52 protein-coding genes (1 of these 52 running past the window's edge) are annotated in these 57,671 nt (G+C 38.7%); 39 read left to right on the top strand and 13 right to left on the bottom strand.

Annotation, left to right across the window (positions count from 1 at the left end; translation table 11 throughout):
- Positions 1 to 836, bottom strand: the start of a protein-coding gene (locus C0T34_RS11360) for a sigma 54-interacting transcriptional regulator (protein ID WP_109850191.1). The gene continues 961 nt to the left of window position 1, outside the view; the window shows 836 of its 1,797 coding nt (coding positions 1–836); it begins with the start codon at positions 834 to 836; the stop codon falls past the left edge of the window.
- Between the two features lie 364 nt (positions 837 to 1,200).
- On the opposite strand from C0T34_RS11360, the gene dpaL reads away from it, so the two are divergent.
- The 4 genes from dpaL to C0T34_RS11340 all read left to right on the top strand — a co-directional run bounded on the left by dpaL (position 1,201) and on the right by C0T34_RS11340 (position 6,662).
- On the top strand, positions 1,201 to 2,418 hold the full coding sequence (gene dpaL / locus C0T34_RS11355; protein WP_098941318.1) for a diaminopropionate ammonia-lyase: 1,218 nt from the start codon (positions 1,201 to 1,203) through the stop codon (positions 2,416 to 2,418).
- Positions 2,419 to 2,448: 30 nt separating this feature from the next.
- A complete protein-coding gene (locus tag C0T34_RS11350) occupies positions 2,449 to 3,633 on the top strand; it encodes a YgeY family selenium metabolism-linked hydrolase (RefSeq protein WP_098941317.1) in 1,185 nt (394 codons plus the stop codon).
- Positions 3,634 to 3,705: 72 nt separating this feature from the next.
- On the top strand, positions 3,706 to 5,292 hold the full coding sequence (locus tag C0T34_RS11345) for a D-aminoacylase (RefSeq protein ID WP_109850190.1): 1,587 nt from the start codon (positions 3,706 to 3,708) through the stop codon (positions 5,290 to 5,292).
- A 95-nt stretch (positions 5,293 to 5,387) separates the two neighbouring features.
- On the top strand, positions 5,388 to 6,662 hold the full coding sequence (locus C0T34_RS11340; protein WP_109850189.1) for an MFS transporter: 1,275 nt from the start codon (positions 5,388 to 5,390) through the stop codon (positions 6,660 to 6,662).
- Between the two features lie 221 nt (positions 6,663 to 6,883).
- Here C0T34_RS11340 and prfH read toward each other — a convergent pair whose 3' ends face one another.
- From prfH to deoC, 4 genes are all read right to left on the bottom strand, one after another.
- Positions 6,884 to 7,495, bottom strand: coding sequence for a peptide chain release factor H (prfH, locus tag C0T34_RS11335; RefSeq protein WP_109850188.1), 612 nt, complete (start codon positions 7,493 to 7,495; stop codon positions 6,884 to 6,886).
- Entirely contained in the window at positions 7,495 to 8,631 is a 1,137-nt protein-coding gene (locus tag C0T34_RS11330) for an RNA ligase RtcB family protein (RefSeq protein WP_098941314.1), read from the bottom strand. The genes prfH and C0T34_RS11330 overlap by 1 nt, the downstream gene beginning before the upstream one ends.
- 312 nt (positions 8,632 to 8,943) lie before the next feature.
- On the bottom strand, positions 8,944 to 9,720 hold the full coding sequence (locus C0T34_RS11325) for a DeoR family transcriptional regulator (protein WP_109850187.1): 777 nt from the start codon (positions 9,718 to 9,720) through the stop codon (positions 8,944 to 8,946).
- 55 nt (positions 9,721 to 9,775) lie between these two features.
- Positions 9,776 to 10,444 (bottom strand): deoxyribose-phosphate aldolase, encoded by a 669-nt coding sequence (deoC, locus tag C0T34_RS11320; protein ID WP_075672244.1) that lies wholly within the window; start codon positions 10,442 to 10,444, stop codon positions 9,776 to 9,778.
- A 179-nt stretch (positions 10,445 to 10,623) separates the two neighbouring features.
- On the opposite strand from deoC, the gene rbsK reads away from it, so the two are divergent.
- The 8 genes from rbsK (at position 10,624) to C0T34_RS11275 (ending at position 19,873) form a co-directional block, all read left to right on the top strand.
- Complete coding sequence (rbsK, locus tag C0T34_RS11315) at positions 10,624 to 11,544, top strand: ribokinase (protein ID WP_098941312.1); 921 nt, start codon at positions 10,624 to 10,626, stop codon at positions 11,542 to 11,544.
- Positions 11,545 to 11,778: 234 nt separating this feature from the next.
- The gene (gene murQ, locus C0T34_RS11310) at positions 11,779 to 12,690 is read left to right on the top strand and encodes an N-acetylmuramic acid 6-phosphate etherase (RefSeq protein ID WP_109850186.1); all 912 of its coding nucleotides are present in this window, start codon (positions 11,779 to 11,781) and stop codon (positions 12,688 to 12,690) included.
- A gap of 42 nt (positions 12,691 to 12,732) precedes the next feature.
- Entirely contained in the window at positions 12,733 to 14,097 is a 1,365-nt protein-coding gene (locus tag C0T34_RS11305; protein WP_075672251.1) for a PTS transporter subunit EIIC, read from the top strand.
- A 24-nt stretch (positions 14,098 to 14,121) separates the two neighbouring features.
- Positions 14,122 to 14,973, top strand: coding sequence for a MurR/RpiR family transcriptional regulator (locus C0T34_RS11300; protein ID WP_109850185.1), 852 nt, complete (start codon positions 14,122 to 14,124; stop codon positions 14,971 to 14,973).
- Positions 14,973 to 15,761, top strand: coding sequence for a sulfite exporter TauE/SafE family protein (locus tag C0T34_RS11295; RefSeq protein WP_109850184.1), 789 nt, complete (start codon positions 14,973 to 14,975; stop codon positions 15,759 to 15,761). Before C0T34_RS11300 ends, C0T34_RS11295 begins: the two co-directional genes overlap by 1 nt.
- Positions 15,762 to 16,301: 540 nt before the next feature.
- Positions 16,302 to 17,294 carry an ornithine carbamoyltransferase gene (argF, locus tag C0T34_RS11285; protein WP_088493920.1) on the top strand — a complete coding sequence of 331 codons (993 nt, stop codon included), beginning with the start codon at positions 16,302 to 16,304 and terminating at the stop codon, positions 17,292 to 17,294.
- A gap of 15 nt (positions 17,295 to 17,309) precedes the next feature.
- The gene (gene arcC, locus C0T34_RS11280) at positions 17,310 to 18,257 is read left to right on the top strand and encodes a carbamate kinase (protein WP_098941308.1); all 948 of its coding nucleotides are present in this window, start codon (positions 17,310 to 17,312) and stop codon (positions 18,255 to 18,257) included.
- 104 nt (positions 18,258 to 18,361) lie between these two features.
- Positions 18,362 to 19,873 carry a YfcC family protein gene (locus C0T34_RS11275; RefSeq protein WP_098941307.1) on the top strand — a complete coding sequence of 504 codons (1,512 nt, stop codon included), beginning with the start codon at positions 18,362 to 18,364 and terminating at the stop codon, positions 19,871 to 19,873.
- Positions 19,874 to 20,063: 190 nt separating this feature from the next.
- On the opposite strand, the gene C0T34_RS18325 is transcribed toward C0T34_RS11275, so the two are convergent.
- Positions 20,064 to 20,231 (bottom strand): hypothetical protein, encoded by a 168-nt coding sequence (locus C0T34_RS18325; RefSeq protein ID WP_231039869.1) that lies wholly within the window; start codon positions 20,229 to 20,231, stop codon positions 20,064 to 20,066.
- Positions 20,232 to 20,322: 91 nt separating this feature from the next.
- Here C0T34_RS18325 and ilvB point away from each other — a divergent pair, with 91 nt between their 5' ends.
- Both ilvB and ilvN read left to right on the top strand, forming a co-directional pair.
- Complete coding sequence (gene ilvB / locus C0T34_RS11265) at positions 20,323 to 22,020, top strand: acetolactate synthase large subunit (protein ID WP_098941306.1); 1,698 nt, start codon at positions 20,323 to 20,325, stop codon at positions 22,018 to 22,020.
- Between the two features lie 3 nt (positions 22,021 to 22,023).
- The gene (gene ilvN, locus C0T34_RS11260) at positions 22,024 to 22,308 is read left to right on the top strand and encodes an acetolactate synthase small subunit (RefSeq protein ID WP_098941305.1); all 285 of its coding nucleotides are present in this window, start codon (positions 22,024 to 22,026) and stop codon (positions 22,306 to 22,308) included.
- A 70-nt stretch (positions 22,309 to 22,378) separates the two neighbouring features.
- On the opposite strand, the gene C0T34_RS11255 is transcribed toward ilvN, so the two are convergent.
- Together C0T34_RS11255 and C0T34_RS11250 are read right to left on the bottom strand one after the other, a co-directional pair.
- The gene (locus tag C0T34_RS11255; RefSeq protein WP_109850183.1) at positions 22,379 to 23,275 is read right to left on the bottom strand and encodes a cation diffusion facilitator family transporter; all 897 of its coding nucleotides are present in this window, start codon (positions 23,273 to 23,275) and stop codon (positions 22,379 to 22,381) included.
- A 212-nt stretch (positions 23,276 to 23,487) separates the two neighbouring features.
- A complete protein-coding gene (locus tag C0T34_RS11250) occupies positions 23,488 to 24,066 on the bottom strand; it encodes an XRE family transcriptional regulator (protein ID WP_069368071.1) in 579 nt (192 codons plus the stop codon).
- A gap of 184 nt (positions 24,067 to 24,250) precedes the next feature.
- Between C0T34_RS11250 and C0T34_RS11245 the strand changes: the two genes are divergently transcribed.
- The 6 genes from C0T34_RS11245 to C0T34_RS11220 all read left to right on the top strand — a co-directional run bounded on the left by C0T34_RS11245 (position 24,251) and on the right by C0T34_RS11220 (position 32,039).
- Positions 24,251 to 24,997, top strand: a complete 747-nt coding sequence (locus C0T34_RS11245; protein ID WP_098941303.1) for a sulfite exporter TauE/SafE family protein — start codon at positions 24,251 to 24,253, stop codon at positions 24,995 to 24,997.
- A gap of 200 nt (positions 24,998 to 25,197) precedes the next feature.
- Positions 25,198 to 26,385, top strand: a complete 1,188-nt coding sequence (locus tag C0T34_RS11240; RefSeq protein WP_098941302.1) for an MFS transporter — start codon at positions 25,198 to 25,200, stop codon at positions 26,383 to 26,385.
- Between the two features lie 744 nt (positions 26,386 to 27,129).
- Complete coding sequence (locus C0T34_RS11235) at positions 27,130 to 28,476, top strand: NCS2 family permease (RefSeq protein WP_098941301.1); 1,347 nt, start codon at positions 27,130 to 27,132, stop codon at positions 28,474 to 28,476.
- Between the two features lie 127 nt (positions 28,477 to 28,603).
- On the top strand, positions 28,604 to 29,107 hold the full coding sequence (locus C0T34_RS11230) for a GNAT family N-acetyltransferase (protein WP_098941300.1): 504 nt from the start codon (positions 28,604 to 28,606) through the stop codon (positions 29,105 to 29,107).
- A 407-nt stretch (positions 29,108 to 29,514) separates the two neighbouring features.
- A complete protein-coding gene (locus C0T34_RS11225) occupies positions 29,515 to 31,164 on the top strand; it encodes a Na+/H+ antiporter (protein ID WP_098941299.1) in 1,650 nt (549 codons plus the stop codon).
- A 2-nt stretch (positions 31,165 to 31,166) separates the two neighbouring features.
- Positions 31,167 to 32,039 (top strand): carboxylate/amino acid/amine transporter, encoded by an 873-nt coding sequence (locus tag C0T34_RS11220; RefSeq protein WP_098941298.1) that lies wholly within the window; start codon positions 31,167 to 31,169, stop codon positions 32,037 to 32,039.
- Here C0T34_RS11220 and metR read toward each other — a convergent pair.
- On the bottom strand, positions 31,954 to 32,907 hold the full coding sequence (gene metR / locus C0T34_RS11215) for an HTH-type transcriptional regulator MetR (RefSeq protein ID WP_098941297.1): 954 nt from the start codon (positions 32,905 to 32,907) through the stop codon (positions 31,954 to 31,956). The two genes, C0T34_RS11220 and metR, sit on opposite strands and share 86 nt — an antisense overlap.
- Positions 32,908 to 33,013: 106 nt before the next feature.
- Between metR and metE the strand changes: the two genes are divergently transcribed.
- Together metE and C0T34_RS11205 are read left to right on the top strand one after the other, a co-directional pair.
- Positions 33,014 to 35,287: a 5-methyltetrahydropteroyltriglutamate--homocysteine S-methyltransferase gene (gene metE / locus C0T34_RS11210; RefSeq protein ID WP_098941296.1), complete on the top strand. Its 2,274-nt coding sequence runs from the start codon at positions 33,014 to 33,016 to the stop codon at positions 35,285 to 35,287.
- 181 nt (positions 35,288 to 35,468) lie between these two features.
- Positions 35,469 to 36,296 carry a hypothetical protein gene (locus C0T34_RS11205; protein WP_109850182.1) on the top strand — a complete coding sequence of 276 codons (828 nt, stop codon included), beginning with the start codon at positions 35,469 to 35,471 and terminating at the stop codon, positions 36,294 to 36,296.
- Positions 36,297 to 36,374: 78 nt separating this feature from the next.
- On the opposite strand, the gene C0T34_RS11200 is transcribed toward C0T34_RS11205, so the two are convergent.
- Positions 36,375 to 36,767 carry a YidB family protein gene (locus C0T34_RS11200; protein ID WP_109850181.1) on the bottom strand — a complete coding sequence of 131 codons (393 nt, stop codon included), beginning with the start codon at positions 36,765 to 36,767 and terminating at the stop codon, positions 36,375 to 36,377.
- A 521-nt stretch (positions 36,768 to 37,288) separates the two neighbouring features.
- On the opposite strand from C0T34_RS11200, the gene udp reads away from it, so the two are divergent.
- From udp to tatC, 10 genes are all read left to right on the top strand, one after another.
- Positions 37,289 to 38,047 (top strand): uridine phosphorylase, encoded by a 759-nt coding sequence (udp, locus tag C0T34_RS11195; protein WP_023583501.1) that lies wholly within the window; start codon positions 37,289 to 37,291, stop codon positions 38,045 to 38,047.
- A gap of 148 nt (positions 38,048 to 38,195) precedes the next feature.
- A complete protein-coding gene (locus C0T34_RS11190) occupies positions 38,196 to 38,978 on the top strand; it encodes a tyrosine-protein phosphatase (RefSeq protein WP_098941293.1) in 783 nt (260 codons plus the stop codon).
- Between the two features lie 71 nt (positions 38,979 to 39,049).
- Positions 39,050 to 39,580: a DedA family protein gene (locus C0T34_RS11185; RefSeq protein ID WP_075672289.1), complete on the top strand. Its 531-nt coding sequence runs from the start codon at positions 39,050 to 39,052 to the stop codon at positions 39,578 to 39,580.
- Between the two features lie 102 nt (positions 39,581 to 39,682).
- Positions 39,683 to 41,023: a DNA recombination protein RmuC gene (gene rmuC / locus C0T34_RS11180; RefSeq protein WP_098941292.1), complete on the top strand. Its 1,341-nt coding sequence runs from the start codon at positions 39,683 to 39,685 to the stop codon at positions 41,021 to 41,023.
- Positions 41,024 to 41,106: 83 nt separating this feature from the next.
- Positions 41,107 to 41,862 carry a bifunctional demethylmenaquinone methyltransferase/2-methoxy-6-polyprenyl-1,4-benzoquinol methylase UbiE gene (ubiE, locus tag C0T34_RS11175; protein WP_075672293.1) on the top strand — a complete coding sequence of 252 codons (756 nt, stop codon included), beginning with the start codon at positions 41,107 to 41,109 and terminating at the stop codon, positions 41,860 to 41,862.
- 1 nt (position 41,863) lies between these two features.
- Positions 41,864 to 42,505, top strand: a complete 642-nt coding sequence (locus tag C0T34_RS11170; RefSeq protein ID WP_075672295.1) for an SCP2 domain-containing protein — start codon at positions 41,864 to 41,866, stop codon at positions 42,503 to 42,505.
- Positions 42,505 to 44,142 (top strand): ubiquinone biosynthesis regulatory protein kinase UbiB, encoded by a 1,638-nt coding sequence (gene ubiB, locus C0T34_RS11165; RefSeq protein ID WP_023583497.1) that lies wholly within the window; start codon positions 42,505 to 42,507, stop codon positions 44,140 to 44,142. The genes C0T34_RS11170 and ubiB overlap by 1 nt, the downstream gene beginning before the upstream one ends.
- A gap of 125 nt (positions 44,143 to 44,267) precedes the next feature.
- Positions 44,268 to 44,537 (top strand): twin-arginine translocase TatA/TatE family subunit, encoded by a 270-nt coding sequence (tatA, locus tag C0T34_RS11160; RefSeq protein ID WP_006535549.1) that lies wholly within the window; start codon positions 44,268 to 44,270, stop codon positions 44,535 to 44,537.
- Between the two features lie 3 nt (positions 44,538 to 44,540).
- On the top strand, positions 44,541 to 45,056 hold the full coding sequence (gene tatB / locus C0T34_RS11155) for a Sec-independent protein translocase protein TatB (protein WP_098941291.1): 516 nt from the start codon (positions 44,541 to 44,543) through the stop codon (positions 45,054 to 45,056).
- 3 nt (positions 45,057 to 45,059) lie between these two features.
- On the top strand, positions 45,060 to 45,845 hold the full coding sequence (gene tatC, locus C0T34_RS11150) for a Sec-independent protein translocase subunit TatC (protein WP_098941290.1): 786 nt from the start codon (positions 45,060 to 45,062) through the stop codon (positions 45,843 to 45,845).
- Between the two features lie 62 nt (positions 45,846 to 45,907).
- On the opposite strand, the gene rfaH is transcribed toward tatC, so the two are convergent.
- On the bottom strand, positions 45,908 to 46,408 hold the full coding sequence (gene rfaH / locus C0T34_RS11145) for a transcription/translation regulatory transformer protein RfaH (RefSeq protein WP_098941289.1): 501 nt from the start codon (positions 46,406 to 46,408) through the stop codon (positions 45,908 to 45,910).
- A 288-nt stretch (positions 46,409 to 46,696) separates the two neighbouring features.
- Here rfaH and pepE point away from each other — a divergent pair, with 288 nt between their 5' ends.
- From pepE to fre, 3 genes are all read left to right on the top strand, one after another.
- Entirely contained in the window at positions 46,697 to 47,422 is a 726-nt protein-coding gene (gene pepE / locus C0T34_RS11140) for a dipeptidase PepE (protein WP_023583493.1), read from the top strand.
- 120 nt (positions 47,423 to 47,542) lie between these two features.
- Positions 47,543 to 49,012 (top strand): 4-hydroxy-3-polyprenylbenzoate decarboxylase, encoded by a 1,470-nt coding sequence (ubiD, locus tag C0T34_RS11135; protein WP_088493899.1) that lies wholly within the window; start codon positions 47,543 to 47,545, stop codon positions 49,010 to 49,012.
- A 15-nt stretch (positions 49,013 to 49,027) separates the two neighbouring features.
- A complete protein-coding gene (gene fre, locus C0T34_RS11130) occupies positions 49,028 to 49,729 on the top strand; it encodes an NAD(P)H-flavin reductase (protein WP_098941287.1) in 702 nt (233 codons plus the stop codon).
- Positions 49,730 to 49,871: 142 nt separating this feature from the next.
- Here the strand turns inward: fre and fadA are convergent, their stop codons facing one another.
- Together fadA and fadB are read right to left on the bottom strand one after the other, a co-directional pair.
- Positions 49,872 to 51,035 (bottom strand): acetyl-CoA C-acyltransferase FadA, encoded by a 1,164-nt coding sequence (gene fadA / locus C0T34_RS11125; RefSeq protein ID WP_109850180.1) that lies wholly within the window; start codon positions 51,033 to 51,035, stop codon positions 49,872 to 49,874.
- Between the two features lie 11 nt (positions 51,036 to 51,046).
- Positions 51,047 to 53,227 (bottom strand): fatty acid oxidation complex subunit alpha FadB, encoded by a 2,181-nt coding sequence (gene fadB / locus C0T34_RS11120; RefSeq protein WP_098941285.1) that lies wholly within the window; start codon positions 53,225 to 53,227, stop codon positions 51,047 to 51,049.
- Between the two features lie 267 nt (positions 53,228 to 53,494).
- Between fadB and pepQ the strand changes: the two genes are divergently transcribed.
- Genes pepQ through hemG form a run of 4 tightly spaced genes read left to right on the top strand, consistent with a single transcriptional unit; the run spans position 53,495 to position 57,477 of the window.
- Entirely contained in the window at positions 53,495 to 54,829 is a 1,335-nt protein-coding gene (gene pepQ / locus C0T34_RS11115; protein WP_098941284.1) for a Xaa-Pro dipeptidase, read from the top strand.
- A complete protein-coding gene (locus C0T34_RS11110; RefSeq protein WP_098941283.1) occupies positions 54,829 to 55,449 on the top strand; it encodes an IMPACT family protein in 621 nt (206 codons plus the stop codon). Before pepQ ends, C0T34_RS11110 begins: the two co-directional genes overlap by 1 nt.
- A gap of 25 nt (positions 55,450 to 55,474) precedes the next feature.
- Positions 55,475 to 56,926 (top strand): Trk system potassium transporter TrkH, encoded by a 1,452-nt coding sequence (gene trkH, locus C0T34_RS11105; protein ID WP_036914641.1) that lies wholly within the window; start codon positions 55,475 to 55,477, stop codon positions 56,924 to 56,926.
- 20 nt (positions 56,927 to 56,946) lie between these two features.
- Positions 56,947 to 57,477: a menaquinone-dependent protoporphyrinogen IX dehydrogenase gene (hemG, locus tag C0T34_RS11100; RefSeq protein ID WP_098941282.1), complete on the top strand. Its 531-nt coding sequence runs from the start codon at positions 56,947 to 56,949 to the stop codon at positions 57,475 to 57,477.
- The last annotated feature ends 194 nt before the right edge of the window (positions 57,478 to 57,671 follow it).

Genomic DNA, 57,671 nt, shown 5'->3' with positions numbered 1-57,671 from the left:
TTTAATTGAAGCATATTTTGTGAGTTGCCAATTAAAGGGGAGTGGGGATTTTCATCAACGGAGAGGGTATTTACTTGTGTCATATAATCACGAGCATCATGAAAGATAACCATGCTAAGTTGGTCATTATCAACTGATGAAAACGTGATTTTTTTACACAGAACATGATAGCGTTGTTGGTTTAATATCAGCCATGCTTCTTCATCGCCATAAAGAATATCGCCTGTCATCTGGATATCGAGAGATTGACCAATCAATTCACAATCAAAAAAGCGTAAAGCAGAAAGATTAGCGTGCCAAATTTTGCCTTGGCTATCGATCGCAATCACCCCCCTATCCATGACATCAATCAAGTTACGGAAAGTGCCAAATCGTTCTTGTTCTCTAAGCCTTTCAAGGCATTCAAAAACACGGCTTGAGATCATCTCTGAAAATTGCTCTATAAAGGTGATAAAAGCCTGCTTTTGTTTCATCAGGAATTTTTTTTGTTCTCGGTTAGAACAGATAATGCCAATAACACCAATAACTTGATTATTAAGGAAAATTGGCGCGTTTAGATCAAGCTCTTCGGTACAAGTTAAGCGATTTTGACAGAGTTGGCAGAGATCGTTCTCTTTTGGATCTTCAATCAGAATGGTTTTTTGAACCTGTAGTACATGGCGATAAATATGCCCATTACTGGAGACGTCTTGATTGAGCATATAGCGATAACGACCTGTACCAGCAATACGAATTAAGTTGTTATCAATAATTTCAACATCGGTACCAGTGATACCGGCAATGGCATCAGTGTACTTGCTGATTTCATCTTGTAGGGTACTGAGTAATGAGTGCATCACATTCTCACCTTAAAATTATCAATATTGATAATAAATTATCATCACCTGTTTGGTGAGTTAAATTTAGTTGTTATTTATTAGTTTGTTATGTGTTTTTTGTATAAAGCTCACACAGTTTATTATTATTGATAATTTATCACTTAAATAAAACCGCCTAGATCACAGCTTTTCTGCATCATGAATTTCATCTCTTAATCGTTAAATCAATAAAAATATTTAAAATCAAATTGTTATGTTTTTATTCAATGTTTTTTCAGTGAGTTGGCATACATATTGCGATATAGGGGATAACCCTATGTATTCCGATTAATCGCGATATTGGGTTATCGCGAATTTTAAAGTGTGATTAAGAGGTAATTCCATGCAGGAGCAATTGCAGTACCTGATTAACCAAAGTTCATTTACGCGAAAACCAACCGCTGAGCTTGCCCCTTTTCGTTATGAAGAGTTAGTCAAAGCGTTAGATTTTCACAGAACTATTCCAGGATACGCACCTACACCGTTATTTCATTTACCCCAGTTAGCCAAAACCTTAGGGGTTGGTGAGTTATATCTCAAAGACGAGTCTTTCCGTTTTGGTTTAAAAGCATTTAAAGCGTTAGGTGGTGCTTATGCGATGGCACGCCATATTGCTGATTTCCTCGAAATGGACATAAGTGAATTACCTTATGAGGTAATGATCAGTGATGAGATCAGGAAAAAGTTAAATGGCGTAACTTTTGCGACAACCACTGACGGGAATCATGGACGCGGTGTTGCTTGGATGGCAAGACAGTTAAAGCAAAAAGCTGTGGTCTATATGCCAAAAGGATCATCACAAGAACGTTTGGATGCCATTTTACGTGAAGGTGCCGTCGCTGAAATCGTTGATATGAACTATGACGATGCAGTGAGAATGACAGCTGAAATGGCTGAAAAATACGGCTGGATAGTGGTTCAAGATACTGCATGGGATGGTTATGAAGAGATCCCACTTTGGATCATGCAAGGCTACGGCACTTTAATGCTGGAATCTCTCGCGCAATTACATGAAGTACCTCCGACGCATATTTTTGTGCAAGCCGGTGTGGGCTCTTTTGCGGGTATGGTGCAAGGCATGGTAACCGCGGCTTATGGCAAACAAGCACCGAAAGTGATTGTGGCTGAAGCACGTATTGCCGACTGCTTATATCAATCTGCGGTATCAGGAAAAGCGGATGCCATTCCTGTTGGTGGGGATCTACAAACAGTGATGGCAGGGCTTGCTTGTGGTGAGGCGAATAGTATTGGTTGGAATTTATTACGCGATTATTCAGCGGCATTTTTCTCTTGCCCTGATGCCGTCGCGACTAGGGGAATGCGGATTTTAGGGAACCCTTTACCCGGTGATCCGCACATCATTTCTGGTGAATCTGGCGCAGTGACAACAGGCTTGCTCTCTATTTTGATGCAATCACCTGTTTATCAGAGCGCGAAAGAAGCGCTGGGATTAGATGAAAATGCAAGAGTGCTTGTGATAAGCACTGAAGGTGACACTGATCCTGAACGTTATCGCGATATCGTGTGGGATGGTGAGTTGCCTAGCTTCAAACAATTTTAAAAAACAAATAAGTCTTTTGGAGTGAACAGTATGTTATCAGCAAACCGATTTGATGAAGTTATTAAGAATTGCCAATTATTAATCCAACAAAAAAGCTATTCAGGTGAAGAAGGTAACGTTGTTAAGGTCATAGAAGAGATGATGAAAAACTATGATTTTGACGACATTCATATTGATAAATACGGCAATATCATTGGCGGAATTATAGGTCAACATCCAGGGAAAACCCTTGTTTTTGATGGTCATATCGACACCGTACCGGTTAGTGAGCGTGACTGGAAAGAAAAGCCTTATGGTGCAGAAATAAAAGACGGTAAGATTTATGGCCGTGGCACCAGTGATATGAAAGGTGCTGTCGCTGCCATGATTTCGGCGATAGGTTTTTATGGCCAAGATAATCAGCGCAACTTTGCTGGCCGCATTTATGTCTCTTGTATTGTGCATGAAGAGTGTTTTGAAGGTGTTGCCGCAAGACTCGTTTCTGAGCGCTATAAACCAGACTATGTGGTGATTGGTGAAGCCTCCGAATTAAACCTCAAAATTGGGCAACGTGGTCGTGCTGAAATTGTTGTTGAAACTTTTGGTAAACCCGCTCACTCCGCTAATCCAGATGCAGGGATCAACTCTGTTTATAAAATGGCAAAACTGATCGAGAAGATCAGAACCTTAACGCCATCGGTTCATCCTGTATTAGGAAAAGGGATCTTAGAACTAACGGATATTAAATCATCACCTTATCCGGGTGCTTCGGTAGTACCTGAGTATTGTCGTGCCACTTACGATCGCCGTTTATTAGTGGGTGAAACTAAAGAGCAAGTGCTTGCACCATTACAAAAAGCGATTGATGAACTCGCTTCTCAAGATGCTGATTTTAAAGCTAAAGTCTCTTATGCCTACGGTACTGAAAAATGTTACACCGGAGCCACTATTGAAGGTGAACGTTTCTTCCCTGGGTGGGTATTAGAAGAGAGCGATCCTTATGTACAAAGCGTTTTAAAAGGGCTGCGTGAATCGGGCTTTAACCCTACCGTCACACAATACTCTTTCTGTACTAACGGTAGCCACTATGCAGGTGAAGCGGGCATTAAAACCATTGGTTTTGGTCCATCTCGCGAAAACTTGGCACACACCATTGATGAATATATCGAAATTGAACAGCTAACAGGTGCTGCGAGCGGTTACTACAGCATTATGAATAGCCTTTACCACCTTTAATTCTTACGAAATAAATCCTTACTAGAAGAGTATCTGACAAAACAGTCAGATGCTCTTTGGAGAAATAACAGAATGAAAACAATATTTAAAAACGCCACTGTTATTGATGGAACAGGGGCAAGTGCATTTCAAGCTGATGTTGTGGTTAATGAAGGAAAAATAATAAAAATCGGCCAGTTTGATGCAAAAACAAATGATCAGATTATTGATGCAACAGGGAAAATAGTTTGTCCCGGTTTTATAGATACACATACTCACTCTGACTTGTCTGCTCTGCTTAATCCTGCTTTATCCGCCAAAATCCGCCAAGGGATCACCACTGAATTGTTAGGGCAAGATGGTGTCGCGTTAGCACCATTACCAGAACAATATATTTCAGCATGGCGCAAGAATATTGCGGGTTTAGATGGCGATTCTGACAGCATTGATTGGCATTTTAAAAATACCGAAGGTTATTTAGGTATGTTGGAAGCTAGAGGCTCTGCAACGAATCTTGCATACCTTGTTCCTCATGGCAACATCCGAATGGAAGCGATGGGATTAGAAGGTAATCCTTCTACTCGCGAAGATGTCGCCAAGATGTGTGAGATCTTAGAGCGTGAATTAAAAGCAGGGGCGTTTGGTTTATCAACAGGATTGATTTATATGCCTTGTGCCTTTGGTGATACCGCCGAAATGATCGAACTTTGTAAGGTGACAGCAAAACACAATGGTATTTTTGTCGTTCACCAGCGCAGTGAAGCTGACGATATTATTCAATCAACTCAAGAGCTTATTGATATCGCTAAAGCATCAGGTGTTTGGTTGCATATTTCCCATATGAAAGTTTGTGGTAAGAAAAACTGGGGATTAATCGATGAAATGCTCGGTATGTTAGAGCAAGCACAAAAAGAGGGCATTCGTATCTCTTTTGACCAATACCCGTATGTGGCAGGTAGTACTATGCTTGGGGTGATCTTACCGCCTTGGGTTCACGCAGGAGGTACAGAAAAATTATTAGAGCGCTTAGCTTCTCCTGAACTGCGTAAAAAGATGATTGAAGATATCGAAAAAGGTATTCCGGGTTGGGATAACTTTATTGATTTCGCAGGGTTAGAAAATATTTATGTCACTAGTTCTAAAACAGAAAAAAACCAAGATGCCGTTGGCCTTAGCCTTGTAGAGCTAGGTAAATTGAGAGGTAAAGATCCGTATAACGCAACTTTCGATCTGCTATATGAAGAAGAAAATGCGGTAGGAATGGTGGATTTTTACGGTACAGAAGAACACGTTATCAAATTCTTATGTCGTCCTGAACAAAACGTATGTACTGATGGGCTAATGGGAGCAGGTAAGCCTCATCCCCGTGTATTCGGTGCATTCCCTCGTGTTTTAGGGAAGTACGTCAGAGAAGAAAAATGCCTCACTTGGGAACAAGCTATCCGCAAAATGACAGGTAAACCTGCAGAAGTCCTTCGATTAACCGACAGAGGCTTAATTAAAGAGGGATATGCCGCAGATATTGTGATGTTTGATCCTGAAACCATTATTGATAAAGGTACGTTTGTTGAACCAAACCAATACCCAGAAGGGATCGACTTGGTGATGGTCAATGGTCGTATTGCATTAATTAATGGGCTCGAAAGTTACGCTTGTAGCGGTCATGTTTTAAGAGCATAGCCGCACAATAGCGCTCTTAAACGTTAAACCTTATCTCTGTTTATCACGGTTGTTCTTCAACCGTGATGGTTTCCCCTTACCTGAGGAACAGGAAAATGAGTTCAAATATTATTCCAGGCCTTCATCAGAAGAAAACATGGAAAGCTCGTTATACGGTTTTATCCTTAATTTGGTTAGCATGGTTACTTTCATTCTTAGATAGAATGGTAATGAGTGTTTCATTACCCTTTATTGGACGTGATCTTAATCTTGATACCACCCAACAAGGCTTAATAATCAGTGCGTTCTTTGTCGGTTATGCGGCATTCCAAATACCTGGTGGTTTCTTAGCTGACCGCTTTGGTGCGCGTAAAATCATGGCGATCGGTATTGCATGGTGGTCAGTATTCACCAGCTTAACGGGTATGGTGTTTACATTACCGTTAATGCTTGCCGTGCGATTCTTATTTGGTATTGGTGAAGGCTGTTTTCCCTCTGCCTCTTGGAAAATGATCTCAACTTATTTCCCATCTAAAGAGCGTGGTCGTGCAACGGCAATTCAATCAACAGTAAATACCTTAGGGCCAGCATTAGCTGTCATTGTTGCAGCGAGTATTATCGGTGCTTTTGGCTGGCATATGGTGTTTATTGTTTTAGGTATTCCGGGTTTATTAATTGCTGCAGGTATTTACTTCTTCACTCGTGATAATCCAAAAGATCATCCAAGTATTACTCAGCAAGATCTCGATGAATTAGCGGCAGATGGTACATTAACGGATAAACCTGTTGAAGCGGTACCTTTTAAAGACGTTTTAAAGATGCCAGTGTTGTGGCAAATGGCAGCGATTTGGTTTCTGTTTGATATTACCTTCTGGGGATTCTCAACATGGCTGCCAAGTTATTTAATTACTGTTCGTGAATTCTCTTTGGCTAAAACCGGGGTAATGGCGGCTATTCCATTTTTATTTGGTGCGGGTGGTACATTATTAGGTGGTTATGTTTCTGATAAATGTAAATCACAGCGTAAATGGTTATATATGGTTACCGCAGTAATTGCAGCAGGCTTCTTATATATGACATATACCGTTGAAAGTGCGGATATGGCTGTTGTATATCAGTGTATTTCAGCATTATTTATGTTCTTCGCCATGGCAATGTTCTGGGGGATTTTAATGGATACTATCCCGAATAAAATCATGGGCCGAGCTTCAGGAATTGTTAATTTCGGGGGGCAAATGGCAGGTGTTGTTTCCGCACCGGTTATGGGATTCTTAATTAAAGCCAGTGGCGGTAGTTATGACAGTGCATTTATGTTTATGATAGTTGCATTGGTTGCCTCTGCTGTTGTGACGTTCACTGTTAAAATGAAAAATACACCTGCACCCGTTTAATTAATCAGTATTAATAACGTTGATATTTAAATAAGTGTGATGTTATTAAAAGAAATAAGATTAATTAAATAAAATAAATGTATTAACTGTAAGATTTATTTATTAAAATTCACTATACGCTTTATTGATTTTTTAATTTAAAAAATCTTATTGCAGGATACTTTTGTCTTAAAAAAGCCACGATTAAAAATCGTGGCTTTGCTTTTGTTAGATTAATGACATTATTTGTTTGTCAGAACAAAGTCATTATCACTAAAACAGAGTGTGGCATCGCCACGAATAACTCGGTGATGGGCAATATGGCGTTGGCTATTTAATGAGGCGTGCTGCTTCAGCATATAATCCTCTAAATGCCATGCAATAAGTTGTTTAGCGAGCTTTTTATTAGCGTGCTGACTACGCTCTGATTGCACTTTTACACTAATACCAGTGGCAATATGTGTTGCTCTGACCGCAGATTCTGTTTTGTTAACATGCTGTCCACCGGGGCCATTGGAACGCATGGTTTCAAAGACAATTTCTTTGTCATTAATTTCATCAGGTTGTTCAAAACAAGCAACACCAATAAACCAGTTTTTACGCTTATGTCGTGGTCGTAATGTGCTTGCACACTGCCATTGCACTGAACCTGCCCACTGTTGTGCGATAGCTTGTGCATCACTACCTTCAAGAGATACTAACGCAGATTTTAAGCCATGACGTGAAGGCTCTTTTTCAAGAACAGTAATGCTAACTTGCTGTTTTTCTGTTGATTTCAAAAAATAATTTAAGGCTTTTTCAACGGCTAAACAGCACTCTTCAGGGCCTTGTGCGGAGGTGAATTGTAATAACATTACGCCATTTCCCCACTGGTTTTATAGGTGATCACGGGTTTTAAACGTGCAATAACTTCGATTAATCCAATGTTCACCATACTTTCAATCACAGTCTCAATTGATTTATAAGATTGTGGTGCTTCTTCATAAATCAGCTGTTTATTGGCACAAATAATACGGCTACCTAATGTAGTTCGTGAAAGTTGTAAGGGCGTAAAACGGTGTGATAAACGTCCTTTACACTCTGTACGCATCCATTTTCTGCCTGCACCATGTGGTAATGAATGAAGGCTTAATTCAGACACAATTGGCTTAACAATATAGCTATAATCACCGCGTGAACCCGGAATAACGACCATATCGTGATGTGCCGGTGTTGCACCTTTTCGATGTAACCAGCCTTGTTGACCATATAACTCACAAGGCTCCACAAGATTATGATTTACATCAGAAATAACTTCACCTTGAGTACGTATTTGGCGCATCATTCTTTCACCAATAAGGCGACGATTAATCTTTGCATAATCAAGTGCATTATTGTGAGCTTGCAAATATTCATTTGCATCTTCGGTGTTAGCAATCAGCCCTTTATGACCAAAATGTTCTGTATGGGCACGTAAGATAGATTGTCCTAAGCCTCTCGATCCGCTGTGAACGAGTAGCAATAACTGTTTTTTATTGATACCACTTTCAGCGAAAAGCGTTTCATTGATCACTTGGTCAATTTGTTGGAATTCAGCAAAGTGATTACCACCACCAATAGAGCCTAAAGATCCAGCAAAAGGGTGGTTTTGCATTTCAGTCGGTAGATGTGCTTCTAACCATTCTGAAGGTGCGATATCACTCATTTCACTCAACTGTTTTTCTGCTTTATCTAAGTTAAGTTTGCTGTTTTTAAATTCAGTTTGAAAGAGTGTCATACCACAGCCAATATCATTTCCGACTAAGGCAGGGTAAAAACGATTAACAGAAAAAAAGGCTGCTCCAATAGGATAACCGCGACCTGGATGTAGGTCTGGCATACCTGCTACATAAGCCATATCAGGAAGTTGAGCCGTTGTTTCTAATTGTTGGATTGCTTTGCTTTCAATCCAGGTATTATCCGATGCGATATAACAAACGCTATCAGATAAATAATGAACACACTTGTCCATATACCAATCCATATAATGTAAAGGATAAAAAATAAATTGATTGGCGGACAGCAAAAAGAAGGAAAAAAGGATTACTTCTGAGATTGTCCGCAAAGAGTATTCATATTTGTAATTGTCATGGGATACCTCCTTGCGTTAATTAAAATGGGTGAGAAATAATAAATCGCGGGCATAGTAACCACTTTTTTTTGCCTTGGCAATCAAAAAGTGGCGTGAATTTTCTTTGTTTTTATAAAAGAGAATAAATGTAATTTATTTAATTTAAGGCTAAATTTTCTTTATTATCTATTTTAGTTAGCTCTCTATTTTTAATTAATAAATTACTTTTACTGAGCTTTTTCGGCAATAATCTTCGTAATCATCCGTCAATTTTCTATCTGTGATAACAACATCAAACTGAGCTAAATCGCCCATATTGCCTGTCGCTGTTTCATCAAAATAGTGATATTTGGTGAGTAAAATTTTACGAATAGATTTATCCATCGCTTTTTTCTTCATATAAAGATCGTCGATGTTATAACAGGTAACGCCAAAATCGAGATGAACACCTTCAGCTGAAATAAAAGCTTTCTTAGGATTAATGCTATCAAGATAAGAAGGTTGGGTAGGATTGTAGAAAGAATCACTTTTAGGGCGATATTCACCTCCGCAGAGTAATACGGTGGCATTTTTCTTCTGGCTTAATGCCAAAAATACGCGATGAGAATAACAAATTCCGGTGAAATGCAGGTTATCGGGAATCAGCTCAATCAGTGTAGGAATAAGTTGTCCATTATCGAAAAAAAGAACATCGCCATTAGAGACCATACCTGCGGCAAGGTTAGGAATATGAAGTTCTTCGGTTTGATCCGGCGTAATAATATCAGAGGATGTTGAAATTAACCCTGAATGAGGCTGGGCTAATGCAACAACATAACCACCTAATAATGACATCGGAAAAGGGTTTTCGGCGTCAGAACTAAGGTCGCGCCTAATTGTCATTTCAGAAACTTCAAGGATCCTCGCGGCGTCTTTAAGATGTATGCGACCTGAGCGTTTAATACATTCACTGAGGCGGCGCAAACGTTCTTGCTGTTTGGTCTCTATCACCGAAGGATCCTTGTGTTATCGAATAGCGTACTCCAAGAAAATATACGCTAAATAATTAGTAGTTTGATTCAGGTGCATCTGAATCTGTTGCGATAGCGACACTTGCGCTAGCACCGATACGTGTTGCACCTGCTTTGATCATGTTTAATGCTGTTTGACGATCGCGAACACCACCTGATGCTTTCACGCCCACTTCATCACCCACTGTTTTACGCATTAATGCAACATGATGTTCTGTGGCGCCCATTGTACTGTATCCTGTTGATGTTTTCACAAAATCAACGCGGATCTCACGACACATTTCACAAACTAAACGTACTTCGTCGTCAGTTAATAAGCAAGTTTCTAAAATAACTTTCAGAGTTGTATTACCACAAGCTGCTTTTACTGCTTCAATATCTTGTTTTACGAAGTCTAAACGACCACTTTTTAACATACCGATATTGATAACCATATCGACTTCTTGTGCGCCTTGACGAATAGCTTCAGCTGCTTCAAATGCTTTTGTTGCTGTTAAACCAGCACCAAATGGGAAGTCTATAACACAACAGACTTTTACATCACTTCCTTTAAGGCAAGTTCTTGCTAAAGGGATGTAAGAAGTGTTAATACAAACAGAGAAGAAACCATGTTCAGCTGCTTCAGCACACAATTTCTTGATTTGTGCTTCAGTTGTATCTGCAGCAAGAAGGGTATGATCGATATAATTAGCTAATGGACGCATTGTATATTCCTTAATAAGAAGATTGTTATTTATCACTCATGTTAGTTTTGCAACATATTAGTGCTGTTTTAACGAGATAACAATCACAAATGATATTTAAATAACATGATACTGTTATACATCTATCAAGATGTCACTATTTTAACATTTATAAATTTCACATAAGAGTAAGAGGCGCTATGGATATCGCAGTGATTGGTTCAAATATGGTGGATTTGATCACCTATATAGATAGGATGCCAAAAGAAGGGGAAACCCTTGAGGCGCCAGCATTTAAGATTGGTTGTGGTGGTAAAGGAGCAAATCAAGCGGTTGCTGCTGCTAAATTAAATTCGAAAGTGATGATGTTAACAAAGGTTGGCGATGATATTTTCGCGGATAACACCATCATGAATTTAGGATCTTATGGCATTAATACACGCTATGTTGAAAAAGTGCCCGGTACAACAAGTGGTGTTGCACCTATTTTTGTGACTTCCCAATCATCAAATAGCATTTTAATTGTTAAAGGGGCTAATCAACATTTGTCACCAGAAGACATTGATAGAGCGACAGATAGCCTGAAAAAATGCAAAATAATTGTACTGCAATTAGAAATCCCGCTTGAAACGGTTTATCACGCTATTGAGTTTGGTAATAAACACCATATTCCTGTGTTATTTAATCCAGCACCCGCTTCAAAAGCATTAGACCTTACTATTGCTGCGCGTTGTGACTTTTTTGTTCCGAATGAAACAGAGCTTGAAATTTTGACCGGTATGCCAATCAGCACAATGGATGAAATTCGCGAAGCCGCTTGTTCTTTACTACAAAAAGGTTTTAAGAATGTCATCGTTACATTAGGTGAAAAAGGGGCATTATGGATGAATGGCGAAATTGAGAAGCACATTCCTGCTATTGAAGTTGATGCAATAGATACCAGTGGAGCGGGCGATGCTTTTATTGGTTGTTTCTCTCATTATTATGTTCACACCAATAATATTGAAGAAGCATTAAATAAAGCAGTCATGTTTTCAGGCTTAAGCGTTACCGGAAAAGGTACGCAATCTTCTTATCCAAGCATTGAAGAATTTGGGCAGTTTTTGTCACAGGCAAAGTAATATCCTTTTTCATAATCACTCCTTTTTATTCTCTCAGTTATCTAACTCATAAGATGATTGAGAGAATTTATTTTAAATCAATAAATTATATTGTTGGTTGCTATTAAATTTTTCTCTACAAAAAAAGATCTCGTATTATGTGATGCATTTCACATCATCATAACAAATAGAGTTGAAATATAATTTCACAAGATGTAGTTTTGATTGAAATATGGTTTCATTAAGGTTGTTGTGATGAAAGAAGATGCATTGAGCAAATGTCTCAAAAATGAAAGCAATCAAGAAACAGCACAGTTTTCTGAATTAAGCGCTTTAGAGTTGGTCACGCTTATCAATAGTGCAGATATGACGGTTGCCAATGCCGTTAAAAAAGAATTATCGGCTATTGCTAAAGTAGTAGAAAAAATTACCGAACGTTTGCAAAAAGGTGGGCGTATTTTTTATGTCGGCGCAGGAACAAGTGGCCGATTGGCGGTATTAGACAGTGCAGAATGTCCTCCTACTTTTGGTGTATCTCCTACATTAGTTCAGGCGATTATTGCAGGCGGTCATGATGCAATGCTAAAAGCGGTCGAAAATATTGAGGACAGCCAAGAAGCAGCAATTGAAGAACTTCAACGTCGTCATGTCAGTGATAAAGATGTGGTTATTGGCATTGCTGCAAGCGGTCGTACCCCCTTTACTGTCGCGGCTTTGCAATATGGTAAAAAGCTAAAAGCGTTGACCGTCTCCATTACCACTCGTGGCAAAAGTATGATGAGTGAAATTGCTGACTTATCTATTGCGCCAGATGTGGGCGCAGAGGTGTTAACAGGCTCCACAAGAATGAAAAGTGGCACAGCTCAAAAAATGATTTTGGGTATGTTAAGTACCAGCGTAATGACTAAGCTTGGAAAAGTGCATAAAAACCTGATGGTGGATGTGATAGCGAGTAATGAGAAATTACAACGTCGTGCTGAAGGTATTGTCAGCGAAGTTTGTGGAATTTCAAATGAAAGAGCCAGAACACTGTTACAAATGGTTAATTATCATCCTAGAAAAGCTATTTTAATGTACGAACTTCACTTGAGTGTGGAGAAAGTCGATCAAATTACACAGCAATATCCTTATCGCTCGCTCCAACAGCAACTTGCCCTATTTAACTAATAACAATATGAGTAAACACTCTGAACTTTAGCAGGCACATATATGGCTAATAAAATAGAACATCTCGACACGTTAGCAATAGAAATAGAAAAACACGCTGGTGGGTTTCAAAATGTGGCAACCCTAACACATTGTATGACCCGTATTCGATTGATTTTAAAAGATAGCTCGCTATTTGATGCGGATGCTTTAAAACAAGTCGAAGGCGTTAAAGGTGTTGTATTTAATGGCGAACAACATCAAGTGATTGTAGGAATGGGAACCGCGGCAAAAGTTTATTCCATTATGAATAAGCGTATGCAAAATAGCTCTGTAAGTAGTGAAGATGAGCCTGCGTCAACACCAGTGAAAAAAGGTTTCTCCATTCGCCGAATGCTAAATACATTAGCGGCTATTTTTGTTCCGACAATTCCTGCTTTAATTGGTTGCGGTTTGATTATGGGGCTAATTAATATTATCCGTTTAGTCGCACCGGGCTTAGTTGAGCAATTCCCCGAGCTATTTAAATTATTCAAATTAATTGGTAGTACAGTATTTGCCTATCTCTCTATTATGATTGGGATAAATACAGCTAAAGAGTTGGGAGCATCAACCTCGATTGGTGCAGTAATGGCAGGATTATTAGCCATGCCAGGGCTTGCAGATATCACTTTATTTGGTGAGAAATTACAGCCAAACAGTGGTGGTATTTTTGCGGTATTAATGGTGGTTGTGTTCTCTTCAAAATTAGAATTATGGTTTCGTAGTATTGTTAAAGAGAGTCTCGATCTTATCTTAACGCCGTTTGTGACTATTTTAGTCTCTTCACTTGTGGCGATTATGATATTCCAACCTATTGGTCATTATCTTAATCAGCTATTAGCACAAGGTGTTTCATTATCGCTTTTAAATCAAGGTGGTGGCGCAGTTGTAACGGGTGCGGCGTTAGGGGGAAGTTTCTTATTTTTACTCTTAACTGGATTACACCAAGGGTTAATTCCTATTCATACCGAAATCTTAAATACTTTTGGTTTAAATTACCTGTTCCCTATTTTAGCTATGGGTGGAATGGGGCAAGTAGGCTCCTGTTTTTGGGTTTACTTACGCACTAAAAATCAGCGTTTAAAGAAAACATTAATGGGTGCATTACCTGTTGGTATTTTTGGTGTTGGTGAGCCTTTATTATTTGGTGTTTCGCTTCCATTAGGAAAACCGTTTGTCGCGGGGTGTATTGGTGGTGCTGCTGGTGGTGCATTAATGGCATATTTCCAAGTTGGGATCATTATTCCATTTGGTACAGCTGGGTTATCATTAATTCCGTTAGTCGGTGATGGGCAAATTATTAAATTCCTGATCGCAGTATTAGGTGCATGGATTGTCGGTTTTATTGCCAGTATGCTAATGGGATTTACAGATCCAGAGAAATAAGTCAGAAATAAAAAGGATAACAGAATGTCGACACTGACCAAAAAGCTTGAAAGTTTGCTAATACAAGGTAAAGGCACAGAACAACGTATTGCTCATTATTTATTAGAGAATAGTGAGAATATTGCCAGTATGAATGCCGCTGATCTGGCACTTAAAGCAGGTGTAAGTAGTGCTTCTGTTATCCGTTTCTCTCGTCAAATGGGATATCGCGGTTATCCTGAATTTAAAATTGATTACCTTTTAGAAGAAAAGCAACAAAAAAGCAGTGGCGATATTCTTTATGGCAATCTTGCGAAAACAGACTCGACAGAATTAATTATTTCCAAAACAGGGCATCTGTTTACCAGCGCTATTTTGGATTCATTGGCTTTGTTAGATCCCAATACTATTGATGTGTTAGCTGAAAAAATGGTATCAGCAAAACGTATTGTATTGTTTGGTATTGGTGCATCGTCGGTTGTAGCGAGTGATATTTTTCATAAATTAATTCGTGTAAATAAAAACACGTTATTTAGCCCAGACCTTCATGCTCAACTGGCTTATTCTGCTAATTTATCTGCTGATGATATTGCTATTGCTGTCACGGCTAGAGGGAATACGGTGGATATTAATCGAATGCTGAAATCAGCAAAAGATGAAGGTTGTTTAACGGTGGCATTAACGCGTTTTGGGCAAGATGAAGCAACGCGATTATCTGATTATACGTTGCCTTATTTTTATGACGAACAGCACTCTCAATTAGGGGTGATCACGCCACAAGTTTTACAGATGGTCGCTTTTGATGTGCTGTTTTTTAAATATATGACATTAGCCAGTGAGCCAGCAGAAAAAGCATTATTAAAAGGGCGAGAAGCTGTTATGCAAGGAAATCAATAATGTTACTTATCACCACATTAACGGTGGGTGCGGCTATTGGTTTAGTTATAAGTACGACGGGTGTTGGTGGTGGTGTTATTGTTTTACCTGTACTGACCTATTTCTTTGGCATGAATGCGTTAATGGCAGTAGCAACGGCTAATTTATTATCCATGTTGATGAAAGTCACTTCGTCTTATATGCATTTTCGCCTTGGAAATATTCCTTTTAAAAGGGCGATGATTGTATTAGGAATAATGCTACCAAGTACCTTTTTAGCCAGTGTTTTAGTTAATTATTTAGGTTCGCTAGAGCAGTATCAGCAACAAGTTGAATGGGGAATTAATGCACTCGTTGTCAGTGCTATTGTTTTTTCTCTATTTCTCTTTGTGCAGAGAATGTTTTTCTCATTGCCTCCCGTTGCCTTTGAAAATACAGCGTTAGCTCCTTTAAATATAAAAGCACTATTACTTCCTGCGATTGCAGCAGGTGTTGTTTTAGGTGCAACAGGGGTGGGTGGTGGTGTCGTTGTATTACCGCTATTGCTACGTTATGCCAACCTCTCTATTAAGCAAGCCATTGGTACTTCTATATTTACCACAACATTGTTATCGGGATCTTCAGCACTCGCCTATATGCAAGATGGGCATACGGATATTCATTTGGCACTGTTGTTATTTTTAGGCTCGTTGATCTCTATTCCGCTGTCTAAGTGGCTATTAATCAGAATGCCTGACAGAGTGTTTCAGTATGCGACTTTGATCTTAATTATTTGTAGTGCTGTGATGATGCTAGCTAAATTATTCTAGTATTAAAATGTATCATTAATGTTAACTATAAACGCGTAATTTAAATAATAGCCAAATAAAAATAAATTTTTATTGGCTATTTTTCTATTATCTTATTAATTTAATTGAAGTCATTTTTAATATAAAATCGATTTTCCACTTTTTATTTGTGTGTTAATGGAATGTATTTTTTATAATTTATTTTTACTGATATATGGTTTTTATCGTAAATAGATAATTGAGATGATAATCACATTAAAGTTAATTCCTATATGTTTCACTGTAACCCTCATTTAATACCTATAAGTGAAGGTACTAGTATTATGGAAAATAATAATAGAAAAACACCTCATATTAGACGTATTGCCCACATTATGATGTATAAACAACGTCAGTGCTTCCATTTCTCTGTTTTTAACGGATAAACCCTCTTTCTATGCTCTAAAAATATAAAGCATACTTCTTAATAATCTAGGTTATTGAGGAAAGTTATCTATTTTTTAAATAACAAACTATTTTTTAACTCTATTATTATCAGAATAATTAGGAGATAGGATTATTATGTCTATTAATATTAAAGGTAGAAGTTTTTTAAAATTACTCGACTTTTCATCAGCTGAAATTCAATATTTATTAAAGCTTTCTAAACATTTTAAATCATTAAAAATGGCAGGTATTCCTCACCGCTCTTTAGAAGGCAAAAATATCGTTTTATTATTTGAAAAAACTTCAACGCGTACACGTTGTGCCTTTGAAGTTGCGGGTTATGATTTAGGAATGGGAGTCACTTATCTTGATCCAGGCTCATCACAAATGGGGAAAAAAGAGTCTATTGAAGATACTGCGCGTGTGTTAGGGCGTTTCTATGATGGTATTGAATATCGTGGTTTTGATCAGTCATTAGTTGAAGAATTGGCAGCAAAATCAGGAGTACCTGTATGGAATGGTCTTACCGATAAATTCCATCCAACTCAAATGTTGGCGGATATGCTGACAGTTGAAGAAAACTTTGGTCATTTAAAAGGGCTTAAGCTGACTTTCTTTGGTGATGCTCGCAATAACGTTGCTAACTCTTTAATGGTGGTTTGTGCGAAATTAGGCTTACATTTTACCGCATGTGGCCCAGCATCTTTAATGCCAGAAGAACAACTTGTGAAGGAATGTCGTGCAATCGCAGCTGAAAACGAAGGCTCTATTACATTGACAGAAGATATCGAGAAAGGGGCGAAAGACGCGGATGTTCTCTATACCGATATTTGGGTTTCAATGGGTGAGCCAGACAGTGTTTGGGATGAGCGTATTCGTTTATTAAAATCTTATCAAGTTAATGAATCTATGATGAAAATGGCAAATCCTCACGCTATTTTCTTACACTGTTTACCTTCATTCCATGACCGCTTAACAACTATTGGTGAAGATATTTATCAAAAATTTGGCTTGAGTGAAATGGAAGTGGCAGACGGTGTTTTTGAGTCTCGCCAATCAAAAGTTTTCGACCAAGCTGAAAACCGTATGCATACCATTAAAGCAGTTATGTTTGCGACTTTAAGCTAAAGCAAGGAGTTAACAATGCCTAAGAAGGTATTTATTGCTTTAGGGGGAAATGCACTGGGCAGTACGCCACTAGAGCAAAAACAGATAGTACGAAAAACAGCAAAGCCGATTGTAGATTTGGTTGAAAAAGGTTACCAAGTCATTATTGGTCACGGAAATGGTCCGCAAGTTGGGATGATCAATTTAGCTATGGATTATGCATCGCAACAGAATATTGGCACGCCCTACATGCCATTTGCTGAATGTGGTGCCATGAGCCAAGGCTATATTGGCTATCATCTACAGCAGGCTATTAATGACGAGTTATGTACGAGAAATCTGAATAAAAATCATGGTTGTGCGACCATTGTGACGCAAGTGGTTGTCGATAAAAACGATCCTGCTTTTTTATCACCTACAAAACCAATTGGCGCGTTTTATACTCAACAGCAAGCTGAGGCTATCCAAAAAGAGTATGGTTTCCACTTTATGGAAGATGCAGGGCGTGGATATCGTCGAGTTATTCCATCACCCAAACCGTTAGAAATTGTGGAATCACCGATTATTAAACAGTTAGTTGAACGCAATATTGTGGTGATCACGGTTGGCGGAGGTGGTATTCCCGTTATTCGAAAAGGAGAGTTATTAGAAGGTATTGATGCTGTTATTGATAAAGATAACTCTAGCGCTAAATTAGCTGTCGAATTAAAAGCAGATATTTTATTAATATTAACGGCTGTTGATAAAGTCGCTATTAATTTTAATAAACCAGAGCAAATGAATTTAGATAAATTAACTCTTTCTCAGGCTCAAGAATATATTTCTCAAGGGCAATTTGCTAAAGGAAGTATGTTACCTAAAGTCGAGGCTTGTCTTAATTTTCTAAAGGAGAGTGGCAAAGGTGTACAAGCGATTATTACTTCTTTAGATAATGCATTATCTGCTTTAGAAGGAAAAACAGGTACAACAATTATTTCTGATTAATATCATAATTATCATCATTCTAAATTTAATTCTAAAAATAAACACTGCCAGTTAGATATTATTTCTACTGGCAGAGTTACCTCTTATTTAAGTCGAGGGCGCTTATGAAACTTAAAAAGTTTGCGTTTCCGACCGCATTTACTATTTTATTTGCAATTACAGTAATTGTGGTTGGCTTAACGTGGATTATTCCAGCTGGCGAATATCAACGATTAAGTTATAACTCAACAGAGCCATCATTAGTGGTTGCGAAAATAGATGGCTCTCATGAAGTGTTACCTGCAACCCAAGCCACATTAAATGATTTAAATGTCTCTATTGAGATTGAGAAATTCACGGATGGGACAATTAAAAAACCGATAGCGATACCTGGAACCTATGAACGCGTAGCACAGCAACCCAAAGGGATAATGGATATTACCGAAAGTATGGTGAAAGGGACGATAGAAGGGGCTGATGTTATTGTTTTCATTCTTGTCTTGGGGGGACTTATCGGGGTTGTTAATAAAACCGGCGCATTCAATGCAGGTTTAACAGCACTGGCAAATCGAACCAAAGGTAAAGAGTTTTTAGTGGTATTTGGCGTCACGATTATATTATCTATAGGCGGGACAAGCTGTGGGATTGAAGAAGAAGCTGTCGCCTTCTATCCCATATTAGTGCCCATATTCTTAATCTTGGGTTATGACGCGATTGTGTGTGTCGGGGCTATTTTCCTTGCCTCTTCGATGGGGGCAGGGTTTTCAACTGTAAATCCGTTCTCAGTAGTTATTGCATCAAATGCTTCGGGGATCAGTTTTATTGAAGGGATCGGCTTTCGTACTATTGGTTTAGTCATTGGTACGATTGGTGTTTTGGTTTATTTATATTGGTATTGCAAGAAGATCAAAAAAGATCCGGCTTTCTCTTATAACTATGAAAATGCCGAGAGTTTTAAACAGCGCTTTTTAAGTAATTACGATCCTAATGAGATATTAGAATTTTCGTGGCGTCGTAAAGTGATCCTCTGCTTATTTGTTGCTGCTTTTCCTATTATGGTTTGGGGCGTTATGGATATGGGCTGGTGGTTCCCACAAATGGCAGCTCTTTTCCTTGCTATCGCTATCATCATAATTTTCCTTTCTGGATTAAAAGAGAAAACAGCCATTGATGGATTTATTCATGGAGCATCTGAACTCGTTGGTGTTTCATTAATTATTGGTTTAGCGCGCGGTGTTAATCTTGTGATGGAACAAGGTAAAATTGCCGATACTATCCTTGAGTTTATGTCTCATATGGTTGCAGGAATGCCACCAAGCCTATTTTTATTAGCACAGCTCGTTGTTTTTATCTGTTTAGGTTTTATTGTTCCTTCCTCTTCAGGTCTTGCAGTTTTAGCGATGCCAATTATGGCGCCATTAGCCGATGCAGTCGGTGTTCCTCGTTATATGGTGGTATCAGCATATAACTGGGGACAATATATTATGTTGTTCTTAGCGCCTACAGGGCTGGTGTTAGCGACATTGCAAATGCTAGATATCTCCTATAATAAATGGCTTAAATTTATTATGCCGATGGTGATATTTATGTTTGTACTTTCGGCTACATTACTCTTGGTTCAAGTTGCGTTTTTATAAAATTGAATTGATGTGTTTACGCAGATAAAAGGATTTTTGGTTATTCTGTAATGTGAAATTAATCTAGTTTTTTATGCTGTAATCGGAGTTATTTTTTGATTTTCACTAGAAGTGATCTATCTCTCGTTTTTAGCGGTGATAAAAAATAAACCGAAAAAAAAGGTTGTTAATTTGTAGAAGTTATGTTTTTTTAAATATAGATAACACGTAAACACATCATTAAATTAATTGATAGGTAACCCATGATCATCACTAACCTACTACAAAGCCTACGACTAACAGCGCACATTGCGGCTGTGGTTGTCGTGCGTGTGGTGGTGGTCGTCGGCAAAGCGCCGTAACGGGTCCGAATCAACACAGTTTCGAAACCCCGCCGGCGCACTAACCGGGCGGGGTTTTTCTTTTCTACCTGCCCATCAAGTCCGGCTTAGAACAAAGGACAGATAAAAATGGGTGATCAACAAGAAAACGCCACAACAAGTAGAACGTTTACTGGTGCGCAATTAATCGTTTATTTACTGGAACGGCAAGGCATTACAACAGTTGCTGGGATCCCCGGTGGTGCAGCGCTTCCGTTGTATGATGCATTGAGCCAAAGTAAATCTATTCGACATATCTTAACTCGTCATGAACAAGGTGCCGGTTTTATTGCACAAGGTATTGCTCGTGCAAATGGTAAACCTGCTGTTTGTATTGCTTCGAGTGGACCGGGTGCGACAAATTTAGTAACAGCAATTGCTGATGCTAAGCTTGATTCCATTCCCTTAGTTTGTATTACCGGTCAGGTATCTTCAGCGATGATTGGGACTGATGCTTTCCAAGAAGTTGATACTTACGGCATGTCTATTCCAATTACTAAACATAACTATTTAGTTCGTGATATTGCTGAGTTACCTGAAATTATTTGTGATGCGTTTCGTTTAGCGATGTCAGGAAGACCGGGCCCTGTTTGGGTTGACGTACCAAAAGATATTCAGCAAGCCAAAATTACATTAGAAGCGTTACCGCCTATTCCACAAAAAGATCCTGTTCCCGCATTTAATACTGATTTAGTGATACAAGCAGCGCAGATGATTAATCAGGCTAAGAACCCTGTTTTATATTTAGGTGGGGGGATCATCAGCTCTGAAGCATGTAAAGAAGCAATTGAATTAGCAGAGAAAAACAACCTGCCAACAACAATGACTTTAATGGGGTTAGGATTAATGCCACCTTCGCATCCACTGTATTTGGGGATGTTGGGTATGCATGCTACTCGTAGCACCAATTTTATTTTAGAAGAAGCCGATCTGTTGATTGTATTGGGAGCTCGATTTGACGATCGTGCCATTGGTAAAGCCGAGAAGTTTTGCCCTAATGCCAAAATTATTCATGTTGATATCGATCGCGCTGAAATTAGTAAGATCAAACGCCCTGATATTGCGATCCACGCTGATGCAAAATCAGTGTTATCACTGTTATTACCATTGATTAATACAAACAAACGTAATGAATGGATAGAGCGTGTTACGACACTGAAACAAGAATATCCATTAGAGATGAAAAACTCTGAAAACATCTTAAGTGGTTATGGCATCGTATTAGCGGCTGCAAATTGTGTTGATGATGATGCCATTATTACAACCGACGTTGGGCAGCATCAGATGTGGGTAGCACAAGCGTATCCGTTAAATCGACCTCGGCAATGGTTAACGTCTGGCGGTTTAGGTACGATGGGATTTGGTTTACCAGCAGCAATTGGCGCCGCATTAGCTGAACCAGATAAAAAAATCCTCTGCTTCTCAGGGGATGGTAGCATTATGATGAATATTCAAGAATTTGCTACGGCGGCAGAGCATCAATTAGATATCAAAATTATTTTGATAAATAATCAGGCGTTAGGGTTGGTTCATCAACAACAAACGCTGTTTTTTGAAGAGCGCATTTATGCTGCCGCTTACCCTTATCAAACAGATTTTATTCGTATTGCACAAGGTTTTGGTTTAGATACCTGTGACTTAAATCAGGAAGCGGATCCTACGAGTGCGCTGAAAGCAGCGATTGAAAAACCGGGGCCGTGTTTAATTCATGTAATGATTGATATTCATGAAAAAGTATTTCCAATGGTACCGCCAGGGGCGGCAAATATTGAGATGATAGGAGCTTAATTTATGTCACAACAATCACAACCTATCGCGCTGGAATTGATTGTTCGCAATCACCCCGGTGTTATGACCCATATTTGTGGGCTATTTGCTCGCCGCGCATTTAACGTCGATGGTATTTTGTGTTTACCAATGAAAAATAGCGATAAAAGTCGGATTTGGCTATTAGTGCAAAAAGATGATCGTCTAATGCAGATGGTGAGTCAGGTAGAAAAGCTTGAAGACGTAAAAGAAGTGAGATTCAGCGATGATTTACGTGTTTTTGAGCAAATGGAAAATTATTTAAATTAATGCAGATTGGCTCTCTCTTTAATAATTAAGAGAGAGCCAGAATTTTATGAGTGTATAAATTTATTCTGTTTTAGTGGTGATTTTCTTCAAGATGTTGTCTGTCTTCACATTCCATCTGTAACGTAATATGGTTGATATGGAATTGCTCACGAAGTTGTTGCTCAAGGTGAATTCTGAGTTCTTCATGATTGGCATTAGGTTGATAAACGATGTGCCCACTTAAAATAAGTTTACTTTGTGTGAGTGCCCATAAATGCAAATCATGAGAGCCCACAACATCAGGGTTATTATTAATTGTTTCAGTAACCTGAATAAGATCGATACCGCGAGGCACGCCCTCAAGTAAAATATTCAGACATTCTTTAAGTAATATCCAAGTTCGAGGGAAAACCATAAAACCGATTAACACGGCAATAATAGAGTCAACAAGCTCCCAACCTGTAAGCCAAATAATGACCGCTCCAATAATTACGCCAATTGAGCCCAGCATATCGGCCCAAACTTCTAAGTATGCCCCTTTTACATTAAGGCTTTCATCCTTTGTGCTGGTGAGTAACTTCATTGAAATCAGATTAACAACAAGACCTATTGACGCAATGATAAGCATACCAACAGATTGAATATCAGGAGGCGAAGATAAGCGTTTATAGGCTTCATATAAAATATAGAAAGCGACTGCCATTAAAATAAGTGCATTCATGGTTGCAGCTAATATTTCAAAGCGTGCATAACCATAAGTTCTAAAAACATCAGCGGCTTTTCTGCCTGCATGAATAGCGATCAGTGCAAGTAAAAGTGCGAAAGCATCCGTCATCATATGCATGGCATCGGAAATTAATGCCAAGCTACCAGTTAAATAACCGCCAATAAATTCGACTAACATAAATGATGATGTTAAGCCGAATGCAATTAATAATCGCGATTCAGGTAGTGTTTTTACGTCCGCATGTTCATGATTTCCACTCATTGAAGTTCCTTATTATCCGAATAGCACTATTAAAAACATAGCTGAAAATAAAGAAAAATAAATTAGATAAAGGGAGAATTTCTAGACAACTTGAAGCGAATACAGAGACATTAAATGAAGGAGTATTGATAGTTAAGTTCACACGATAATTAAAACCAGTTAAATGATTTACTAATTATCGTGCGAGTAATAAAGCTAGGGCAATAAATTGATTAAGGACGATGATGGTAATGCTGCTGATTTGGGCTAGACATAATTACAGAAGCGCGCAAATGTCCTTCTACACAAATATAAGAGTGGGGGGCATTACCATGAAAAGCGTAAAAATCACCGGTTTCTAATAAAACCGTTTCGTCGTTATCAAAACGCATCATTAATTTACCAGAATAGACCATGATGTGTTCTTGAGTGCCATCAGCGTGAGCAGGGCTATTAATAATCGCGCCATGCTTCATCTCGATATGCCAAATCTCAGTAATATTGCCGATACCAATACGGAATTTAAACTCTTGAGCATAATCACCAACGATAGGTTTATGTCGTTCTAAACGAGGGTACTCTTCACGTGTAAAACTAAATAAATCTCCCAAAGGAAAGCCAAGCGCTATCGCGATAGCCTCAAGGGTATCGATTCTAGGATTAGAATCACCGGATTCTAATTTTGACAATGCAGCCTTGGATATTCCCGATTTTCTTGATAACTCATTAAGTGACAAGTTTCGAGATTGTCTTAATTGTTTGACTTTATTACCAAGGTATTCATTCGTTTTTTTAGGAGGTTGTGGGTTCATTGCCAATTCAAAATATCGTTAGTTTAAAAGTGTCATTCCGAGTAGATAATAACACTAATTAACCGTATTCGGAAAAATGAGATCCTGTTTCTGCTGTATTTTGTGGATCGTCTTACGATCACTGTTCGATTTTTAGTAATTACGCTAATATCCTTCAATAAATGATAATTATTCAAGGTTTATTATGATGGACTTGCTTAGTTGGTCTGATCTTTTTATTTGCCTACTTACCTTATTTTTTGCTTACGTTATTTTCGGTATGGCTGGGTTTGGTTCGGCATTAATTGCTGGTCCAGTATTAGCACTTTATTTACCTCTTTCAATGATAGTGCCTTTATTGGCATTAATCGATTTAAGTGCAGCTATAGTGAATGTCGTAAGGGATGGTAAACAGGCTGATTTTAAAGAGATACGCTATCTTATTCCACTTATTATTATTGGTAGTCTTGTCGGTGCGACAATTTTATTAACCACACGCCCTGATTTGCTTTCTCTTCTTTTAGGTATTTTTGCCGCTTGCTATGCAATCTATGCACTATTTTGGAAAAAACAAGAAAGCCAATTTTCTCAACGCTTGGTTTATCCTTTTGGGTTAATTGGTGGGGTATTTAGCGCATTGTTTGGTAGTGGTGGTTTTTTATATGCGATCTATTTATCAGGTAGGATTGCAGACAAAAATAAGTTTCGCATCACACAAACGACATTGATTGGCTTTAGCACATTAACGCGAGTGGTAATTTTCTTATTTGCAGGTATTTATTGGCAATTGGATATTCTTAAGTTAGCGGTTATTTTCTTACCCGCTATGTTTGCTGGTGTGTGGTTAGGGCGAAATTTAACATTACAGATGTCAAAAGCACGATTTATGAGTGTGATTTATACCATTGTATTGGCGTCAGGTACTGTGCTTATCTATCGTTATTTTTCTTAAGCGTTGCAGGATAAATAACGATGAAGTGAGAATATTGTGAAAGGTGAAGATCTTCATGAGTCAAATGGAGATCTTTCTCTGATTAATGCCACTTTTTAAGCATGTTTATCTATTTCTTATCCCCTATAATATAACAATATTTTATGTAACCACCTTCCTTTTATTACAGAGGTTTCTGTTATTCGCAGAAACAAAACAACATGTCACATCAAAATTATCGCCAATCTGAAGTTTTTGCGATAACAACTATCACGGTAAGCATTGGGGTTATCGGAATTGTTATCGGATTAACTATCCCTATGGTTGCACTGCGCCTTAATTTAGCGGGTATTAGTGAATCCCTCATTGGGCTTATTTCCGCAGCACCCGCTATTGGAATGTTAATTATTTCCCCCTTTGCTCGGCACATTGTCCAATGGATTGGTAAACGCTTTGCCATGCTATTAGCAACGATCGTTTCTGCAATAAGTTTATTACCTTTAATGGGAAGCTTACCTCTAGAGTTGTTATTTCCTTTACGATTAATCACTGGCATTGCCAGCGGTGTGATGATTTGTTTAGGCGAAACGTGGATCAATGAGCTTTCACCTGATAATAAACGAGGGCGAATTTTAGCGGTATATACCACGGTATTTACTATTAGTCAGTTATTAGGTCCTTCAATTATTGCGCTATATGGGGTCGCAGATAAGACACCTATTTTAATTAGTGTTTTTATTCATATTATCTCTATTGTCCTATTTTTAATGATGGATCAGAAAACAGGAGATAAATTACCAAAAGATACGCAAGAGCCGAATTTTTCTATTATTCGTTTTGTTAAAGTTGCACCCGCAATCTGTGGAGGTATTGTATTTTTTGCTTTTTTTGATGGCACCGTACTTTCAATGTTTCCTATTTATGGTCTAAGTGTGGGACATACTGAAGCGATTGCAGCCATGATGATAAGCGCTATTTTAGCCGGTGACGCCATTATGCAAATGCCGTTTGGCTGGCTTGCTGACCACATGAACAGGACACGGTTATATCGAATTTGTGGTGTAGTGACTTTACTCGCAAGCTTATTATTGCCTATCACGATGTCTCATACATTCTTGATTTGGCCTTTATTACTGGTGCTGGGCGCAACAGCGGGTGCGATATACACCATTGCGTTGGTACAAATAGGGCAATATTTCTCAGGTAATGACTTGATGGTTGCTAATGCGTCAGCTGCGATGTTATGGGGAATAGGTAATTTATCTGGGCCTTTGCTGGCTGGCGCATTGTCAGAAATTTCTTCATCTTCACTACCATTTTTATTGGTTGCCATGACAGGTTTATTCTTAGTATCAACGATGGAACGTTGGAATCTAGGCGTTGAAGCACTCAATAGTAGCTCATCTTAATATCATTTTTTCTCTATCGTATTCCATTTAGAGTGATAGGAATATGATAGAGGAACTCTCTCTTTTCTCGATTTCTAAATATTTGACTTTATCTTATTGTTTTTTATAAATGATTATAATTATCTTTCGTAATTGTACTTATTTTAAAATTTATTAAGAATAATCTAGAAATGCCAATATTGAACAGAAAGTAGTTTGCTAAAACAACGTTTACTCATCTAACGTTAGAAGTAGAAGATGACATTATCTTCAGATAAAAATAACGAATACTGCAAACCATTAATCGCCACACATTGGGAACGGGAGGTATTATTTATCTAGGCAACTTATTAAAGTTACTAATAATAGATAAATATACCTGGTTATTATATTATTTTAAATAAATCAAATAAAAACAATAAATTAATTTAACTTTCTACTGTGGGATAAGAATGATATTGGATGATTGTACAAAAGTAGAATGATGAGGAAAGTAGGCAACTGCTTTCCTCTTTTTCTTTTTTTTCTGACTTTAAATTATCTTTTTATGACATTTTTATTAAAAATGTATTTTTTCGCTTGATTCTTACCCTAAAAGCACCAGATAATCGTTTGCGTCAAATTCTCTCACTCAATCCACACGAAAAACCAAACGTTTGCTTTTGACTCCCTCTTAAGATTTTTATCAATAAGAGGTTATTTTAATTGATACGTAATCGTTTTCGTTTTTTGGAGAGTGAACCGTTTTTATGTCAGAGGAATGTAATGTCTGCTAATCAATCAGCAAGCACAGGTAAACTGGATAGCTATTTTAAACTTACAGCTCGTGGTACAACTGTTCGCAAAGAAATGATCGCCGGTTTGACGACATTTTTGGCGATGGTGTATTCCGTGATTGTTGTTCCTAGCATGTTAGGACAAGCCGGCTTTCCACATACCGCAGTTTTTATCGCAACCTGTTTAGTCGCGGGATTGGGCTCTCTTCTAATGGGATTGTGGGCAAATCTTCCTATGGCAATTGGTTGTGCTATTTCATTAACCGCATTTACCGCTTTCAGCTTGGTCTTAGGACAAAACATCTCTGTGCCTGTTGCTTTAGGTGCCGTGTTTTTAATGGGGTGTTTATTCACCGTATTCTCATTAACCGGCATTCGTACTTGGATCTTAAAAAATATTCCAATTGGTATCGCGCATGGTGCGGGAATAGGGATAGGGCTATTTCTACTTTTAATCGCAGCAAACAGTGTTGGATTAGTGGTGAAAAACCCATTTGATGGTTTACCTGTTGCAATGGGGAAATTTACATCATTCTCTGTTCTTATGTCACTTGCAGGATTAGCCGCTATTTTCGGATTAGAAAAACGTAAAGTACCGGGTGGCGTGCTATTAGTGATTGTGGCTATTTCGATTATTGGTCTTATTTTTGATCCTAATGTGAAATATCAAGGCATCTTTAAAATGCCTCAATTAGGTGAAGATGGGCTTTCTCTATTGTTTGCGATGGATATTAAAGGTGCCTTACAACCTTTAGTTTTACCAAGTGTTCTTGCGTTAGTGATGACTGCGATTTTTGATGCAACAGGGACTATTCGTGCCGTTGCCGGTCAAGCAAACTTATTAGATAAACGTGGACAAATTATTAATGGCGGAAAAGCACTAACTTCTGACTCTGTCAGTAGTATTTTTGCGGGTGTGATTGGTGCCGCTCCTGCTGCGGTTTATGTTGAATCAGCCGCAGGAACAGCCGCTGGTGGTAAAACAGGATTAACCGCAACAGTAGTTGGTATTTTATTTTTATTGATCCTTTTCTTATCGCCTCTCTCTTATTTAGTTCCAGCCTATGCAACGGCACCTGCGTTAATGTATGTAGGTTTATTGATGCTAGGTAATGTCACTAAGTTAGATTTTAGTGATTTCGTCGATGCAATGTCAGGCATGGTATGTGCTGTATTTATTGTTTTAACATGCAATATCGTCACAGGCATTATGTTAGGTTTCGGCTGTTTGGTGATTGGTCGAGTATTCGCTGGTGAATGGCGTAAACTCAATATTGGTACAGTATTAATTACTATTGCTCTAGTGGTATTTTATGCGGGTGAGTGGGCAATTTAATTTAAATAATCGGTTTTAAAGACAAAAGGCGGAATATATTTTTATTCCGCCTTTTTGCTATTTATTTATCTACTTTTATTCGCTATTGTCGAAATTAAGCCTAGTTATTAAATAGTCGGTAGAATATATGCAAGAAATAAAAATACGCCACGGTGAACCTGACGACGCATCAGCAATTCAACAGTTATATACTCATCCTGATTTATATATTTGCACTTGCCAATTTCCTTATCCTTCAGTCACGATGTGGAAAAAAAGGTTACTTGAATTTTCAGAACAAAATATCCCTAATTTTGTTGCAACCATTGATGGTCAAGTTGCGGGACATTTAGCACTGATAATCGATAATCATCCTCGTCGTCGCCACATTGTCAGTTTTGGTATCGGTGTTGGCGCTGAATACTCTGGGAAAGGTGTCGGTAAGTTACTTATCAATACAGCAATTGATTATGCTTTTAATTGGTTAGCAGCCACACGATTAGAATTAGAAGTATATTCAGACAACGAAAGAGGTTTGCATCTCTACAAGAAGTTAGGCTTTGAAGTTGAAGGTATACGCCGTAAAGCCGCCTTTAGAGAGGGTAAATATTGTGATGTTGTTATGATGTCGATGTTAAGAACAATTGAATAATCATTAGCATTACGAGTTAGCTCTCAAATTTAATTGCTATTGTCATTTATCTATTATTTTTTATTTAATGGCTTATCATTTTACGTTTTTATACGGTCTATTACATTGCTTAGACTGAAAAAGAGAAATAAAAACGTATGCTTTCTATAATTAATGCCGTTAATAAATAGAGAGTAATAAATTGCATACAATGTGCGGTGCTAGATACGATTAGTCTTAATTTTTAAATATTCTCACAGCGTCTGTGTGGGATCTGTTTAAAATAAGCGTGGATGCATAGATAGAGATAAAGAAAGATATGATGCGCAAATTTTACATAATGTGTTTCTTTATCATTCGTTAGGTTTTCCTTATTGCAAGGAAAAGATGATAGGTTTTCAGGATAAAAATAGGCATGTAAGGGTAACATGGAAATTTTCTTTACTATTTTGATTTTAATACTGGTGGTTTCAGTTTCGGGAGTTATCACAAAATTAATTCCCTTTCGTGTTCCGTTACCATTAATACAGATTGTGATAGGGGCTTTATTGGCATGGCCTCAGTTTGGTTTACATGTCACTTTTGATCCTGAATTATTCCTCGTTCTATTGATCCCACCTTTGCTTTTTGTTGATGGTTGGAAAACACCAACACGAGAATTTATCCAAAATGGGCGTGAGATTTTTATTCTTGTGCTTGTTTTAGTGATGGTGACAGTCGTAGGTATCGGCTATCTGATTTATTGGATGATGCCAAGTATTCCTCTTATTTCTGCATTTGCATTGGCAGCCGTACTTTCGCCAACGGATGCGGTCGCACTTTCGTCTATTGTCGGCAAAGGGCGAATACCTAAGCGAATAATGGGCATTTTAGAGGGTGAAGCATTAATGAATGATGCTTCAGGTCTGGTTGCCTTGAAATTCGCTGTTGCTGTGGCCATGGGCACAATGGTGTTTACTGTTGGCGGTGCAACGCTAGAATTCTTTAAAGTTGCTGTGGGGGGATTACTCGCAGGTATCGGAGTCACCTTGCTTTACAGTAAATCTCTACGATTAATGAGTCGTTGGAGTGGAGACGATCCTGCTACACAAATCGTCTTTATGTTGCTGCTGCCTTTTGCCTCTTATCTTATTGCAGAACATATTGGTTTTTCAGGTATTTTAGCCGCTGTTGCTGCCGGTATGACTATCAGTAAATCAGGTGTTATTCGCAATGCACCTCTTGCAATGCGTTTACGTGCTGACAGCGTGTGGTCAATGCTTGAATTTGTCTTTAACGGCCTTGTTTTTATCATGCTTGGATTACAACTTCCTATTATCTGGACAAGCTCTGTTATTCAAGCAGATCTTGACCCTGAAGTTGAAGTCTGGATGTTGTTTGCTGCAGTTTTCGTTATCTACTTTGCACTGTTGATCCTGCGATTTACATGGTTATGGCTAATGAAGAAAATTAGCCGGATCTTTATGAAAAAGCATCCACTCGATTTCGCTAATTATACAACGCGTGAGTTGTGGTTATCGTCATTTGCTGGTGTTCGTGGCGCTATTACGCTGGCGGGTGCGCTCTCTATTCCACTATTTTTAACCGATGGCAGTACATTCCCGGGGCGTTATCAAATTATCTTTATTGCTGCTGGCGTTATTTTACTGTCGATTTTAGTGGGTATTATTTCTCTTCCTTTCCTATTAAAAGGCGTGAAAGCAACCGACAAAGAAGCTGACAAAAATGAAGTTCGTTATGCACGTAAAGTGATGGCTGAAGTGGCCATTGTCAGCCTGAATAAAATGGAAGAGCGCTTAGCAGCAAGTACAGAAGAACAGTTAGATGCTGAAGAAATTAATGAAGTTGCTTCGCGTGTAACGGGTTATCTAAGACGTCGAACCGCTGATCAAGATGAAATGGTTCATAACGCGTTAGAAGAAGATCTCGAAAGGCGTTTTCGCTTAACGGCATTACGTGCTGAACGTGGTGAGCTTTACCATCTAAGGGCGACGCGAAAAATTAGTAATGAAACGCTCCAATTATTGCTACATGAATTGGATTTAATGGAAGCGTTATTAGTAGAGAAAGATAGTTAATTATGTGGTTGCTCGTTATTACAACTCTGTTGTGGGCGGCCTCTTTTAGCCTGATCGGCGAGTATCTCGCGGGTCAGGTTGATAGCTGGCTCTCGGTTCTGATCCGTGTTTCTTTGGCGGCTTTGGTCTTCTTGCCTTTCTTACGCTGGAAGGGAATTCGCTTTAAGGTGATTTTGCTTTATATGCTCGTGGGGGCTTGCCAACTCGGTATTATGTATCTGTTTGTCTTCCACGCTTATAACTATTTGACTGTTGCTGAATTTTTACTTTTTACTGTATTAACACCGCTTTATGTCACGCTAATTTATGATTTATTAGAGCGTCAGAAATTACGTTGGGGTTATGCATTTAGCTCATTATTAGCAGTATTAGGTGCGGCAATTATTCGCTATGACCATTTAAGTGATGATTTTTGGTATGGATTGTTATTAGTGCAACTGGCTAATATTTTCTTTGCTATTGGTCAGGTGGGTTATAAACGGTTAATGGAAGTACATCCTATTCCTCAACATCATGCATTTTCTTGGTTTTATCTTGGTGCAGTTGCGGTTTCATTAGTGGGTGCATTGTTTTTTGCCGATTGGCAGAAAATGCCAACAACATCGCTACAATGGGGTGTTTTGCTCTGGTTAGGAATTGGCGCTTCTGGAATAGGGTATTTCATGTGGAACTATGGTGCTACACAAGTTGATGCTGGAACCTTAGCTATTATGAATAACATGATGGTTCCAGCCGGGTTATTAGTGAATTTCTCTATTTGGCAACAACATCCAAATTGGCCAAGTTTTATCATAGGCGCGAGCCTGATTGTTGCATCACTTTGGATCCATCGACGCTGGATACACCGACCTGTTTTACAAAAGGAAGATTGTTAACAGCGTGCTGACCTGATAAGCGAATAAACTCTCGAATTGCCGGTTGATGTTGCTCTCCACTACGGTTAGCGGCATATAACCGGCTCCATAATCCCTCACCTAATGTTTTTGTAACAACTAATCCTTGTTTTTCAAAGTTATCAACAGCCCAATGAGGTAATGCAGCAATACCCATACCAGCCGCAACCATTTGAATTAATAACAACGTATTATCGACGTGTTTAAAATGTGGTGTGATCCCTGCGGGTTGTAAAAAATGGCGCCATACATCAAAGCGTTCTCTTTGTACGGGATAAATAAACAGGGTTTCTGCAATTAAATCTTGAGGCTGAATATGTAAGCGATTAGCCAGGGGGTGGTCTGGCGATAAAACTAGTTTCACTTCATAGTCAAATAACGGTGTGTAATGTAAACGAGGATCATCCAAGATATCGGAGGTTAGCACTACATCTAATTCACGCTGTAATAGTGCAGGTTGTGGATCGAATGTCACCCCCGAATGAAAATCAACCGTCACTTCAGGCCATGTTTGACGATATTGCTGTAATGCAGGCGTTAACCATTGAATACAACTATGGCATTCGATAGCAATATTCAAATTCACACTACCCGGCTCATTACACGATTCAATCGCCCTACGAACGATAGGCAATACTTCTTCTGCTAATTTAACGAGCACTTCCCCTTGTGAAGTAAAGCGCAGTGGTTGGCTTTTACGTACAAAAATTCGATAACCAAGACGATGTTCTAATTCACTAAATTGATGTGACAGAGCCGATTGCGTTTGATGCAATTGATTTGCTGCGTTAGCAAGAGAGCCTGTGTGCTTCAATGCTAAGATCGTTTTTAAATGTTTTATTTCTATCATGAGAAACCTTCAAGTTGTTGATGAAAAATTTGCGCTTGTGATTTATACACTACCTGTAGATTATGGATGTGTAAACATCTAGACGGCTAAAAACAGGATTTTAATTATGACAATTCGCAATCACACACTCGGTTTCCCTCGTATTGGCTTAGATAGAGAGCTCAAAAAGGCGCAAGAAAATTATTGGGCAGGCAAGATTTCACAGGAAGAATTGATTGCAGTAGGTAAAGCACTTCGCGCTCGCCATTGGCAACAGCAGGCAGATGCAGGTGTTGATTTATTACCTGTCGGTGATTTTGCTTGGTATGACCAAGTATTAGGTACAAGCCTATTGTTAGGCAACGTACCACCTCGTCATCGTAATGAAGATGGTTCGCTCGATCTTGATACTCTATTTAGAGTCGCTCGTGGCAGAGCACCAACAGGTAAACCTGTCGCTGCATCTGAAATGACGAAATGGTTCAATACTAACTATCACTACATTGTACCGGAATTTCAGCAAGGTCAGTCATTTACCTTTGCATGGAAAGAGTTACTAGAAGAAGTTGATGAAGCATTAGCACTAGGCCATAAAGTAAAACCTGTTTTACTCGGTCCTGTGACTTACTTGTGGCTAGGTAAAGTGAAAGGCCCTGAATTTGATAGATTAACGCTGTTAAAAGATATTCTGCCTATCTATCAACAAGTTATTTCTGCACTAAAAGAGAAAGGCATTGAATGGGTGCAAATAGATGAGCCGGCACTGGTACTCGATTTACCCGTTGAATGGCAAAATGCATACCAAACAGCTTATCAAGCATTAACAGGACAAGTTAAATTACTGCTGACAACCTATTTTGATGGAATTTCTCATCACCTTGATATTATTAAAAACTTACCTGTTAATGGGCTTCATGTTGATATTTCCGCTGGGCAAGATGATTTGCAACATTTACACCAAGCGTTACCTAAAGATTGGGTATTGTCATTAGGTGCCATTAATGGTCGAAATGTTTGGAAAGCAGATTTAAGTACACGTTATCAGCAAGTGATTGCGCTAAAAGATAAACGTCCTTTGTGGATCGGAACATCCTGTTCATTACTGCATAGCCCAATTGATTTAAATGCAGAGACAAAACTTGATGATGAAGTAAAAAGTTGGTTTGCTTTTGCAGTTCAGAAATGTGAAGAAGTGGCTTTATTAGCGAACGCATTGAATGCGCCAGACGGTGAGTATGATGAACAATTGGCACAATACAGTGCTCCAATTCGTCAACGTCAGCACTCGACTCGTGTGCATAATGCAACAGTTGAGGCTCGTTTACAGGCAATTGAAGCACAAGATAGTGAAAGAAATTCGCCTTATACTCAACGTGCAGAAGTACAACGAGCTCGATTTAATCTGCCATTATGGCCAACCACTACGATTGGCTCATTCCCACAAACAACAGAAATTCGTACTGTTCGTTTAGATTTTAAGAAAGGGCGTATTGATACGGCAGCTTATCGCACGAATATCAGTGAGCATATTAAGCAAGCAATATCTGAACAAGAAAACCTTGGTCTTGATGTATTAGTGCATGGCGAAGCTGAACGTAATGACATGGTGGAATATTTTGGTGAGCATTTTGATGGTTATGTGTTTACGCAAAATGGCTGGGTACAAAGTTATGGCTCACGTTGTGTAAAACCACCAGTGATTATCGGCGATATTAGTCGTCCAGCACCGATTACAGTGGATTGGGCAACGTATGCGCAGTCATTAACGGAAAAGCCAGTCAAAGGAATGTTAACAGGGCCAGTGACAATTTTATGTTGGTCGTTCCCTCGTGAAGATGTGACGCGTGAAACCATTGCAAAACAGATTGCGTTAGCACTGCGTGATGAAGTAGATGATTTACAAAAAGCGGGTATTGGTATTATTCAAATTGATGAACCCGCATTACGTGAAGGATTACCACTACGTCGTAATGAGTGGCAGGCTTACCTTAATTGGGCTGTCGATGCCTTTAAATTAAGTGCCGCTATTGCCGATGATGAAACACAAATTCACACTCATATGTGTTATTGCGAATTTAATGACATCATGGATTCTATTGCAGCACTGGATGCGGATGTTATTACTATTGAAACTTCACGTTCAGATATGGAGCTGTTAGAAGCCTTTGAACACTTTGATTATCCAAATGAAATTGGACCAGGTGTTTATGATATTCATTCACCTAATGTGCCAAATGTGGAATGGATCGTTGGTTTATTAAGAAAAGCGCAATCTCGAATTCCTGCAGAGCGTTTATGGGTGAACCCAGATTGTGGATTAAAAACACGAGGCTGGCCTGAAACACGCGCAGCATTAGCGAATATGGTTGAGGCCGCTAAGTATTTGCGTCAGAACGTGTAATAAAATAATTAATCGTTTATTAGCCTGTTATTTTTGATCTGCTACTTTAGATAAGTCGCATAGTCAAAATAGCAGGCTAAATTTATATAAAATTAAAAAGAAAGGTATTTATTAAAACTTAGAGTAAATCTTATTATTGATATTTATTAGAGTTGCTATACTGCGAAAATTCTCTAATTTTATGGATATAATTATTGTGCAAACTAGCATTAAGCTTTCGGATAAAGTATTAGATGCTTTTCCAACTCGACCTTTGAAATTAGTTCCACTAAGAGGAGATGGTGGATTATTTCGCACCTTATTCTTAGTTATTTTCATGCTAGCAATGACGGTATTTAGCGCTTATCAAATTCCCAATATTCTTTATGATTATAAAATCAGTAAGAATGCAGTACCTGTTGATGCTACGGTGAAGGGCTCTTGCCGCTCGCAACTCTTTGTTCTTACTAACTGTAGTGTTGACTTACGTTATAAAGGCAATGAAGTTTCGCGTAATTTTACTTTTTTAGATTTAGGTCCCAAAGATGTGTTAGTTGAACCCGTCGCTGATGCAAATGATCTAAGTAAAATGACCGTTGATGTGGCGATAGATAATATTTGGCTTCGTTTAATTAGCACCATTATTTTTATCTGCCTATTTGGTTTTAGTGTGATCTTTTTTATTTATCGCCAAACACTGACGAGTAAAGTAAGAAAAGCATTATTATCAGTGGGAACTCAGCCTTTAAAGTTAATAGCTATTCCTGCAAAAATGGTTGTGAGTAATAAGCAATTTATTGCCACTTATCATCTTAATTTAGAGGGTAAAGATATCCGTATCGCTTATTCAGGAAATAAGAAAACACCTCCTATTGTAATTGAGCAAAATGGAAATACTTATGTATTAGCCGTTTATTCGCCACAACAGAATATCCCTTATGCTTTAGATGTGCCTTTAGAGCGTATTCAGGCAACACCTGAAGAGAAACAACGTTTTCATGAATCGTTGATTGAAGAAGGTTTGTTGTAATCAATTTTGACTATTAAGAATGTGATGCGTTTTCTCTTATGGGATGTAAGGGAAAACGCATTAAAACAGTCTGTTTATTTAGCCACCGAAAATCTTCGCTTTTAAAATATCCATACCAGCACTGACTAAATCTAAGTCTTTAGGTACAACGCCATCCGGTGTAACTTTATCAATTAATTTAGGTAAATATTGTGCTGCCATTTCAGAAGCTTCTGTCGTACTTAAATTAATTTTTGACGCCAGTTCGTTAATAACGGGTGATGAAAAAACCGCTACGATTTGTTCAGCACTGATAGGTAAATTTGTATTGGTACTTATCCAAGATTGAATAAGCTCACTTAAACCCGCTGTATCAAATTGCTTTACTAAGCCTTCAATACCACCTTGAGATCCAATCCATTCAAGGACAGTTTTATATTGGTTGATTTTTTCGCCACCTAGTAGGCTCGCAATTTGGTTAAATAAGCTCATGTTTACTCCAGTGACGATGTGTTTGTCACATTTGGTGTTTATGTTTTAAGGGCGGGTAGTGTACGCGTTATATTCGCCATACTTCAAGCTGTAGCGTTGTTGACTATATTCTCTCGCACTAGTCACATACTTCTATACTCGTCATACTTCAAGCTGTAGCGTTGTTGACTTCATTCTCTCGCGCCAGTCACATACTATTGTATGCTCCTAGCGACTCATTCTTTTGTCGCCTAGCTACATCTTGAATTATTTAGAGTATATGTGCATCAAGGTATTTGTGTCATCTATACTGATAAATGAAATATTTGTTTTAGTGAATGATTGAAGTCAGCGAATATTGATAATGTATTTGCTGAAAATATATTTCGAACGCTATTTTCGTGATGATAATCACAATTTTATGAAATTGTTACTTTACTTGGTGCCTTGTAAGTGATGTTAGTCACTAAAAAGGTCTGAAAAACTGATACAGTAACTTTTAATTTAATGATCATTGGTTTTGTCCCATTGAGGAGTCCGATATGTCTGATGTATTTCACTTAGGTTTAACCAAAAATGACCTACAGGGTGCCACTTTAGCAATTGTTCCAGGTGATCCTAAGCGTGTTGAAAAAATTGCAAAATTAATGGATAACCCAGTTCATCTGGCTTCTTTACGTGAATACACGTCATGGCGCGGCGAAATTGATGGTAAAGCTGTCATTGTGTGCTCAACAGGTATCGGTGGTCCATCTACCTCTATCGCAGTTGAAGAATTAGCACAGTTAGGTATCCGTACTTTCTTACGTATTGGTACAACAGGTGCAATTCAAGAGCATATCAATGTAGGTGATATTCTTGTCACTACTGCTGCGGTTCGTTTAGATGGTGCAAGCTTACATTTCGCACCAATGGAATTCCCAGCGGTTTCTGATTTTGAATGTATGAACGCACTGTACAAAGCCGCTAAAGACAATGGCTCAACTGTACACGTAGGTGTTACTGCATCTTCAGATACATTCTATCCAGGACAAGAGCGTTATGACACCTATACAGGTCGCGTTGTTCGCCGTTTCAAAGGCTCTATGAAAGAGTGGCAAGAAATGGGCGTAATGAACTATGAAATGGAATCTGCAACATTATTAACAATGTGTGCAAGCCAAGGTTTACGTGCAGGTATGGTTGCGGGTGTTATCGTAAACCGTACTCAACAAGAAATTCCAGATGCAGAATTACTGAAGAAAACTGAAAATAATGCGCTAGGTATCGTTATCGAAGCCGCTCGCATTTTAATGAAATAAGTTTTTTTTAATCAAATATGAAAGCCCTTAATACATAAGTATTAAGGGCTTTTTTTGTATGGTAATTCATCATGTTAATGTGTTAACAGGTGCTAATTTCTGTTAAGGTCTTTGAGGTCTTAACAATACAACAATGAGAAGAGGCATTATGACTGATATATTACAAACACATCCTTCGGTGTTGCCTTTAGTCGGCGGAATTAACTTTCGTGATTTAGGCGGTAAAAAATTGAGTAACGGTGGTGTTATTAAACCTGGAATGCTCTTTCGCTCTGGCTCGTTGGATAGATTAACCAATACAGACCAATCTCTTCTCATTGATAAAAATCTTTTTCAAATCATTGATTATCGGGATAGTGGCGAAATCGTTGATAAACCCGACCGTGTCTGGGACGGTGCGCAATATTATCATGCTCCTGCCAATCCGTTATCTAAAGAAGTCTCTGCCAATCTTGAAAAGCTGACGCCTGAAATACTCGAGCAATTTGATGCTAAAGCTTTTATGTTTCAGCTATATAAATTGTTACCTATTAATAATCCCGCCTATAAACAATTAGCTACGTTATTAACGCAACCCGAAAAAGGGGGCGTAGTACAACACTGTGCAGTAGGTAAAGATAGAACAGGTGTTGGCTCAGCTTTAGTGTTATTCGCACTCGGTGCATCTTTAGATGTAGTAATGGAAGATTACTTGCTAACTAATGAAACATTAGCGCCTTATCGCGCTTATCTTTTAGAAGAACATGCCAAAACAATGAGTGATAACATTGTTGATAAATTTGCCTATGTTTATTCGGTACAAGAAGAGTTTCTGCAAACGGCATTAGCGAGTATTAATCAGCATTACGGTAATGTGGATACTTGGCTAGAAAAAGATATCGGTTTAGATGCTTCTAGCCGAGATGCCTTACAAAATTATTTTCTAGAATAATGAAGTGATTTATATTCGGTTAATCAGGATATTTTATTTCACTTAGATTAACCGAATTTAAGGTCTCTATTTTGACAGTACAAGATATTATTCATACCATCACTCTCTTTGTAAAAGAGCACGAGATCTGGGCTATTCCGATCGTGTTCTTTCTTGCTTTTGGTGAGTCACTCGCGTTTATCTCTTTGCTTATTCCTGCCACGGTTATTTTATTGGGGTTAGGTGCCTTAATTGGTGAGAGTGGTCTGTTTTTTTGGCCGATTTGGCTTGCCGCTGCATTAGGTGCTTTCTTTGGTGATTGGGTATCGTACTGGGTAGGATTTCACTATAAAGAGGGTGTGAAAAATTTATGGCCAATTTCACGTTCACCACAAACATTGGTTAGAGGTCACCAATTCTTTAATCGCTGGGGAATTTGGGGGGTATTTATTGGACGCTTTTTTGGACCTTTTCGCGCAATTGTCCCGTTAGTTGCGGGTATTTGTGCGATGCCACAACGTTATTTTCAAATTGCTAATTTAACATCAGCCATGATTTGGGCCTTTGGCATTTTGGCGCCCGGTGCTTTTGGTTTGCAATGGCTTGCGAAATGGATGGGATAACTGCGTCCTTTATCGCAAATCAAGTCATGATGTAAATTGTTGCTAGACAATATTACCTATGCGTTTTAACGTAGTCCGCTGGAAAGTAAAAAGGTCGCTTTAGTGGATATTCAGTTGTTATATGGGATCATTGGTTTATTAGGTGGTGTACTTGTTGGCGGCGCACTGGTTTGGTGGTCTATCCAACAACGTTTATCCGATAAAGAAGCCATGCTACGTGAAAATCACACACAGCTTGCTATCGCCCAAGAAAAAGCGGTAATTATCCCATCTTTACAACAACATATAGAACAACTAGAGCAAGAGTTACGAGCTCAGCGGGAAATTATTACTTCTCAAGAAGCTGAATTAAGAGAAGTGACAACTCGCTGGGAAGAAAGCCGAATATCCGCAGAAGAAAAACAACGATTATTAATAAATAGTGAGCAACGGCTTGCAACGCAGTTTGAGAACTTAGCTAATCGAATTTTCGAACAAAGTGGACGTAAAGCTGAAGAGTTAAATCGCCAAGGATTGACGCACTTACTTTCCCCCTTTCGTGAACAGCTCGAAAGCTTTCGGCGACAAGTTCAAGATGGTTTTGGGCAAGAAGCTAGAGAACGACATACCTTGGTTCATGAAATTCGCCAACTTCAACAATTGAATGTAAAAATGGCGCAAGAAGCCGTTAACTTAACCAATGCCTTGAAAGGGGATAACAAAGTTCAAGGCAACTGGGGTGAGACGGTATTAGCACGTATATTAGAGTCTTCAGGATTACGTGAAGGTCACGAATTTGAAACACAGGTGAGTATTCGACATGAAAATGGTAGTCGCTATCAACCTGATGTAATTGTGCATCTACCTCATGGTAGAGATGTTATTATCGACGCTAAAATGTCGCTGGTGGCATATGAAAAGTATTTTAGTAGTGATAATGATAATGAACGTAAACAAGCGCTTTATGCGCATGTGAACTCAATTAGAGCGCATATTAAAGGATTGAGTGTAAAAGATTATCATAAACTACCGGGTGTAACGTCTTTAGACTATGTTTTAATGTTTATACCTATTGAGCCCGCTTATCTAGTTGCAATTGGTCATTCTCCAGACTTGCTAGAAGAAGCATTGAAAAACAATATTATGTTAGTTGGGCCATCTACTTTACTTGTTGCTTTGCGTACAATAGCCGCATTGTGGCGTTATGAATATCAAAGCCAAAATGCGCAAGAAATTGCAGACAGAGCGGCTAAAATGTATGACAAATTAAGACTTTTCGTTGATGATATGCAAGGGCTAGGAAACAGTATTCAAAAAGCGCAGTCTGGCTATCTATTAGCGATGAAAAAACTCTCTGAAGGTCGTGGAAATCTAATCAGTCAAGCGGAAGGTTTTAAATCCTTAGGGGTTGAGATAAAAAAAACGATTGATAATGATCTCATTGAAAAATCAGCATCTGATTGATTTGATAAAATAAAGAGATAAAGATTTCTGAAAACGACCAGTACTGAATTTACTAAATTTTGATTAATTAGCGGGCAAATAATATGACTCAACAAACTAAGGAAACAACAGATTTTGGTTTCCAAACCGTTGACAAAGATGATAAACAAACCATGGTTGCAAGGGTTTTTCACTCTGTCGCGTCTAAGTATGATTTAATGAATGACTTGATGTCTTTCGGTGTTCACCGCATTTGGAAACGTTATACCATTGAAGCAAGTGGTGTTAGACGTAACCAACGTGTCCTTGACCTTGCTGGTGGTACTGGTGATTTAACGGCTAAATTCTCTCGTCTTGTGGGCGAAAACGGGGAAGTTGTTTTAGCTGATATCAATGACTCAATGTTGAAAATGGGACGCGAAAAGCTACGCGATCACGGTATTGTGGGTAATGTTAACTATGTACAGGCAAATGCTGAAGAGTTACCTTTCCCTGATAACCATTTTGACTGCATCACTATCTCCTTTGGCTTACGTAATGTGACTGATAAAGCAAAAGCGTTACGTTCTATGTTCCGTGTATTAAAGCCAGGTGGACGTCTGTTGGTGCTAGAATTCTCTAAACCTGTTCTTGATCCTTTAAGCAAAATTTATGATGCTTACTCTTTCCATATCCTACCAAAAATTGGTCAAGTGATTGTGAATGATGCTGAGAGCTACCGTTATTTAACGGAGTCAATTCGTATGCATCCAGACCAAGAAACACTAAAAGGTATGATGGAAGAAGCCGGATTTGATCAAGTTACCTATACCAATATGACCGGAGGTATAGTTGCCTTACACAAAGGATTTAAATTCTGAGATGGAAAAAGCCACTTTTTCTCATGATATTGCTTCTCAAGTACTGTATCCGCTGCTAACAGCATCAATGGAAACAGCACTTAATCACGTTTTATATCAGGAAAATGTGCTTAAACCTGCCCGCAATCGCCTTGCGGGCAAAGTGTTGGCGCTTTCTATCAATGAGTTTCCTCGTTCCATCTACTTAGTCTTTAGTGAACAACAAGTTGACGTATTAAGTCAGTGGGATGATGAAACTGATTGTTTGATAAAAACAAAATTATTAACTCTGATTAAGCTTCGTGACCGTCAAAAAATGTCGGAACTAATCAACCGTGGTGATATCACTATTGATGGTGATATGCAGGTTGTTCAAAATTGGTCTGCATTATTGGATATGGCGCAGTGGGATCCCGCGCAATATTTAGCACCTTATATCGGTGATATTGCGGCACAAAGCCTGACTGTTGTTGCAGGAAAGGGTGTTCAGTTATTTTCTTCACTCTTAAGTCACCAAAAAGATTATTTACGTGACGCATTAATTGAAGAGTGGAAAACCGCACCTAGTGCATTAGAAACAGTCCATTTTTATGATGAAATAGAAGAACTTGCACAGCAAACAGCCGAGCTGGAAAAACGGTTAGGCACATTGGAGAAAAAATAATGCTCCTTAGTGAGTTAAAGCGCCTCTATCATATTATTCAGGTATTTTTATCTTATGGGCTTGATGAGTTAATTCCTAAACACCGAATTACTTTACCTGCAAGATTAGGATGCCGAGCACTATTTTGGATCAAAAATAAGCATCCAGAAAAACCATTAGGTGAACGCTTACGACTCGCATTGCAAACATTAGGCCCTGTTTGGATTAAATTAGGTCAAATGTTATCAACTCGACGTGATCTTTTCCCTCCTCAAATCGCTGACCAGCTTGCTTTATTGCAAGACAAAGTTGCTCCTTTTGATGGTAAGAAAGCACGACAATATATTGAAAACTCATTTGGTGGCCCTATCGACCAATGGTTTGATGATTTTGATGAAACTCCACTGGCTTCCGCTTCTATTGCGCAGGTTCACACTGCAAAATTAAAAGAAAACGGCAAAGAAGTGGTACTAAAGGTTATTCGTCCTGATATTCAACCGGTGATAAAAGCAGATATCCGTTTGATGTATCGCTTGGCAAATCTATTACCGTTTTTGCCTGATGGTCGTCGTTTACGACCAAAAGAGGTGATCCGCGAATACGAAAAAACATTACTCGATGAGCTAAATTTACTGCGTGAAGCGGCTAATGCTATTCAGTTACGTCGTAATTTTGAAAATAGCTCTATGCTGTATATTCCTGAAGTGTATTCAGATTATTGCCATGAAAATGTGATGGTAATGGAGCGTATTTATGGTATTCCCGTTTCTGACATTGAAGCGTTGAATGCACAAAAGACGAATATGAAGCTTCTTGCAGAGCGTGGTGTAAAAGTCTTTTTCACTCAGGTGTTTAGAGACAGTTTTTTCCATGCTGATATGCATCCTGGTAATGTGTTTATTAGTTATGATCACCCTGAAAATCCATATTATATCGGTATTGATTGCGGTATCGTTGGCTCATTAAATAAAGAAGATAAACGCTATTTAGCTGAAAATTTCTTAGCATTCTTTAACCGCGATTATCGGAAAGTTGCAGAGTTACATGTTGATTCAGGCTGGGTACCAGCAGATACCAATGTAGAAGATTTTGAATTTGCGATCCGTACTGTGTGTGAGCCGATTTTTGAAAAGCCACTTTCTGAGATCTCATTTGGGCATGTGTTACTTAATCTTTTCAATACAGCACGTCGTTTCAATATGGAAGTACAACCGCAGTTAGTTTTACTTCAAAAAACATTGCTTTATGTTGAAGGACTGGGTCGCCAGCTATACCCACAATTGGATTTATGGAAAACGGCAAAACCTTTCTTAGAAGATTGGTTACATAGTCAGATTGGTATCACGGCACTAGTGAATGGTATAAAGAGCAAAGCGCCTTACTGGATTGAAAAAATGCCAGAGATACCAGAGTTGGTTTATGATAGTCTGAAGCAACATAAAAATATGAAGTTAACGCTAGACAAATTGACGGAACAAATAAGTTCGCAAAGAGTCAAACAGAGACAGTCTCTATTTTTATTGGGTATAGGTACAACACTGTTTTTATGCGGTAGCCTGTTTTTTGTTTCTGGTTTTAAAACATTATTCAGTGTTTTTATCAGTTTAGGCCTTCTTGCATGGATTTTGGGTTGGTTTAGATCTGGTAATGCACAATAAAAACACATCAAAGTTTGTCTTTGAGCAAGTTAAAAGATGAATTCGAGATTCCCGAAAATTGAATTCGTTGTATATAATGGGCACTGTTATTAAGTATAACCCCGAAAATAGTTGAGGAACATAAAATGGGCGGTATTAGCATTTGGCAATTACTCATCATCGCTGTCATCGTTGTCTTATTATTTGGTACAAATAAACTGCGCACATTGGGCTCAGATTTAGGTGCATCAGTAAAAGGCTTTAAAAAAGCGATTGGTGACGAAGCTGCAGATAAAGACACCAACAACGCTGAAAAGACAAATAACGACGCAGATTTTGATACTAAAAATTTAGCGCAGAAGACTTCAACAGAAGAGAAGTCTACAACTGAGAGCAAAAACAAAGAGCAGGTGTAAACCGTGTTTGACATTGGTTTTAGTCAGCTGCTATTGGTCATGGTGATTGGTCTTGTTTTTCTGGGGCCAGAACGTTTGCCCGTAGCAGTAAAAACAATTGCTGGCTGGGTAAGGGCGTTACGCTCTTTGGCTGCGAATGTGCAAAATGAACTGACTCAAGAACTAAAACTTCAAGAACTCCAAGAGAGCTTGAAAAAAGTTGAAGAGAAAGCGAATTTGCAAACGCTATCGCCAGAGCTAAAAGCGTCCATGGATGAGTTAAAAGAGGCTGCACAGTCTTTAAAACAAACTTATCAAACACCTACAACGCCAGACTCCACGAAAGGGCAGTCTGTAAAAACCGACTCTACGGAACCTTCACCTTCTGATTTAGCCGCACTTGCTGAAGCTGATGAAGTTAATGATGATGCTAATCGCCATAAACCTGTGGCAGAAAGTGTTACAAAGACAGAAGTTCCTGTTACTCAACCAGTAACATTAGAGAAAAAAACAACTGATCAGGTCAATGGTGAGCATTAAAACATGGCAGTAAATGATACCCAACCGCTGATCAGCCATTTAATAGAACTACGCAAGCGTTTGATGTATAGCTTGGTGTCAGTTCTTGTGGTTTTTTTAGCGCTGGTTTATTTTTCTAACGATATCTATCAATTAGTCTCGGCTCCATTACTCGAGAAGTTGCCAAAAGGGTCAAATATGAGTGCGACAGATGTTGCCTCTACATTTTTGACTCCGATTAAATTGACAATCATGGTATCCGTTTTTGCTTCTGTACCTGTTATTCTTTATCAGGTATGGGCTTTTATCGCACCAGCATTGTATAAACACGAACGCCGCTTAATGCTGCCATTACTTGTTTCAAGTACGGTATTATTCTATCTCGGTATGGCGTTTGCTTATTTTGTTGTGTTCCCTCTCGCGTTTGGCTTCTTTGTTAATACAACCCCTGAAGGGGTTAACTTTATTCCAGATATCAGTAAATATCTAAGTTTCGTAATGACGTTATTTATGGCGTTTGGTGCGGCTTTTGAAGTACCGATTGCGATTATTTTACTGTGTTGGAGTGGTGTAACAACACCCGATGCTTTAAAGAAAAAACGTCCTTATATTCTTGTGGGTGCCTTTGTCGTTGGTATGGTATTAACCCCGCCAGATGTTTTCTCCCAAACCTTACTCGCAATACCTATGTACTTACTGTTTGAAATCGGTGTCATGGTATCGCGTTTTTATGTAGGTAAGGGAAGAAGAGCAGATGAAGAAGAAGCTGAGGAAGCAGAGGCGGAAGCTGAAGCAGAACAGCAAAAATAATTTTAGAAACGATTTTCTAAAATAATATGATATTAGCCCAGCAATTGCTGGGTTAACTTTTTCTAGAACGACTCTTTTTTAAACTCTTTATTTCCTACCGATTTTTTCACTTCACTATTTAATATATTCAAAAGCAAAATTGAACGGGTCTCACCATCCGGCTCTTGATATATGGCTTTGATCCCTTGAAAAATACCCTCTGTAATTAACACACTGTCACCACTCTGAGGCACATTTTCTTCACTATAAATTAGCGAAGAAAGCTGCGGTATTTGTAGTGTGTCGATTACATCTTGTGGAACAGTGACAGGATATTGCCCAAAGCGAACAAATGAGTTTACCCCACGTGTTGAGTTAATGGTCGTGGTATGGATAACTTCAGGATCAAACTCAATGAAAAGGTAATTAGGGAAAAGCGGTTCTGTTACGGTAGTGCGCTTTCCTCTTAATACTTTTTCTATGGTTACCATAGGTGTAAAACAGCCCACTTGCTGACGTTCTAAGTGTTCGATAGCACGAGGGATTTGCCCTCGTTTACAATACAGCAAATGCCAGTTTTTCATAATAGAGACAATAGGTTAGTTAAATTTAATTTAAGCGATGATAGCAAATTTATAATTAAGGTAACAGTATCCTATCAGGGATTAAATAAAAAATAGAGTAACGTGGTTTTATACTGAAAAAAGAACAAAAAAGCCGTGTTTATACGCAATAAAAAGGCTTGTTTTTGTGACTTTCAGTTGGATCTCGGATAGAGGTAACAAGTTGACAAAAAAGTGATGGTAAAAACAAGAAAAAGCTTTCAAGATAATTATCTTAGAATTTGTTCATAATTATAAAGAGGTTCTGTAATGGAAGTTTTTTTATTAAGTAACGGAAAAATTGCCGGGGATCCACGTTGGTTAAGTTATGCAAAAGATAATATCGATAGCATGATTAAAAAACGCGGTATTCGCTCTGCTGTATTAATTGCTTATGCCGTTATTCGTTCCGATCATGATCAACGTGCTCGTGATTTATCAGAAGTATTAGGTATTGAAGTTACTTGTATTGAACATTTTGATTCAGAAGTTGATGCAATCAACAATGCAGAATGTATTTTAGTCAGTGGTGGTAATACTTGGTTATTAAACCAAATGTTGCATGAAAAAGGATTGGTTGTTCCAATTCAACGTGCAGTACGTGAGCGCAATATTCCTTATATTGGTTGGAGTGCAGGTTGTAACGTTGCAACACCAACAATTCGTACCACTAATGATATGCCAGTACGCTCTTCTGTTATTATGCCTTCATTAGGTTTATTCCCTGTTCAAATTAACCCACATTATATTGACGCTTCTATCAGTGGTCATATGGGTGAAACTCGCGACGAGCGTATTGCAGAGTTTTGTGCCATTAACCCTGAAGAGATTGTCGTGGCTATCCGTGAAGGGAGTTACTTATATATTCAAGGTGAAGAATTACATTATTACAGCGCTAAAAATGAAGGTTTTAAAATCTTCCAACATGGAAAAACATTCCCTGAACAGTTTGATACTAAATTGCTTTCAGAATGGGTTCCATTCCGCTGTTTATAAGCATAGTGAACGCTACTAAATAAAAAGCATTGCATTTTAGTGAGTTATGCGTTTAGCTTATAGCGTCTCAAAGAGGGCATTGGCCCTCTTTTCTTTCACTCACTGGCTCGTAAGATTATGATGAAATACCGCGATTTAAGAGATTTCCTTTCATTATTAGAAGAAAAAGGTGAATTAAAACGTATCACCTATGAAATAGATCCCTACCTTGAAATGACCGAAATAGCGGACAGAACTTTACGTGCCGGTGGGCCAGCGCTGTTGTTTGAAAACCCTAAAGGGTTTGATATGCCAGTGCTTTGTAACTTATTTGGTACACCAGAGCGTGTAGCAATGGGGATGGGGCAAGATGATGTTAAAGCCCTACACGAGGTTGGAAAGTTATTAGCTTTTCTAAAAGAGCCTGATCCTCCAAAAGGTTTTCGTGATCTCTTTGATAAGTTACCTAAATTTAAGCAAGTTTTAAATATGCCAACAAAACGCTTGAGTAAAGCCCCTTGTCAGGAGGTGGTTTTAACAGGTGACGATGTTGATTTAACGAAGATCCCTGTTATGCATTGTTGGCCTGAAGATGCGGCGCCTTTGATTACTTGGGGATTAACGGTGACTCGCGGTCCATTGAAAGAGCGTCAAAACTTAGGCATTTATCGTCAGCAAGTGCTGGGTAAAAATAAAGTGATTATGCGCTGGTTATCGCATCGTGGTGGTGCTTTAGATTTTCAAGAGTGGTGCCAAAAACACCCCGGCGAACGGTTCCCAGTTTCTGTAGCATTAGGGGCAGATCCTGCCACTATTTTAGGTGCGGTAACACCTGTGCCAGATACCTTATCTGAATATGCATTCGCTGGTTTATTGCGTGGTAATAAATCAGAAGTTGTAAAATGTCTTTCAAATGATCTTGAAGTGCCAGCAAGTGCTGAAATTATTCTTGAAGGTTACATTGAACCCGGAGAATTAGCCCCAGAAGGGCCATATGGTGACCACACAGGATATTATAATGAGATTGACTCTTTCCCTGTGTTTACTATTACGCATTTAACACGCCGTAAAGATGCAATTTATCATTCAACATATACAGGACGCCCGCCTGATGAACCCGCAGTATTAGGCGTTGCGTTAAATGAAGTGCTTGTTCCGATTTTACAAAAACAGTTTCCTGAAATTGTAGACTTTTATCTACCTCCTGAAGGGTGTTCTTACCGTTTAGCGGTTGTGACAATGAAGAAACAGTATGCAGGTCATGCTAAACGCGTAATGATGGGAGTTTGGTCTTATTTACGGCAATTTATGTACACCAAATTTGTGATTGTTTGCGATGATGATGTCAATGCAAGAGATTGGAAGGATGTGATTTGGGCAATCACGACCAGAATGGATCCTGCGAGAGATACCATTATGATGGAAAATACGCCTATTGATTATCTCGACTTCGCTTCACCGGTTTCTGGATTAGGATCAAAAATGGGTCTTGATGCTACTAACAAATGGCCGGGTGAGACAGATAGAGAATGGGGTAGACCTATTGTGATGTCTGATGAAGTTAAGCAACGAGTCGATACTATTTGGGAACAGCTCGATATTCTTAAATAATAACAGAGGAACAACATGGCAATACTGAATTGTAAAGTCTCACTTGTTGAGCCGATGACAGATACGGTTTATCGGGTAAGGCTATTACCCGATGGCGAATTTGATTTTCAGGCTGGGCAATATCTTCTAGTGGTTATGGATGAACGTGATAAACGTCCTTTTTCTATTGCATCTATACCTGAAAATAAAGACTTTATTGAACTTCATATTGGTGCGTCTGAACTCAATCTTTATGCGATGGCAGTGCTTGATGTGATATTAGAAAAACAGCAGCTTGCCATTGATATCCCTCATGGAAATGCGTGGTTTAAAAAAGAGAGTCAACGGCCTCTATTATTAATTGCTGGCGGTACAGGATTTTCTTATACCCACTCAATTTTATTGGCTGCATTAGCTGAAAATCCACAGCGACCTATTACGATTTATTGGGGCGGAAGAGAAAGCGTTCATCTCTATGATCTTAATGAATTACAAGAATTATCAGAATTGTATACTTCTTTAACAGTTGTCCCCGTGGTGGAACAACCTGATGAAGCATGGCGAGGTCGAAAAGGTACAGTATTAACGGCAATAAGCGAAGATTTTGGTGATTTATCAGAATATGATATTTATATCGCAGGACGATTCGAAATGGCCAAAATCGCCAGAGATCGTTTTTGTAATGAACGCAATGCAGATAAAACACGCCTATTTAGCGATGCTTTTGAATTTATCTGATAACGTTTTACCTCGTTATTATCGATTTTGTTTTTAAAACCATAAAAAAACCCGCCCCTGACGGCGGGAAAATGGTTTCTAACCATGCAATCGAAAAGAATACTTTCCTAACGATAAGAACGTGGATATACAGAATACTGAGTTAAACACGTTCTATAATCGTTGCAATACCTTGCCCTAATCCAATACACATTGTGGCTAAGCCAAACTGTGCATCTTTACGCTCCATAATATTTAATAATGAAGTGGTTATTCGAGAGCCTGAACAACCTAAAGGATGTCCTAAGGCAATTGCTCCGCCATTTAAATTAATTTTGTCATCAATACTATCGAGTAAATTCATTTTCTTCATGCAAGCTAATGATTGTGCTGCAAAAGCTTCATTTAGTTCAAAAATATCAATATCACCTAATGTTAATCCTGCTTTTTTCAACGCAATTTCTGTTGCAGGAACAGGACCGTAACCCATAATTGCAGGATCACATCCTGTCACCGCCATAGCACGAATAACAGCGCGAGGTTTTAAATTGTGCTCTTTGGCGTAACGTTCACTGGTGATAAACATGGCGGATGCACCATCAGAAACCGCAGATGAATTGCCTGCTGTGACAGAACCAGTCGCGGGATCAAATACAGGCTTAAGTTGCGCTAATTCCTCAAGGCTTGGGTTATAACGAATAACTTCATCACTTTTTACATTGATAAAATTACCTGTTGCATCGTGGCCATTGATAGCTACTATCTCATGATCAAAATAGCCTTGCTGTGTTGCAAGAGCTGCTAAATGGTGAGAACGATAAGCAAATTTATCTTGTTCTTCGCGTGAAATTTGGAATGATTTTGCTAGCATTTCTGCTGTTAATCCCATTGAAAATGAGGCCTTAGCAACAGAAAGATTAAGTGATGGATTAAAATCCGCATTATAAGTCATTGGTACATGACCCATATGCTCAACACCACCGATTAATGCTACTTGACTATCACCCAACATAATTTGGCGTGCACCATCATGTAATGCTTGCATTGATGAGCCACATAACCGGTTAACTGTAACTGCTGGAACCTTGTGTGGAAGTTCTGCCAATAACGCCGCATTACGAGCAATATTAAAACCTTGCTCTAAAGTTTGTTGTACGCAACCCCAAATCACATCGCCAATATCATTAGGATTAATATTAGGATTACGTTTTAGTAGTGCTTGAATCAGGTGAGCAGAGAGATTTTCCGCTCTGACATGGCGAAATGCACCGCCTTTTGAGCGTCCCATTGGAGTACGAATACCATCAATTATGACAACCTTTTCCATTTCATATCTCCTTAAGCGAGTTCTCTGATGTTAACATCTACTTTTGCGGGTTTTGGATAATAGGTTTCATTGCGTTGTGCTTTTTGTTTTAAGCTTTCAGGGATTTGATAAAGCGGCCCTAATGATGCGTATTGCTGTGCATCTGCAACAAATTGCGCTAATCCGACAGTATCAAGGTAACGGAATACACCACCGCGGAAAGGAGGGAAGCCTAAACCATAAACTAATGCAATATCAGCTTCTGCTGGTGAGGCGATAATACCTTCATCTAAACAACGGATAACTTCATTGATCATGGGGATCATCATGCGAGCGATAATTGCGTCTTGGCTAAACTCTTGCGTTTTACCTGCATTTTTTTGGATAAGTGTTTGAATTTGATCATCAACCGATTTCTGTTTTTTACCTCGTTTATCAACAGAGTAATTATAGAAACCATGATTATTTTTCTGGCCATATCGTTGTTGCTCATATAAAAGAGCAATCGCATCTCGCTCAATTGTACCCATTCTATCGGGGAAACCTTGAGCCATTACGGCTTGAGCGTGATTTGCCGTATCAATACCCACCACATCAAGCAGGTATGCAGGTCCCATAGGCCAGCCAAATATTTTTTCCATCACTTTATCAACAGCAATAAAGTCAGCACCATCTCTTAGTAATAGAGAGAATCCTGCAAAATAAGGAAAGAGAACTCGGTTTACAAAGAAGCCGGGACAATCATTAACGATAATCGGTGTTTTTCCCATTTTACTGGCGTAACTGACAATCCGATTAATGGTTTCTTCACTGGTTTTTTCGCCTTTAATGATTTCGACCAGCGGCATTCGATGAACAGGGTTAAAGAAGTGCATCCCACAGAAATTCTCGGGGCGCTTTAAGGATTTTGCGAGTAATGAAATAGGGATAGTTGAGGTATTGGAAGCAAGGATCGCGTTATCAGCTAATAGTGCTTCTGTTTCTGCAAGCACAGTTGCCTTTACTTTTGGATTTTCAACAACTGCTTCGACAACAACATCCGCATCACTAACAGAGGCATAATTTAGTGTTGGTTGAATAGAGGCGAGAGTTTTCGCCATATCTACGGCACTCATTCGACCTTTTTCTTGGCGTTTTTGCAACAGGCTTAACGCTTCATTCATACCCAATTCAAGGGATTTGGGGTTAATGTCTTTCATTACAACAGGAATACCTTTTAAGGCAGATTGATAGGATATTCCTCCCCCCATGATCCCAGCACCTAATACGGCGGCCTGTTTAGGTAATTCAGCATGACGTTTTTTCGTGATATTTTTGACGTACTGATCATTAAGGAAAATACCGACTAAGGCTTTTGCAACATCAGTGCGTGTGAGCTTAACAAAGTTTTCAGTTTCGAGAGCCAGTGCCTCATCTCTATTTAAGAAGGCTGCTTTTTCAATAGTTTTTACAGCGGTGATAGGCGCTGGATAGTGAGGGCCTGCCATTTTCATCACCATACCTTTAGCTACACTGAAAGACATTTTATGCTCAAGTTCTGTCAGTTTTAATGGTGCTATTTTTGGATGACGTGCCACTTTCCAATCAATTTTGCCTTCAATTGCTTGCTCGATTAATGAAACAGCACTTTCTTTTAAATTTTCTAGAGGAACAATTGCTTGGATTAATCCATTTTGAAGTGCTGTTTGAGCATCAACATCCTTACCCGCAGTAATAATTTCTAATGCGTTATCGACACCAATCAAACGAGGAAGACGTACGGAACCACCGAAGCCCGGCATGATCCCAAGTTTCGTTTCTGGTAAACCGATACGTAAATCAGGAGAAGCAATACGAAAATCAGTAGCAAGTACGCACTCGCAGCCACCGCCAAGTGCATAGCCATTAATCGCAGAAACGGTAGGAACAGGTAAGTCTTCAAGTCGACTAAAAATCTGATTAGAGAAATGTAGCCACTGAGATAATTCTTCTTCAGGGGCATCAAAAAGGGATAAAAACTCAGTAATATCAGCACCGACAATAAAAGCCGGTTTTTCTGAACGCAAGATAACGCCTTTTAGACCCGATGTTGCTTCTAATACCGTTAAAGCCTCGCTTAGCATAGCAACCGTTTTGGTATCTAATTTATTAATAGAACCTTTGGCATTAAAAACGAGTTCAACAATACCTTGTTTCACCCAATCGGCTTGAATATTTTCGCTTTGATAGAGCATTTGTATTCTCCCTAAATATATAGACTGGTATGACCAGATATTAAGAGTGTGAATACTATGTTAAATAAATGCAAATATTTGATTAAAAAAGTGCAAGGGTGATCACAGTGAAATTATTCAACTTATTGAATTCTATGTTGTTGCTCAGTTTGCTAAAAAGAAGGGAGATAAATCGGTAATAATCTATTTTTGTTATGGGGTTAGCCACTAAAAGAGTTGGCGTGTTAAGCTGAATCATTAACAATGAATAAGATAAGGTAATTAATAATGGAAAAATTGCTCTCTCTGTACCAAGAACATATCAAAACTCTACAAAATCGTACTCGTGATGCTTTATCCAGACACCATCTTGATTCTGTATTAATTCATTCTGGTGAACCTATTCGAGTTTTCCTTGATGACAGTGATTATCCTTTTAAAGTGAATGCGCATTTTAAAGCATGGGTGCCTGTGACCGATGTACCACATTGCTGGTTATTAGCTGATGGTGTTAATAAACCTAAGTTATGGTTCTATTCCCCAGTTGACTATTGGCACAGTGTTGAAGCGTTACCAAATAGCTATTGGACTCATGAAATTGAGTTAATTCATCTTAAAAATATTGATGATATTCAAAAAGAGCTCGCACCTTATATTAATAAAAATACTGCTTATATTGGTCCAAATACGCAGCGAGCAGAATCATTAGGTGTGAGTATTGATAATATCAACAATCAATCTCTTCTTAATTATTATCATTACTATCGTGCCTATAAAACAGGTTATGAATTAGCTTGTATGCGTGAAGCACAAAAAATGGCCGTCAACGGACATATTGCTGCTCGCGAAGCATTTCAAGCTGGATTAAGTGAGTTTGATATTAATATGGCGTATTTAATGGCAACAGGTCATCGTGATACCGATGTACCTTATGGCAATATTGTCGCCTTAAATGAACATGCCGCTGTTTTGCATTACACAAAGTTAGATCATGAATCACCAGATGAATATCGTAGTTTCCTTATTGATGCGGGTGCAGAGTATAATGGTTACGCAGCCGATATCACTCGTACTTATAGCGCAAAAGAAAATCATGAATTTACTTCTTTAGTTAAAGATATGAATGATGCACAACAAGCGTTGATTGCAACGATGAAAGCAGGTGTGCGTTATACTGAATATCATGTTCAAATGCATCAACGTATTGCTGGATTACTTAATAAGTACGGCATTGTTAAAGGTGTTAGTGAAGAAGAGATGGTGAGCGCTGGATTAACTACACCATTTTTACCTCATGGTTTAGGGCACGCTTTAGGTTTGCAAGTTCATGACGCGGCTGGTTTTATGCAAGATGATAAAGGAACCCATTTAGCAGCTCCTGCAATGTATCCATTCTTACGTTGCACACGTATCGTTGAACCGAGCATGGTATTAACAATTGAACCAGGGTTTTACTTTATCGACTCTCTGTTAGCGCCTTGGAAAGAAGGGAAATACAGTACTTATTTCAATTGGAAGCTGATTGAACATTTCAAACCATTTGGTGGTATTCGTATTGAAGATAATATTATTATCCACGATAACAAAATTGAAAATATGACCAGAGATTTACACTTAGCCTGATGAAAGCATATTTGATCCCCGCTGAAACCGTAGAATTCAGTGAAGAAATAAAAAAGAGTCGTTTTATTACATTTATTGCTCACACTGAAGGTATTGATGCAGCAAAAGCTTATATCCAGTCTATTAAAGAGCAATTTCCTGATGCCCGACACCACTGTTGGGCTTTTGTTGCAGGAAGACCCGATGACTCACAACAGTTAGGTTTTTCTGATGATGGTGAGCCAACAGGTACTGCGGGAAAACCTATTCTTGCACCTCTTTTAGGGAGTGGGATGGGAGAAATTACCGCAGTGGTTGTTCGGTATTTCGGTGGGATCAAATTAGGAACCGGCGGATTAGTTAGGGCTTATGGCAGTGGCGTTCAGCAAGCATTAAAGCTTTTGCCAACAAAAACGAAAGTGCCACAGTTGCGTTTTAGTGTAGCGTGTGAATATTCACTTGTTTCATTACTTGAACAAGTCGTTGAACAATATCATGGGCAAGTACTTTCAAGTGAATATACTGATAAAGTCACTTTTATACTTTCATTGCCTGCCGTGCATAGCGGTGAAGTTGAAGTTAAACTACGAGATATAAGTCGTGGCAGTATGCAATTAATCCCGTTAGATAAAAATGAATAATCTTTGCTACCAAGGAAATCGCTAAATGCATTTTCGTTCAATAACCCGTATTGTCGGACTGCTTGTTATCTTATTTTCTGTCACGATGATCATTCCCGGTATTGTCGCATTAATATATCGAGATGGTGCAGGGCGTGCATTTAGCCAAACATTTATTGTTGCATTGATCATTGGGTTAATGCTATGGATCCCCAATCGACATAAAAAAAGTGAGCTTAAGCCTAAAGAAGGCTTTCTTATTGTTGTCTTATTTTGGACGGTACTGGGTAGTGTAGGGGCATTGCCGTTTATCTTTTCTGAACAACCTCACCTTTCTATTACTGATGCCTTTTTTGAATCTTTCTCTGGACTGACTACGACTGGTGCCACGACGCTTGTGGGGCTAGATTCATTACCTAAAGCTATTTTGTTTTATCGCCAAATGCTCCAATGGTTAGGTGGGATGGGGATCATTGTATTAGCTGTTGCTATTCTTCCACTTTTAGGTGTTGGGGGAATGCAGTTATATCGTGCAGAAATGCCGGGGCCATTGAAAGATAATAAAATGCGCCCCCGAATTGCAGAAACAGCGAAAGCACTTTGGCTTATATATGTCTTATTAACCATCATTTGTGCCTTAGCATTATGGATTGCAGGTATGGATGTGTTCGATGCTATTTCTCATAGCTTTTCAACTATTGCAATTGGTGGGTTTTCTACTCACGATGCCAGCATTGGTTATTTTAATAGTCCAACCATTAACATCATTATTGGTGTATTCCTTCTGATCTCTGGGTGTAACTTTGGTTTGCACTTTGCCGTATTAACGGGAAGAAGTTTAAATATCTATTGGCGTGATCCTGAATTTCGTATGTTTATCTCAATTCAATTGGGATTAGTCATTATCTGTAGCGGTATTCTATGGCTTTATTCTGTATATGACACAGGATGGATAACTATAAACCAGGCTTTTTTCCAAGTTGTCTCTATGGCGACAACGGCAGGTTTTGCCACGGATAGCTTTGCACAATGGCCTGCATTTTTACCTCTTCTATTATTATGCTCGGCATTTATTGGTGGCTGTGCAGGATCAACGGGTGGGGGATTGAAAGTCATTCGTATCTTGCTTTTATTCCTACAAGGGAATCGTGAATTAAAACGCCTAGTTCACCCTAATGCTGTTTATACCATCAAACTTGGTCATCGAGCATTACCTGAACGTATTATTGAAGCTGTATGGGGATTCTTCTCTGCTTATGCGTTGGTATTTATTATTAGTTTAATGCTGTTGATAGCGACAGGTGTTGATGAATTTTCTGCATTTTCTGCTATTGCAACCACATTAAATAATCTTGGTCCTGGATTAGGTATTGTTGCTGACAACTTCACCACAATGAATCCAGCTGCAAAATGGATACTTGTCGTGACAATGTTATTTGGACGACTAGAAGTTTTCACACTATTGGTTTTATTTACCCCAACGTTTTGGCGTGATTAACCTAATACAAGGAGTAATATATGAGCGCACTATTGCTGTATTGTAGTACTGATGGTCAAACTAAAAAGATAATGACGCAAATTGCGAATGAATTAAGACAACATGGTCATGAATGTGATGTGAGAGATTTAACCTCTGTTCAGCAGAGTTTAAATTTATCTGCTTATAGTAAAGTCTTAGTCGGCGCTTCTGTTCGCTATGGTTATTTTAATAAAGCCCTCGATAAATTTATTACTCACCATCTTACACAGCTAAATAATATGCCGTCAGCATTCTTTGGCGTTAATCTTACGGCAAGAAAAGCAGAGAAGAATACACCAGAGACTAATTCCTATATACGTAAGTTCTTAGAGAAGACACCTTGGAAGCCAACCTTAACAGGTGTATTTGCTGGTGCTCTTTATTATCCTCGTTATAAATGGATTGATAGAGTTATGATCCAGTTAATTATGAAGATGACTAAAGGCGAAACTGATCCAACAAAAGAAATTGAATACACGGATTGGAATAAAGTAAGCGAATTTGCGACGTATTTTGCCAGAATTGAGTGATATTTAATCTTTGCTGTGGGGTTTTTATACGTCTTGTTGGAGTTTTGAACGAACAGAAAATTATTTTAAAAAAACACTTGCGCTAATCCGAGAACTCCCTATAATGCGCATCCACTGACCGACGATGAGCTGACAACAGCCACGAAGGACAGCGAAGAGAAAAGAAAAAAGTTTGAAAAAACTCTTGACTCTTC

This window comes from Proteus sp. CA142267 (assembly GCF_003336825.1).
GTDB lineage: Bacteria > Pseudomonadota > Gammaproteobacteria > Enterobacterales > Enterobacteriaceae > Proteus > Proteus terrae.
The sequence above is the reverse complement of the archived record's forward strand: the minus strand, read 5'-3'. Positions and strand labels throughout refer to the sequence as shown.

Excerpts from the sequence above, each read along its gene's own strand:
- dpaL (WP_098941318.1), top strand. The coding sequence starts at position 1,201 with ATGCAGGAGCAATTGCAGTACCTGATTAACCAAAGTTCATTTACGCGA.
- C0T34_RS11350 (WP_098941317.1), top strand. The coding sequence starts at position 2,449 with ATGTTATCAGCAAACCGATTTGATGAAGTTATTAAGAATTGCCAATTA.
- C0T34_RS11345 (WP_109850190.1), top strand. The coding sequence starts at position 3,706 with ATGAAAACAATATTTAAAAACGCCACTGTTATTGATGGAACAGGGGCA.
- C0T34_RS11340 (WP_109850189.1), top strand. The coding sequence starts at position 5,388 with ATGAGTTCAAATATTATTCCAGGCCTTCATCAGAAGAAAACATGGAAA.
- prfH (WP_109850188.1), bottom strand. The coding sequence starts at position 7,495 with ATGTTATTACAATTCACCTCCGCACAAGGCCCTGAAGAGTGCTGTTTA.
- C0T34_RS11330 (WP_098941314.1), bottom strand. The coding sequence starts at position 8,631 with ATGGACAAGTGTGTTCATTATTTATCTGATAGCGTTTGTTATATCGCA.
- deoC (WP_075672244.1), bottom strand. The coding sequence starts at position 10,444 with ATGCGTCCATTAGCTAATTATATCGATCATACCCTTCTTGCTGCAGAT.
- rbsK (WP_098941312.1), top strand. The coding sequence starts at position 10,624 with ATGGATATCGCAGTGATTGGTTCAAATATGGTGGATTTGATCACCTAT.
- murQ (WP_109850186.1), top strand. The coding sequence starts at position 11,779 with ATGAAAGAAGATGCATTGAGCAAATGTCTCAAAAATGAAAGCAATCAA.
- C0T34_RS11305 (WP_075672251.1), top strand. The coding sequence starts at position 12,733 with ATGGCTAATAAAATAGAACATCTCGACACGTTAGCAATAGAAATAGAA.
- C0T34_RS11300 (WP_109850185.1), top strand. The coding sequence starts at position 14,122 with ATGTCGACACTGACCAAAAAGCTTGAAAGTTTGCTAATACAAGGTAAA.
- C0T34_RS11295 (WP_109850184.1), top strand. The coding sequence starts at position 14,973 with ATGTTACTTATCACCACATTAACGGTGGGTGCGGCTATTGGTTTAGTT.
- argF (WP_088493920.1), top strand. The coding sequence starts at position 16,302 with ATGTCTATTAATATTAAAGGTAGAAGTTTTTTAAAATTACTCGACTTT.
- arcC (WP_098941308.1), top strand. The coding sequence starts at position 17,310 with ATGCCTAAGAAGGTATTTATTGCTTTAGGGGGAAATGCACTGGGCAGT.
- C0T34_RS11275 (WP_098941307.1), top strand. The coding sequence starts at position 18,362 with ATGAAACTTAAAAAGTTTGCGTTTCCGACCGCATTTACTATTTTATTT.
- ilvB (WP_098941306.1), top strand. The coding sequence starts at position 20,323 with ATGGGTGATCAACAAGAAAACGCCACAACAAGTAGAACGTTTACTGGT.
- ilvN (WP_098941305.1), top strand. The coding sequence starts at position 22,024 with ATGTCACAACAATCACAACCTATCGCGCTGGAATTGATTGTTCGCAAT.
- C0T34_RS11255 (WP_109850183.1), bottom strand. The coding sequence starts at position 23,275 with ATGAGTGGAAATCATGAACATGCGGACGTAAAAACACTACCTGAATCG.
- C0T34_RS11250 (WP_069368071.1), bottom strand. The coding sequence starts at position 24,066 with ATGAACCCACAACCTCCTAAAAAAACGAATGAATACCTTGGTAATAAA.
- C0T34_RS11245 (WP_098941303.1), top strand. The coding sequence starts at position 24,251 with ATGATGGACTTGCTTAGTTGGTCTGATCTTTTTATTTGCCTACTTACC.
- C0T34_RS11240 (WP_098941302.1), top strand. The coding sequence starts at position 25,198 with ATGTCACATCAAAATTATCGCCAATCTGAAGTTTTTGCGATAACAACT.
- C0T34_RS11235 (WP_098941301.1), top strand. The coding sequence starts at position 27,130 with ATGTCTGCTAATCAATCAGCAAGCACAGGTAAACTGGATAGCTATTTT.
- C0T34_RS11230 (WP_098941300.1), top strand. The coding sequence starts at position 28,604 with ATGCAAGAAATAAAAATACGCCACGGTGAACCTGACGACGCATCAGCA.
- C0T34_RS11225 (WP_098941299.1), top strand. The coding sequence starts at position 29,515 with ATGGAAATTTTCTTTACTATTTTGATTTTAATACTGGTGGTTTCAGTT.
- C0T34_RS11220 (WP_098941298.1), top strand. The coding sequence starts at position 31,167 with ATGTGGTTGCTCGTTATTACAACTCTGTTGTGGGCGGCCTCTTTTAGC.
- metR (WP_098941297.1), bottom strand. The coding sequence starts at position 32,907 with ATGATAGAAATAAAACATTTAAAAACGATCTTAGCATTGAAGCACACA.
- metE (WP_098941296.1), top strand. The coding sequence starts at position 33,014 with ATGACAATTCGCAATCACACACTCGGTTTCCCTCGTATTGGCTTAGAT.
- C0T34_RS11205 (WP_109850182.1), top strand. The coding sequence starts at position 35,469 with ATGGATATAATTATTGTGCAAACTAGCATTAAGCTTTCGGATAAAGTA.
- C0T34_RS11200 (WP_109850181.1), bottom strand. The coding sequence starts at position 36,767 with ATGAGCTTATTTAACCAAATTGCGAGCCTACTAGGTGGCGAAAAAATC.
- udp (WP_023583501.1), top strand. The coding sequence starts at position 37,289 with ATGTCTGATGTATTTCACTTAGGTTTAACCAAAAATGACCTACAGGGT.
- C0T34_RS11190 (WP_098941293.1), top strand. The coding sequence starts at position 38,196 with ATGACTGATATATTACAAACACATCCTTCGGTGTTGCCTTTAGTCGGC.
- ubiE (WP_075672293.1), top strand. The coding sequence starts at position 41,107 with ATGACTCAACAAACTAAGGAAACAACAGATTTTGGTTTCCAAACCGTT.
- C0T34_RS11170 (WP_075672295.1), top strand. The coding sequence starts at position 41,864 with ATGGAAAAAGCCACTTTTTCTCATGATATTGCTTCTCAAGTACTGTAT.
- ubiB (WP_023583497.1), top strand. The coding sequence starts at position 42,505 with ATGCTCCTTAGTGAGTTAAAGCGCCTCTATCATATTATTCAGGTATTT.
- tatA (WP_006535549.1), top strand. The coding sequence starts at position 44,268 with ATGGGCGGTATTAGCATTTGGCAATTACTCATCATCGCTGTCATCGTT.
- tatC (WP_098941290.1), top strand. The coding sequence starts at position 45,060 with ATGGCAGTAAATGATACCCAACCGCTGATCAGCCATTTAATAGAACTA.
- rfaH (WP_098941289.1), bottom strand. The coding sequence starts at position 46,408 with ATGAAAAACTGGCATTTGCTGTATTGTAAACGAGGGCAAATCCCTCGT.
- pepE (WP_023583493.1), top strand. The coding sequence starts at position 46,697 with ATGGAAGTTTTTTTATTAAGTAACGGAAAAATTGCCGGGGATCCACGT.
- ubiD (WP_088493899.1), top strand. The coding sequence starts at position 47,543 with ATGAAATACCGCGATTTAAGAGATTTCCTTTCATTATTAGAAGAAAAA.
- fre (WP_098941287.1), top strand. The coding sequence starts at position 49,028 with ATGGCAATACTGAATTGTAAAGTCTCACTTGTTGAGCCGATGACAGAT.
- fadA (WP_109850180.1), bottom strand. The coding sequence starts at position 51,035 with ATGGAAAAGGTTGTCATAATTGATGGTATTCGTACTCCAATGGGACGC.
- fadB (WP_098941285.1), bottom strand. The coding sequence starts at position 53,227 with ATGCTCTATCAAAGCGAAAATATTCAAGCCGATTGGGTGAAACAAGGT.
- pepQ (WP_098941284.1), top strand. The coding sequence starts at position 53,495 with ATGGAAAAATTGCTCTCTCTGTACCAAGAACATATCAAAACTCTACAA.
- C0T34_RS11110 (WP_098941283.1), top strand. The coding sequence starts at position 54,829 with ATGAAAGCATATTTGATCCCCGCTGAAACCGTAGAATTCAGTGAAGAA.
- trkH (WP_036914641.1), top strand. The coding sequence starts at position 55,475 with ATGCATTTTCGTTCAATAACCCGTATTGTCGGACTGCTTGTTATCTTA.
- hemG (WP_098941282.1), top strand. The coding sequence starts at position 56,947 with ATGAGCGCACTATTGCTGTATTGTAGTACTGATGGTCAAACTAAAAAG.